The sequence below is a fragment of the Streptomyces sp. NPDC015139 genome (assembly GCF_043079785.1).
GTDB classification, from domain to species: Bacteria; Actinomycetota; Actinomycetes; order Streptomycetales; family Streptomycetaceae; genus Streptomyces; species Streptomyces albidocamelliae.
This window is the reverse complement of record NZ_JBIBUW010000027.1, coordinates 1-56,786: the sequence shown is the minus strand read 5'-3', so window position 1 is coordinate 56,786 and position 56,786 is coordinate 1. Positions and strand designations below refer to the sequence as shown.

Here is a 56,786-nt window from a genome sequence, read left to right as displayed (position 1 = left end):
CGGCCGAGGACTTCGCGGCCGAGGTGGCCCACTGGCGGGAAGTACGCGGTATGTCCAAGCGGGCGTTAGCCCAGGCCATGGGCTTCGACCCGTCGTACGTCAGCCACGTCGAGTCAGGCCGCCACAAGCCCACCGAGGAGTTCGCCCGGCTCGCCGACGAGCACCTGAACGCCGGGAAGGCGATCTGGCGGCGCTGGTGCGACTACGAACAGGCCCGCACGAGGTCCCGGCGCGGGCCCACGGCCCCACCGGCCCAGCGCAGGCACGAGCAGCCGTACGCCACCGGGTCCGCCCTCGTCGTCGAACACGACGCCGCCCGACTCCAGTACGACGGCCACTCCTACCGGCTCACCATGCGCCGGCTCCTGCGGAACACCGGCGACGAACCAGTGACCCGCTACCTGATCCGCATCTCCGTCGACCGCTACCCCGGCTATCCCGAGCGGTCCAATGCCCACTACCGAGCCCACCCGCTGACCTGGGACGAACTTGACCTCACCGCCACCTGCCGCGGCGAGACAATGCGCTGGCAGGCCAAGCACGACCGCGACGCCTTCAAGGAAGTCTGGCTGCTGTTCGACAACGAACACGGCCGCTTCCCGCTCTACCCCGGCGAGTCCGTGTGGATCGAGTACGCCTACACCGTCGGCGACGACAAATGGGGCAACTGGTTCCAGCGGGCCGTACGCCTGCCCACCGAACAACTCGAAGTCCAGCTTGCCTTCCCCACTGCCCTCGACCCCGTCGTGTGGGGCACCGAGACCTCCATGACCGCCGAAGCCTCACCCCTGCGGACCCCGCCCGTCCGCAGCGACGACGGTGAACTCCGGCAATTCACGTGGATCACGACCACGCCCGCGCTCCACGCTCGGTACCGTCTGGAGTGGAGGTTCCGGGCACGGCCCGAACACAATGCGGAACAAGGGGACTTCAGGTGATTGACGTGCGGCCCAGCCAGCAGATGCGAGACCTCGGAGTCGTCCAGCACGGCGCCGGCATCCTGGCCGAACCGGCCCGGGCCTTCACCCTGCCCGCCGAGCGCGACGAAGCCGAGCGCATCACCGACGAGCTGTTCGCCGCGATGGAACGGATCAGTCAGGTCCACCCCTTCGCCAAGGGCATGGGCATCGCGGCACCGCAGATTGGCATCGGCCGCACCGCAGCCGTCGTCCAGCCGCCCGGCGACGCACCCGCCGTCATCCTGCTCAATGCGAAGATCACCGACCGCTCCGACGCGGTGGACGAGCAGTACGAAGGCTGCCTGAGCTTCTTCGACGTCCGCGGCCTCGTCCCCCGGCCCCTGAAGATCACCGTCGAGACCACGTCCCTGACAGGTGAGACAGTCACCACCGTGTACGAACGCGGCCTCGCCCGCCTCATCCACCACGAGGTCGACCACCTCGACGGCCTGCTGTACACCGCCCGCATGAGGGCCGGAGTCGATCCGATTCCGGTGGAGGAGTACCGCCAGACCGGCCGGGCCTGGGCCTACGAGTAGGCCGCACCGGGCGGCGCTCCGCCCCCACCCCGCGAGGCGGATGCCGGATCACACCACACCATCGTGACGGGGTCACTCTGGCCGCTTGAGGGGATCGGGGCGTATCGGGCGGCAATCACGACGGCCTATTGCCGGCGGCCAGCCAGAGGACTTGGGAGGCGTAGCGGTGCATGTCGTTGGCGTACCGATCGCTTTCGTCCTCGTCCGCCGGTTTCGCCTCAGGGATCTGTTCATTGACCATTGCTACACCGAGGCTGGTCGGGAACCATTCAGGCAAGCGATGGATGAACGAGAGCTGCCTCCACGGTCGTACGGACGTGGCCGAAATCGCTGAAACCTGCTGTCCAGCCAAGTAGATGCAGGATTTTCGCTTGGTTATCGGCCCAGGTCGATAAGAGGTCATCTCATTTGGCGAGTCGGCGGTAGCAGATCAGGGTGCAGGCGATGCTGGTGAAGGCGAGGAAGTGCTTGGCTTTGCGCTCGTAGCGGCGGTGCAGTCGCCGGCATCCGGCAAGCCAGGACATCGTGCGTTCTACGGTCCAACGGTGCCGGCCCAGGCGGGTCGAGGACTCGATACCCTTGCGGGCAATGCGATGTGTGATGCCCCGCTCGCTTAACCATCGCCGCAGGTGGTCGTAGTCGTATCCCTTGTCGGCGTGGAGCTTTCCCGGCCTGCGTCGTCGACGTCCGCGCCGGGAGCGGACTGGCGGTATGCCCTTCACCAGCGGGATCAGCACCTGGCTGTCGTGCAGGTTGGCTCCCGAGACGCCGACGGAAAGGGGCAGACCGGTGATCAAGTGGATCTTTGAGCCGTACTTGCCCCGGTCGACAGGATTCGGCCTGTCAGGTCCCCTTTTTCAGGGCCCGCATGTTCACCGAGTCGATCGCACAGCGCGACCAGTCCAGCCCACCGCGGGCGCCGAGTTCGTCGAGGACCAGACGGTGCAGCTTGGCCCAGACCCTGGCCCTGGTCCACTCGGCGAAGCGCCGGTGAGCCGTCGCTCCTGAGGGCCCGAACGATGCGGACGGCAGCTGCTGCCACGTGCAGCCCGACGTGGCCACGAACACGATCGCAGCCAGCACCTCCCGGTCACCGTGCCGACGCCGGCCGCCTCCCTGAGGTCGGGAAGGCGCTTCCGGCACCACCCGCTGGAACAGCTCCCACAACTCATCCGGCACCAACCGCTCAACAATCCCCACGTCAGCAGGCTACCGAAGAATCCAAATGAGATGACCTCTAACGAGCTGGTGCGTGATAGCGGTTGAGGTGTTCTGCCAGGCAGGTGACATGATCCGGGTGTGGCGATCATGGTCAATCGTGCGGTGTTATCGCATCGGCTGTTCACGGGGATCTCTCGACAGCATCTTGCCTGCCTGGCCGAGGAGTTGGCGGTGCCGTGGCAGGCCGGACTCGAGGGTCGACGGCATGCTGTTCGAGGCGGGGTCCGCAAGCGGGCCGCGGGTGCCGGCGCCCGCCATCAGCTGGTGTTCGTCGACCGGCTGGTGGCCACACTGATTCATCTGCGGCACGACCTGCCGCACTCGGTGCTGGGGCTGCTGTTCGGTGTCGACCGTTCCACCGTTACTCGGGCGATCGCAGAGGTGCGCACGCTCCTGGCGGAGCGGGGGTGCGCGGTTCCCGACCGTCCCGGCCTGCGGCTTCGGACGCTGACGGATGTGTTCGCCTATGCCCAGGCCGAAGGCATCGAGCTGCGGCTGGACGCCACCGAGATCCAGGTCCGCCGGCCACCGGCCGGCCGCGGCGGCCGGCGAGCGTTCGTCTCGGGCAAGAAGAAGCAGAACACGATGAAGGCCACCGTCATCGCCGACGATCAAGGCCGCACGTTATGGACGGATGCCCTGCGACCTGGGCGTATGCACGACGCCACGGCCGCCCGCAACGAAGGCATCGCCGTCTGCTTCCAGCACTTCCCCGACGTCGAAGTCCTCCTGGACGACGGATACCTCGGCCTGAGCCGCGACCACCGCGGGCAAGCGATCACACCGCCGAGAAAGCCCCGGCCGGGAGCACTTCCCGGCAGAGTCGAACAGTGGGAACGCGACCGCCACGACCACTCCTGCGACCGCATCACCGTCGAACACGCCCTCGCTGATCACAAACGCTGGAAGCAACTGACCCGCTGGACCCACCGCCGCGACCGACTGTCCGACACCTACCGCGCCATCGCCGGCCTCGTCTCCGACCGCACCACTACTGCCTGAAATCGGGCCACGACCAGGTCAAACACACCTCACCCGCTATCACGCACCAACTCGTAAATCCTGCCTATCCTCAGCCAGCAGGATCTCACTCGCCTTATCGTGCGCAAACTGTCGGAGTGCCCGGCGCCGGCGACTGGGCTGGAACCTCCCGCTGCTCCTGCTCGCTGTGCGTCTTCGCCTCCCGCCACGACGTACTGCTCTCCATCGGTCGGCGGCCGCGGCTGGCCGACCTGTACGCCGAGGTCGAACAGGCCCGGGGCGACAGCTTCCGCGCGGACTGGCGCATCACCCACCTGATCCGGCACGCCAAGCAGTACGGCGCGCCCGACCCGGGCGTCGTCTGCCCGGACGACGGCCCGTAGTTCACCGCCCTCAAGAAGCAGGTACGGGCGGCGCTGAAGAAGAAGCCCCGCAAGGAACCCGAACTGGCCCGCCGCGCCGGCCGCGCATTATGCGACGGCTGCACCGTGCACAGCTGATGACCACCGCCCGCTGCGCTCCTCGGCGCAGCGGCCCCCTACAGTGGATGGAAGAGATGACCATGGAGCCGAACCCCACCACCCTGCTCCTCGAACTCGCCGCCCAGGCCCAGCATGCGAGCGACCCGGCCACGCTGCACGACTTGCTGTCCAGGGGCCACCGCGCCTGGTGCGAGGGCGTCGCCGACGTCCAGGCCGGCATGGACCGGGAGACCACGAGCCTGGCCGACGCCGAGCTCGCCGAGCGGTGCGCCGCTGCGTGCGTGCCGTGGGAGGAGGGAATGATGCGCAGCGAGGCGGTCGCCGCTCTCGCTTTCATGACGTGGGATGCCGCGCCGGCCGCGATGGCCTACACGGAGCTGGCGGAGCGTGCGGCGCACTTCGGGGTGTGCCTGCTGGGCGAGGAAGTGCTGTAGGCCGATTTGGCGTCAGGCTGGACAGCAAACCACCTCCTTTGGCATTATCGAACATGTCGCACTCGTTCGAGTGCCGGCACGCCGTGCTGATCTTTCCAAAGGGGCCCTGATGTCTTCCGCCGACCGGCTCGTGGACACCGCGCAGATCGTGTCCGAGTTCGGCACGAGCAAGCCCCGGATCAGCGACTGGAGCAACAACCCGGACAGTGGTTTCCCCGCGGTCGCGCACACGGAGGGCCGCAAGCGGTTCTGGCGCCACGCCGAGGTCGCGGCGTTCTTCGCGCAGCGTGCCCCGAAGAAGCGCGCGCTGCCGGCCGCGGTACTCGAGGCCGACCAGGACGAGCTGCTGACCAAGCGGGAGGTGGCCCAGCTTCTCGGCTACACCCGCACGTCGACCATCGACGGCTACTTCCGCGACCGGCCCGGCTACTTCCCGGAGCCCGACGAGCACGTCGACGGCCCCATGTGGCGCCGCGGCACGATCGTGGCCTGGGTCGCCAGCCGCCCCGGCAAGGGCCGGCGCAGCTCCGCTCCGGCGGCAGCGCGGCCTGAGGTGTCGGCGAACGGCGACCCCGACGAGCTGCTCGGTACAGCCGAGGTCGCCGCGCTGCTCGGCTACGGCAGCCCGGCTTCCTTCTCCAGCGCCCTCTACCAGGGGCGCATCCCCGAACTGCCCGAACCGGACGCCCAGGTCAAGGAGGCAGGCAGCCGCGGCCCGGGCCGCAAGAAGTGGCGGCGGGCGACCGTCGTCGCTGTCGCCCGCCAGCGCGGTGTCCTGCCGCCGGCCGACCAGGACGAGAACGAGGACCTGGTCGGCGCCGCCGAGGCAGCCGGCATCCTCGGATACAGCAACGCCGACAGCTTCATCAGCGCACTCGGGCACGGCCTCCTACCCGACCTCGAGCAGCCCGACGGATACGAGTACCGGCGCGGCAGCGGCGGCCGCCCCCGTCAGCAGCGCTGGAAACGCTCCCGCCTCGAGGATCTGGCATCCCGCCGCTCCTCACCCTCCTGACTACAGCGCACCGACCCGCGTCGCAGCCGGGATACCGTAAGACCGCGGCCTCTGGTTTAAGGGATCGACGAACTCCCGGCGGGCCAGACGCCGCACGATGGCCGGTTACGGAGAGGCCAGCCACCTCTCCCCCGCGAAGCCGCACGGCCTCGCGGAACCGGCCATCGTTACGGATCTCCTGCTACTTCTGCCTCAGCCGCTCGGGAAAGTACGTCCTGAGCGTGTTAAGAGACGCTCGTGCCCAGAGGACGCCGGCAACCGGCCCCCGGACCAGACCGATCGGCAAACCGATCACCCCACGATCAGGAAGCCCGTCGGCACTGTGCGCGTGTCCTTTCGGAGAGGGGGTCGGGTCGAGCGGAGTCTGTCAGGCCGCTCTGACATCGGCAGCAGAACCTGCCGTGACAGCGGTGGTTGCGGTGTCGGAGTCCGGCCAGCAGCCGGCGGAGCTCCGCCCAGACTTCGTACGCTTCGTAGCCGAACTTCAGCTGGCATCCCTGGAGGTGATCGGGGAAAGCAGGCCGTCACCGGGCCACAGGGGAGATCCTGCTTCCGCCCAGGCCAGGTGCCGGCCGACCTCGACGAGGACCTCGCTCCGGTCGGCGGGCCCGTATGCCCGATGCGCCCCGGACGTGGGGTCGACGGCGCGGACCTCGCTGTGCGGGCCGACGCACACCAGAGCCCGGGCGATTTCCGTCAGGCCCAGGTTGAGGGCGTCGCAGTCGTGGTCGCGAATGAGCTGCAGCAGGTCTTCGGTGGCTGCCTCCCAGTCGCCGACCTCCGGCCAGCGCGCGCCTCCGTCGAGTTCGTGGGTGAGCGTGGACAGAGGCACGATCTCGCCGAGCCGGCGGCCGCGGGTGAGGCGGTCGTGGATACGGGCGCCGTCGGGCTGCCGTACGCGGGGGTGCAGCAGGGAGGCTGCGGCCACGACGGTGGTGTTGATCTCCTGGGCGCCGACCGGGTAGTAGGGCTCGTGCGCGAACAGGAGGTAGACGTCCGTGGGGATAGCCGGGGCGGGTTCGGGCTGGGTCATTGGGAGGGTTCCCTTCTGTAGCGGTGGGTTCGGTGCGTGACGAGCTGCCGGATGGGTCGTCGGCCGGGGGCCAGGCGGGTACGGGCCCAGGGGCCGGCCGGGGTCGGAGGCCTGGTTCGCGTCGGCTGTCCCGTCCTCTGCGGTGCGCTCGAGGATCTGTGCGACCTGGTGGGCGAGTTGGAGCATCAGCCGTTCACGGGCGATGAGGCCGTCTGAGGCCGAGCGGCCGTCCCGGGTCTGGAGCAGGCCTGCGGCATCCCACAGCAAGCCCTGGCCGACCTCGGCCGAGCGGCGCAGTTCGTAGCGCTCGCTGCCGGCGGCGGCCTGGACGAGCGAGGTGTGCAGGGCGGCCAGGCGCTGCAGGTAGCGGCAGGCGACGTCGCCTTCGACCATGCGGACGTGTTCGCGGGCCCGGCTGTCCAGCCGGTTGGGCAGGCGTTCGGCGAGCAGCGGGGCGAGGAGCATCGCTGGCAGGGCGACGTCGACGGGGACTCCGTGGCTTATGGCGAACAGGCCGGCAACCAGACTGACGAGCGCGACGGCCGCGGCGGCGAGCCGCAGCGATCCGGGGACGGTGTCCATGGCGATGCGCTGGGCGGGGCGCCGGGTCAGCCAGCGCAGGGCCAGGCGCTGCGTACGCGTGGCGGATGGAGTGAGTACCGCGATCTGGTGGGGGATCTCGGGAGGGCTGCCGTCGCCGGGGACGGTCCAGGCGAGCCATCCCCACAAGGTGCGTTCGTGGACGAGTACGGGCTCACAGGCGGCCGAGCAGGTGTGGTCGCGGACGTGACCGGTGTGCAGGGCGCGGGAGCGTTCCTTCTCCCACCGCCCCGGATCACGGGTGAAGGGGCGCTCGTGGTGCGCAGCCGCAGTCGGTGGCGGCGGTGTGTGGAGCGTGTCCGTCACGGGGTGCTTCCTTCCAGGTGGTGGTCTGTCAGGGCGGAGGCGCACGTGGTGCAGCGGCCGTCGCCGTCGGGGTGGGCGCGGCGGGGTGTGGGGCCCGGGCAGGTACGGCAAAGCGACCAGCCAAAGCAGGCCGGGCAGAGGTCCTCGCCGGGGGCGGTTCCGGGAACGCCGCAGCCGGCGCATTCGGTAAGGGCCCGGTAGGTCAGGGCCTCGCTCACCGTGCGGGCGGCGGCGGAGCCGGTCATCGGCTGCGGCGGCTGGGCGTCCCACACGGGCTGGTCGTGGTGATCGGCCGCGGGGGTGGGCGGCGGGTAGGCCTGGGCGGCGCGCAGGCGGGCGGCGATGATCGCGCCGACCGTGGTCCGTACCGGATGGGGCAGGGGCCGGGCGGCGATGACGTGCCGCAGTTGCTCAGCGTTCCAGCCAGCCTCCAGCATCACGGTCACGACGCGGCCTTGATCGGTCAGCGCCTGCCCGGTCAGCAGCAGCTCGGGGCGGGCCGCCCCAAGGTCGAGCAGCAGCCGGATCCCCGGGTGCATCTCGTCCGCCGCGGGCGCGGCCGACGGGGACGTCGGTGTGTCCGGCCGGTCCGTCCGTCCCGGTGTGCGCGAGGCATCGCCGCGGCACGGACGGAGGGGTCTGGTGTTCTGCTTGTTGGTCTTCTTTCTGTTGGTGTTCTTAGTGGACCGATCAGCCAACGTAGGGTCATCCACTGGTGGAAAACCCGACTCTGGTTGTGACCTGCTGCTTTGCAAAGCGGGCAGGTCGGTGAGGAAATACGCCGCCGCACCGAGGGTGCCGTCTGGGCCTCGCTCGCGTACCCGCACCAGAAAGCCGTGCTTCTCCAGCTCCTTCAGCCCGCTCTTTACGGCTGAGTCACCGTCGCGGCCACGACGTGCGATGTCGGCAACCGTCATCCGCCAGCCGTCCCGATGCGTGGAGAGCAGTCCGAACAGGCCCTTGGCCTTGAAAGACAACTGGGGGTCTCGGAAGAGCCCGTTGGCGATCTGGGTGAACTGATCGGCCGCCATCACGCCCCGACGGATCCCCGCCGGCAGGCCGCCGACAGGCTCGGCCTCGGGGGCCGTGACCATCACGTCGGCTTCGATCAGCGCGACGTCCAAGGTGGCCGGTCGGTCGGTGATGCAGTAGACGATCTCGCCGAGGGTGCCGTCCGGGCGGCGCAGGCGTACACGGATCAGGTAGCCGTGGACCTCGAGCTCCTGCAGGCCGGTGCGTACCGCTTCGCGTCCGTCCGGGCCCAGGCGGACGAGGTCGGTGACCGTCACCTGCCAGCCGTTCCTGTGCGTACTGACGTACCCGAAGAGCCCCTTGGCTTTGAACGACAGCCCGGAGTCACGAAACAGCGCGTTGGCGATCTGGGTGAACTGATCGGCCGCCATCACGCCCCGGCGGATCCCCGCCCCGAAGCGGCTCACCGCCGTGTCCCCGACGCATGCCGCGGGCGGTGCCCACGGCGGCACACCGGGCTCGTCGCGGTGGGGCGGCCGGGGGTCCTGGGCGTGGAGGCGTGCGTGTGTTCCATGGCGTCAGCTCACCGGCCGACCCCGACCAGGCTGACGGCCACGAGCCCCGACCATCGGTCACGATCCGGCAACGGAGCGTCTAGCTGCCGTGGTCGGGCTCATGGTCGGGCCGACCACGCGCCTTCAGCCCGGACGCTCAGTGATCGCGCAGCCGACTGCGCAGCCTCGGAGGGGCATTGTGCAATCGGGCTGCGCAACCGGCCCGGGGATCCGGCGCAGTCGAGTTGCGCTGGGGCGGCTGCGCAGCCCGTCGGACTTCCTGATCTTCTCTTGCGCAGGTCCGTCTCGCGCATTGCGCAGGCCTCTGACACGGCCCGGCCGGCTTCCGTCTACGCATCGGTGTCCGGGCCCTGTGGCCGGGCGGCACGTGATCGCGCGGCGGTCGCCAGTCAGGTCAACGCGCGCCGGACACGGTGGCCTGCCGCCAGATCGCGGCAGACCCATGGTCGGGGTCATGGTCGGCCCGACCATGACCCCGACCATGGACTTCGTGTCCCCATCGTGACCATGGTCGGGGGTTCATGGTCGGTGGTCGGGTCGGGGTCGCCGGGTTTTCTCAAGGTCAGCAACTACACGTCCTGACCTGGGAGTTTGACCATGTCCCCTGGCAAGCAGGCCTCAGAGAGCGAGGCCGCTGCTCAGATGGCGGCCGGCGCCCGGCTGGAGGCGATGCGCCGCCGCGTACGCCTCTCACGCGTGGCGGTCTGGACCGTCATCGCGGCCGGCCCCATCGCCCTGTGCGTCGCTGTCGCCTCCACCCCGACCACGGTCGCGGCAGCCCCCGCGGCCAAGCCCACCGCCGTGCGCACCGCGACATTCGCCGCCGACCCGAGCGGCTATGCGCAGGTGTTCCTCGTCGCGTGGCTGCGCAGCAGCGCGAACGACGAGACGAGTGCGCAGGCGCGGCTTGCGCAGTCGATGGCGCCGGACGTCGAGCTGCCCGCCCTGGCCGATGCGCAATCGGCGCCTCAGTCGGTGACGGCGGTGCGCAGTACGCACCGCGGCACTGGCGCGTGGTCGGTGACGGTGGCTGCTCAGTACGCAGGCGGATCGGTGCGGTACTACGCCGTGCCGGTGGCAGCCGACAGCACGGGCTCCTCGTTCACTGTGACCGGTGCGCCCGGCGTGGTGGCCGGCCCGGCCCGGGCCGAGGTGCCGAAGTCGTCGTACGCCGTGACCGTCCCGGAAGGGAATCTGTCCTCCGCTATCGGGCAGTTCCTCGCCGCCTATCTGACGGGTGCCGGCCAGGTCGACCGCTACCTGGCGCCCGACGTGCAGCTCACCGCCGTCTCCCCCGCCCCGTACACGGCGGTCGCCGTCCAGGAGGTGTCCGCCGTCGAGGAGGCCGCGGCCACCGAGCAGGTGCCGGCGGACGGCACGACGGTGCGGGTGCTCGCCTCGGTGGAAGCCCGGGGTGCGACCGGCCGGTGGCCGCTGGCGTACGAGCTCACGCTCAAGGCCCGCTCGGGCCGGTGGGAAGTCGCCGCGCTTCAGTCCGGCACGGCTCAGGACGGGGGTGCCCGATGAACACCGTGCACAGCCTGATGCTCGCCGGGCAGCTGGACGATCTTGGCAACTCGTGGATCAACATGTTCAAGGAGTGGGCGACGAAGGGTCTGCAGGCCGGTCTGATCTGCCTGGTCGTCGTCATCATGATCCAGAAGTTCTCGCTGAAGGCGGGGATCGGCGCCCTGCTGCTGATGGTGATCGCGCTCGGTCTGTACAACTCGCGCAACGACCTGGCGAACATGTTCACCGACGAGGTGAAGAACCCGTCGAAGGGGGCGCCCGTCGTTCCTGGGGTCGTCCGGTCCGAACTCCCGGCCTCTCTTGACCACTCGCCGGGCGTCGGAGGCTGGCTGTGAGCGCGGCCGCGGCACGGGTGGGCCGCTTCTACACCTCCGCCCGCCGCCACCCCTGGGTGCTGGGCAAGGTCGCCGACTGGAAGATCCCGCTCGGCCCGTACACGCCCGCGCAGATCGCGGTCGCCGTCGGCGGCGGTTTCCTTCTCGTCAAGACGATCAGCTGGTGGTCGTCGATGGGGCCGGTCCCCATCGTCGGGTGGGGCCTGGTCATCTGGATGGTGCGCCGGCCGAAGGTCCGGGGCCGTGCCCCGATGCAGGCCGCACTCGGTTGGGTGCTGCTCGGCTGGCAGCCCCGCGGTGGGCGGATCGGCGGGCGGGCCGCCCGCGACCGCGCTGCGCACCCGCTGCTCGGCGGCTTCACCATCGAGGACACGCCCGCGCCCGACTCCGCTGCGCAGGCCGCACCTTCCCGTGCGGTGCAGCGGCGTCCAGCCCCGACGCCGCGCCCCAGCCCGGCCACAGACCGCTCGACCGCACCCCGCCGCACACCGGCGGTTGCTCCCGCAGCAGCGGCAGGGCCGGTGTCGGGTGTGCAGCAGCTGCTCGCGCTCGCCCAGCAGGGGGGTGCGCGGTGAGGGTTCCCATCCGTCATATCGCCGGGCACCTGGTGTGGTCGACGCAGGGCAGCGTGTGGGCGATCTACCGCCTGCACCCGGGCCCCGACGCGCAGGGACGCCGCGAGGAAACCGTCCAGGGCACCTACGTGCCCTCTGCCGTCCGCGACGAACAACTCGCAAAGATCACGCACTTGGTGCGCTCGCTGTTCGGGGCCCCGCGCCTGTACGGCATGTGCGCCCAGGTCGACCCGGGCGAGATCGCCCTCAGAATGATCGAGGGCATCGAGCCGGTCGAGCAGGCACCCGGTGCGGGCCGGCACCCGTGGGTGGAGAACGTCGAGGCCGCCCTCGACCTGCTGGACGACCAGGAGATGCACCGCCGCACCCTGTGGCTGGCCGTGCCGCTGCAGACCGAAACAGGCGGCCTTCAGGTGTCGGCGTCGCTCGGTGCGGCCTGGGCCGAGGTCGCGCCGATGCTGGGCATGCGGCTGGCGCCGGTGGCCCGGCGCGAGGTGAGCGCGTATCGCGAGCAGGCCTCGCGAGTGGAGGCCGCGCTCGCCGGCGGCATCGCTTTCCGCCCGGCCCGCCCGGCGGAGATCGTGTGGATGATCCAGCACGCCCTGCACCGCGGCCTTGCCGAGCCGCTGCTGGCGGAGGCCGAGACCAGCGAGATGTACGGCGGGCAGCTCCGCGACGGGGTGCTGCGCTCCCCCAGCTACGCCGACCTGGGCCAGGTGCGCCTGCAGGAAGGCGGCATCGACCCCGGCCTCGACGACGTCGACGAGCTCAAGAGCGCGGGCCGGATCACACGATCCGGGCGGAAGGCCTGGTGGCGGGTGAACACCGGCTCGCCGCTCGGGCGGCGCTGGCTGCAGGTCGAGTCCGACGCCGGGGTCGGCTACCAGGCGCAGTTGGCGCTGGCCGAGTGCCCGCCCGCGGTCAGCCAGGATGCCGCCGACCTGTTCGCCCAGTTGGAGATGCTCGACTTTCCCGTTGACTACACCGTCGACCTGACGCTCGTGCCCGCGGAGAAGGCCCGCGACCAGGTGCGGCGCAAGAAGAACGAACTCATCGACCAGGCCGACCAGTACGACGCCCGCCCCACCGGCATGCCCGCGTCCCTCACCGAGGCCGCCCGCGACCTCGGCGAGCTCGACGCCCGTCTCTCCCGCACCAGCGTGGAGGTCGAGGTGCAGTCCGTCACCGTGCTGACGGTGTGGGGGCCGACCGCCGCCGTCTGCGACGCCCGGGCCCGCGCCCTGGCCGCACTGCTCGGCGGAGCCGACTACCGGGCCGTGCGCCCGGCCGGCCTGCAAGAAGCCCTCTTCACTCTTGGCCTGCCCGGCACGGTGCGGCCCGGTGTCGTCCGGGAGTTCACCCAGCACCAGGTCTCCGAGGACTGGGCGCTGGGCGGAGCCTTCACCGCTGCGGAGGTCGGCGACCCCAACGGCATGTTCCTCGGCATCGACCTGGACTGCGGCACCACCCGCCCCGTCATGATCAACGTTGCGGATGCGCCCAAGGTCGACGCGTCCGCGTCGATGGGCATCGTCGGGGACCTCGGCGCAGGCAAGAGCGTCCTGCAGAAGCTGATCGCGGAGGCGGTGTGGGCGCGCGGCGGCTGCGCGATCTGCATCGACCGCACCCCCGTACGCGAGTGGGCGACCTTCGCCCGCACCGCCGCCAAGGGCCGCGTCCAGATCATCGACGCCGCGCAGGCCGAGGTGTCCATCGACCCGCTGCGCATGTTCGACGGCCCCGAAGGCCGCCACTACGCCCTGTCCTACCTCACCCTACAGATCGGCATCGGCCCGATGAGCACCAGCGGCGAAGTCCTCCACCACGCCGTCGAGCAGGCCGCCGCCAGTCCCGAGCCGTCCATGCACCATGTCCTTGAGGTCCTCGAGGAGATGGCGACGCGCAAGGCGGGCAAGCGGCAAGACGCGGCCGCGACTCTCGCCGGCCTCATCCGGGTCGTCGCCACCAACTCCCTGGCCCGGATGGTGTTCGACCCGACGCTGCCGCCGGTGCGGCTGGACGCCTCCAGCGCCTCCGACATGATCGTGATCACCACCACGGGACTGAAGCTGCCGCCGAAGGCCGCGTTCGCCAACCCGGAGATCCTGCACCAGCAGCCGCTGGAGGCACTGATCGGCCGGGCGGTGCTCTACCTGATTGCTGCGATCGCCCGGCAGACCGCGTTCGAGGACCCCGAGCGGTTCACTGCGGTGGTCCTGGACGAGCTGTACTGGCTGACCTCGTCGGCCGAGGGCACGGCCCTAGTCCACGAGATCCTCCACGACGGGCGCAAGCACGGCGCCGGCCTGTTGGCGGGCTCGCACGACGCCGAGGAACTCGGCCCCGACCGCGGGCTGATGGCCTACCGGGCACTTGCCCGCACCGCCGACCGTGAACGCGCACGTCGCGGTCTGGAGTTCGTCGGGCTCGACCCGAACGACGGCGAGCTGCTGCGGCTGGTGACCACCGGCCTGTCCCCGGTCGGCCAGAAGGGCCGGGAGGGCGAGTTCCTGCTGACCTGCCCGCGGCAGAACACCGGCCGCATCAAGGTCTCCATCCCCCGCATCCCGCGCATCACCACCTCCATCACCACCACGCCGGGACACCGCACGAGCGCGGTCGCTCCCACGGTGCCGGAGCCGCCCTCTGGTGAGGCCGCCCAGACCCGTCCGAAGGAAACCGTCTGATGACCACTTTGTTGTGGGACCGCTCGAGGCGTGTCGCCGGCGCTGTGAGTGTCCTCACCGCGATCGCCGTCGTCGTCGCCGTCGTCGTGCTCGTCCTCGGGGCGGGCGTGCCGGAGGCGTGGTGGCCGCGCACCGGGCAGGCCTTCGCCGCCGACGCCGCGCACCGGGATCCCTGCGCCCTGATCGTGGGCCCGGCCAAGGCGTACTGCGAGCGCGGCGCCGCGGCCAAGGCCTCCGCCGGTCATCAGGTCGTGGCCGGCGGGGTGTGGAGGCTGGTGCCTGCCGGTGCGGGTGTGGGTGCGCTCGTGGTGTGGCGGCTGCGCGGTGCCACTGGGCAAAGGCGGCGCTGACGTGTTCCGTCCAGACCGCGCGACCCTGCGCTCCGTCGGCTTCGTCGTGCTGCTCACCGGCGTGTTCCTCTTGGTGAACACCCAAGTTGTGTACGCGGCCGGCAGCAACAGCGAGACCGGAGACCTGCTCGCCCCGCTGAACATCACCTCCTCCGAGGGTGTGCCGATCGACGGGTACGACCTGAACGCCGAGGGCGGCTCCATCGTCGCCTTCAAGACCCAGGCCCTGGCCTTCACCCTGTCGGGGCTGTTCACGCTGATCCGGCTACTGGTCGGGCTGGCCGGGTGGGCGATCGAGGTGGCCTTCCGGTTCCCGCTGCTCAAGCTCCTCACCCGCCCGGCGCAGAAGGTCGCCGACACCTACGACACGGTGGTCGTCGACACGCTCGGGTTGAAGGGGCTCTTGCTGGCCTGGGCGTTTGTGTTCGCGGGGTTCATGATCGTGCGTGGCCGGGTCGGCCGCGGTCTGGGCGAAATCCTTCTCACTCTGCTCATCGGGGCGATCGCCGCCTCGGCTCTCATCCGCCCCGACACCCTGCTCGGCCCGGACGGGCCGCTGGGGCAGTCCCAGCAGGTGGCTGCCGAGGTCGCGCAGCAGAGCGTCAACTCCTACGACTGGGGCGGCAAGATCGCCAGCTATGACCCCTGCGCGGGGATGGCCGGCAACGCCGAGATCAAGTGCGAGGAGCGGGAAGGCGAAGGACCGGTCTCCTCAACCGAGGTGGCCCGGCCCATCCAGGATTCGATCACGAACGCCTTGATCGTCAAGCCGTACATGCTCCTTGAGTACGGGCGCATCCTCGACCCGGCCAAGGACTCCGACCGGAAGGCCTACGCCGTCCACCTGAAGTGGGTCACCGGCGGCTACACGCCCCGCTCCGAGCCCTCGGACAAGGCGAAAGACGCATGCGACCTGATCCTGGGCGAAGCAAAGAAGTACTGCGAACGCGGCGTCGACGGAGCACCGGACAACCACACCGACGACCTGCCCACCCTCACCCCAGGAGGAGAACTCCTGGACGCCGCCCACCCGATCGTCACCGACGAAGACCAGGCGTTCGCGGCGTTCCTCGCCGACATGAAGAAGGCCGGACCGGTCGGCAAGTCCTGCGCCGCCTACGCCGAGAAGCCCACGTGGTGGCGGGTCGGCGGCGCCTTCCTGCTGCTGATCGCCGCGCTGTTCATCTGCGGCATGCTGCTGTCCTCCGCGATCGTTCTGCTCGGCACCCAGGGTGTGTGCGCGGCCGCGGCGGCCGTCGGCGGCGTCACGTTCGTCGCGGGCATGCTGCCCGGGCCCGCACGCCAGTCGGTGTGGAAGTGGCTGTCTCTGTGGGGGATCGCGGTCCTTGCCGTAGTCGGGATCTGCGCGTTCATTCCGTTCTTCGGGATCGCCGTCGACGCCACCATCACCAACGGCCCCGACCTGATGGTCGAGCGGATCCTCCTCATCGACGTCCTGGCCATCGCTGGCGCGGCCGGACACCGCAGACTGCTGACCGGGATCGCCTCCTTCGGCCGGCGCATGGCGATGCGGATGCGGTACGCCAAGGTCGGCGGCACCCACATGCCCGGCGACACCTCCGAACTCGGCGCCGCGCTCGCCATGAACTCCCCTGCAGCGATGGGCGGATATGGCGGCGGGTTGCGCGCTTTCACCGGCGGGGGTGGCGGCAGGTTCGGGATGCTCGGCACCCGGCAGCGGCTGATGGGCGCACTCACTTCCCTGTTCGACGGCGCGGGCATGCCGGTGGACACCGGCGGGATCCTCGCTGGTGCCACGGCCGAAGCCGGGCGCGGTCTGGCCCCGCTGACGGCGGCCGCGGCCGTGGGCGGGCTGGGCGCGCGTCTCGGGGTCAAGGGTGCTGGCTGGCTGCTGATCGGACGGCGGCCGGACAAGGAGCAGTTGGCCAAGTGGCGTAAGCCCACCGCCGACGGCGATCCGAACACGGGCGGGCCGTCGGACGGCGGGGACGACGGTTCCGGTGGCACAGGGCCGCGTCGGCCCGGGGGGCCGCCCGACCGGTATCGCAGCGCGGAGGGGCAGGTCGTCGACCGCAGCACCGGCCAGGTGCTGCACGACCAGAACACCGACCGCACGCTGTTGTCGACCCGGGCCCACAATCGGCTGGTCCGTTTCCGCGGGTACCGCATCCTCAACCGGGGCGGCCGGGCCGCCTACGGGGCGACAGTCGGTCTGCCGGCCAACGTGCGCCGCGCCCGCTCGGGAGGCTCGCGCTACTCCCAGGACGCCCGCCAGCAGGTGCGGGTATGGGGCAACACCGTCCGCGAAGACGGCCGGGCCTGGGGCGACACCGGGCGCCACGTCGCCAGGGTCATCCGCGACCACACCGACGACAGCGGCGGAACCGGTCCGTTCACCAGCCGCCGCCTGCCAACCGCAGCCACGCCGACCGCTACCCCCCGCCCGCGGCCTGCGCCCTCAGGTCGTCCTTCCTCTGCCCCCACACGGCCGGCCGCGCCCGCGGGCGGTCCCGCAGCAACTCCGCCTCCGGCACCGCTCGCCCGCCGGGACGGCCCTGCGCAAGTGCCTCGGCCCGATCTCGGCAGGTCCGGTCGTCCGGTTCATCCCGGCGACGGTGACGCGGGCGGTTCCGCAGGCACCAGCAACCAGGCCCGGATACAGGAGTCGATGCGGCAGGCCGAAGCGCTGCGCGAAATGCGAGCCCGGTGGGGGACCGAGGACGGTGAGGACGAGTGAGGCCGTCCCGGCGCCGGATGGCGAGGTGGGGGTGTGCGGTGGCGCTGCTGATGTTTGCCGCCGTGTGCTGTGCCGCACCAGTGGGGAACGCGATCAGCGCGTATGTCGCGCTGAAGACGGGCCAGCAGGGCGACGGCGGGATCGCCGAGGGCGGCAGTGCCGCGGACATCCCGCCGCGGATGCTGACCGCCTACGAGAAGGCCGTCGAGCAGGTCGGGACGTATGTGCCGAAGTGCCAGGGCATGCGCTGGCCGATCCTCGCCGGGATCGCGAAGGTCGAGTCCAACCACGTGGTGGGCCGCAACATCGCCGACAACGGCGACATCCGCCCGAAGATCTACGGGGTGCTCCTCAACGGCTCCGGCCAGGGCGGCAACACCACCGTCGTCCCGGACACCGACGGCGGCAAGTGGGACGGAACCTCTCAGGGGGAGCGTGCGGTCGGTCCGTTCCAGTTCCTGCCCTCCACGTGGGAGTCGATCGGTGAAGACGGCAACGGTGACAAGGTCGCCGATCCGCACAATGCCGACGACGCCGCGCTCGGCGCCGCGATCTACCTGTGCGGAGGCGGCCGCGACCTGACCAAGCGTGCCCAGCTCAAGGCCGCGATTTGGCAGTACAACCACTCGGACGAGTACGTCGCCAACGTGCTGGGCTGGATCGACCAGTACACCGCGGCCGCCAAGGATCCGGACCTTAAGAACGTCTCGGGGAAGGTCCGTACCGTTATCGACGCGGCGCTCTCCCAGCGTGGTGTGCCCTACTCGTGGGGCGGCGGCACCGCGAAGGGCCCGTCGTACGGGATCTGCTGCTCACCCAGCGGCAAGAGCGGCACAGACATCAAGGGCTTCGACTGCTCGGGGCTGACCACCTACGCGTACGCCAAGGCCGGCATCAGCCTGCCGCGCACCGCGGCCGCGCAAGCCGGCGTCGGCCAGCGCATCCCCGCCAGCCTCGGCACGAGCGCCCTCAAAGTGGGCGACCTCGTCTTCTATGCCTACGCCCCAGGCCGCGATTCCACGATCTATCACGTAGGGATCTATGCCGGCAGCGGCCAGATGATCAACGCCGCCCGCCCGGGCACGGTTGTCCGGCTGGACTCGGTCGACGCGATGTCGGGCTATGCGGGGGGAGCGCGGCTGCTGTGACCACGATCCCGCGCTCACCGCGTCTGCTGGTGCTGAGCGCCGCCCTGCTCGCCGTCGTCGGCGTCGCCCTCCTCGGCATGCCGCACGGTCAGCAGCCACCGGCCCCGGCGGCATCTCCGCCCGCTCACGCCACCGCGGAACCGTCACCTGCGGCCCCTGCACCGACCACTGACGCGCTGGCTGTCGGCACTCCTGCCTCGACGCCCGCCGCGTCGACACCGGCGGCCGGTGCGTCCGCACTGCCGCCCCACGGCGAAGGCACGGCCGGCGATGCGGCCGTCCAAGAGGCGTTGGAGGCCGCGTGGCCCCCAGATCTTCCCTCCGGCGACGCACGCGAACTGCTGACAGCGGGACGCGACCTCCTGCGCTCCGACGCCACCGGGATCGGCCGCGCGCATTGGCCTGCGGTCTTCTCCGTCTCCCGGCAGGGCCTCGCGCCGGCGTTCGCCACCGCCCGCTTCCGTATCCAGGCGGCGATCGCCCGCCGCGACGGCAGCCCGGACAAGACGGTGGTGCACCTGGTGTGGGCCGGCATGGACCGCGGAGGCACCTTCACCGACGGCCGCATCACGGACTGGCACTTCACCCGCACCAACACACTGAAGGGGGCGTCCACGTGGACTCCGCAGCCCCGTACCTGACTGGCCAGGCCCCAGCATCAGCATCAGCATCCGGCCGGGTGCCCGGCCTCGTCTTGGGCATCGTTCACACCGCCGGCTGGGTGATCGCCTACTGGTGGATCGCGGCCTTGGCCGCCGTGGCGGTCTGGGCCACTGGCGTGGCGGTGGTGCGCCATCTGGCGCGGAAGGCCTCGGCCGAACGGATGGCGCTGGAGCTCGTTCCGTCACGGCACTTCGACCCTGGTCTGGAGGAGATCTTCCGCCGGGGTGTGCAACTCGCCCGGGCGTCTACGAGCATGCCGTGGTGGGCGCCGCGCCGGTCGAAGTCGGTGCAGATCAGGCTGCGCGCCGACGGCTCCAGCCCGCTGCGCTACCGCATCGAAGGCCCGGCCGGCGGCGAACGCCTGCTGTCGATCACGCCGTTCGGTCCGACCGTCACTGTGAACCGGGCCCGTCCCCTCGTCGACAAGCCCCGTGACCACGTGGTGCGGGCGGAGTTCATCCTACGCGGCAAGCCGACCGCACCCCTGCGTGAGGTTCCGCTGAACCCGGACCCGCTGCAGCCGCTGATCGACGCCGTCTCGGACCTCCGTGCCGAGCTGGGAGACCTCGCCGAGATCCGGCTCGACATCCAGCGCGCCCCCAAGTTGGCACTGCGGGCGCGCCGTCTGCAGCTGATGAGCGACGCGCGACGCGCGGAGCGGCGCGAGGCCCAGCGGGCCACCCGCTGGGTGCGGCAGGACGCCACCGGCATCGAGGACTCGCTCACCTGGCAGCTGCAGCAACTGGTAGCCGGCAAGCAGGGCGGAGGCGGGCGCCGACTGGTCGTGCCGCCCGTCCCGCGCCGGGTGGACCCGGAGGAGGCGCTGGGCAAGCTCGCCGAGGACGACCACTTGGTGCGGGTGCAGTTGCTGGTGATGTGCGCGTCGAACACCGAGGGCCGCGCCGAAGCCCGGCTCGCTCAACTCCAGGCCGCCCTGGATGTGTTCGGCGGCGGCTCGCGCTGGGCGATGCGTGGCTGGAGGGTAGGCCCCTGGCGGTTCGGGGCGGACCGCTGGCCCAGCCGGCGCGGCTTCGAACGCCGCTGGACACTGGGGCACTGTCAGCCCCCCCGTCCGAACTGGGTGAGGCTGGAAGAGCTGACCGGCCTGCTCAAGCCACCCACGACGCACTGCCGACTGCCTCTGCTCGCCGGCGACCTGCCGACGTTCGAGCATGGCGATCCCGAGCTGTTGCTGCAGGGGATCTACCGCGGCCCGGACGGCCGTCGGCGCTTGATCGCCACCTACGCCAAGGAGACGCTGTTCGAGGTCGGCGTGGGCAAGGCAGGCGGCGGCAAGACGGAGCGCGCCCTCGCCCAGGCGATCGGCTGGGCGCATGCCGGCGGCGGGCTGATGTTCGTCGACCCGCACCGCGACTCGTGGCCGCGTGCCCTGCCGTTCCTCGCCCACGACCACCTGATGCCGCGGATCGCACTTATCGACCTCACCGCCAGCGGACCTGCGCCGCAGCTCAGTAGCTGGAACCCGATCGGTATGCACCAAGGCCAGGTCGCGCACGAGGTCGTCGAGGCAACTGCCGACGCCTACGCGTCCGTGCTCGGCTGGGACGACGCCACCGCACCCCGCGCACTGACCATCTTCACCGCCGCCCTGGCGGTGCTGGTGGCCGTCAACGAGACCGCCTGCCAGGCCGGGCGGCCGGAGGACCAGGCCACGATCTTTCACGTGCGGTCCCTACTGACCGACCCGGACTTCCGTACGACGGCGCTCACCGCCATCGAGGGGCGCCTGGACGAGGAGACCCGGTCCTGGTGGCGGACTGTGTTCCCCACACTGCCCACCGACGCATTCGCCGTCGTCCTCAATCCGATCGCCCGCCTGGCCGCGAACCCCGTCACCCGCGCCTTCCTCGGGCAGCCGGCCGGCATCTACAACATCCGGGGGGCGATGGACTCCCGGATGATCGTGTGGGTGTGCCCGGGCGGCAACGGGCCCACCGACCGGCTGATCACCGCGCTACTCGCCCGGGACCTGCTGCGTGCCGTGCGCTCGCGCCGCGACACCCCCGAAGCCCAACGGGTGCCGTTCCGCCCGTACTTCGACGAGCTGATCACCCTCACCGGCGCAGCCCCGGAAACGATCGCCGCGATGTTCGAGGACTTCCGCAAGTACAAGGTGCACGTCCACGGCATGACCCAGCTGCTGGCACGCCTTCCCATCCCGGTGCGACTGTCGCTGGTGCAGAACGCCTCCACCCTGGCCTCGACCGCAGGTTCGCAGTCCGCCATCGCCCCGATCACCGCCGAGTGGGGTGACCGTCCAACTCCGGACGTCGTCGCCGCTCTGGACCGCTTCGAGCACTACATGTCGCTGACCGTCGAGGGGCGCCGTGTCGGTCCCGTCCGGATCACCGGCCCTCACCTCGACAACGTCTTCGCCGACTACGCCCGCCCGGGCCAGGTGGGGGCATTGGAGCGCGCCGCCTGGGCCACGGCAGGCGCCGCGCCGCTGGACCAGCTCACCGACCGGGCCGAAAACCAGCTCACCCGCGTAAGCGCCTTTCTCCCCCAGCACGCCCCCGCCCAGCCGGCCGTCCATCTGCAGAAGAAGAGGAAGTACAAGTGACCACCGCCTCCGAGACCACGCCGTCCGGCCGTGCGCCCAGCCCCATCGAGCCGCTGCCGCATCAGCTCCTGGCCGTGCTCGGCCAGCACCGGATGGCGACCACGAATCAGCTCCACGAACTGCTGCGGCCAGGCGCCGCGCGGCAGACAGTCTCCGCGCCGCTCAACAAGCTCCGCCGCGACGGCCTGGTGGACTACACCGTGCTGCCGCAGTCCAACCGGTCCCGCGCCTGGTACCTGACCAGCGAGGGCGTCCGGCTGACGAAGGACTTCCCCTCTCTGCGGGGGCGCCCGGCCTATCCGATCAGCTCGGCAACGGCCGCTTCGCTGAAGACGCCGCACACCTTGACCGTGCTCCGTAGCCACCTCGCGTTCGTCGCCGATGCCCGCCGCCGGGGCGACGAGCACGGTCACCTGGACTGGACACCGGAGGTCTCCCACCCGCTCAGCGACGGCGAGCGGATCATCACGGATGCGGTCATGCACTACACCCTCATCGAGAGCGAGGAACGCACCAAGCTGCGGGCGTTCGTTGAAGTCGACCGGGCGACCATGGGCAGCGAGCGGCTCGCCTCGAAGCTGATCGAGTACGCGCGATTGTGGTCGTACGAGCCGCAGCCCGTCGGCCGGCCCCGCTCCCGGCAGCCCGCCGCTGCCGGGGCGGTGTGGCTGCGCTGGTATCCCGTGTTTCCCCGGGTCTTGTTCGTGCTGACCGGGGCCTCCCGGTACGTCCTGGGCAACCGGATCAGTGACCTGCAGGCCATGGTGGCGGAGCACCCGCTCGTGGGCACGCTGGCCCGGCAGGTGCCGATGGGCGCGGCAGTCCTGGAGGACCTCGAGGACCGGGGGCCCGCCGGTGACGTCTGGGTGCCTCTGGCCGGCGGCGATTGGAGGCCGTGGACCGAGCTGTGACACGGCGACGCTGCGGCTGGTCGTTTGTCTCAGCCTCGCAACTGCCTCCGAAACCCCTTGAGATTTGCTCTCGCGAACTAGTAGTTTACTACCGCACAGCCGGGTGGACGCTCAAACCAACCTTTCCTGCCGTGCACTTAGGAGATTTCTGATGACGCACGCAACGGAAATCATTCGCATTCACGAAGACAGTGGCGAGGACGCATGGCCCTTCGGGACACGAGTCGTCTCCCACATCGGCAGCGCCTGCGTGATCGAGGGAACCGGCGATTACACCCCGGAGGAGCTGCACCTCGTCCGCCGCCGCTTCCCCGGCCGGTACGTGACGCTCGACGGCGACGTGATCACTGTGTGGCCGCCCTCAAGCCCGCGAGGCCGGTAAGCACACCCCTGCTCGCAAACCCGGCAGGCCTGCCCCCACCGGGCCAGGACCACACGACCTCCTTGATTCCAGGCCGTTCAGCGAAAGGACACAGCCCCATGAACAGTCGGAACACCACAGCGTTCGCCAGACGCCTCCCTGCGCTGGCGATCGGCGTCAGTCTTGGCCTGGGCGTCTCCGCCTGCTCGGACGGCAGCCGGGACCAGGACCGTCCGGCGGCGAAAGCGGGCGGCGGCTCCGCCCCGCACGAGCAGCTGCAGACGGACAAACCTCTCGCCGAGCTGCAGGGCCAGGGCGGCCTGTCCCTCACGATCACGTCGGCCAAGCGGGACCCGGCCGGCTACGTCACCGTGCGGGGCAATCTGAAGAACGACGCGTCCACCGTGGCCGTGGTCCCCGCGGAACTGCGCGGCGACGATCTGAAGGTACTCAGGACCGGCCCGTCACTGGGTGGGGCGACCCTCGTCGACTTCGCCCACAAGAAGCGCTACTACGTGCTGCGCGACACGGAGGGACACCCCCTCACCACGACCCGCCTGTCCACGCTGAAGGCCGGCGAAAGTGCCCTCGTCTTCATGCAATTCCCCGCTCCCCCGTCGAACACGGTCGGATTCCAACTGCCACTGTTCGACACCGCGAACGTCAAGATCGACGAGTGAGGTGGACGCCCGCGTGGTCACCACCCGATCGCGGATCACCGCTCCGCTCCTCGCCCTCACCGTCGCGGCAAGCATCCTGGCAGGAGGGTCGGCCGGGAGGGCTGCCGCTGCTCCCCTTCCGAGCGCGGCCGCCTCAGGCACGCACGCGCTGCTCACCATCGACCCGGGTAGCCCCGGCCTTGCGCTCCGCCCCGGTGCGTCGCTCGCCCCTCCCAAGATTCTCGACCTCGGTTCGCAGCCCGTCGGCATTGATGAAGTTGTTGAGGACCTGGAAGGAGCCGAACGCCGCGAGGACACAGGAACGCAGGTGACGTTCGGCCTGCAGGCTGAGGCGCTCTTCACGAAGGACAGTGCGTGGCTGGGCAGCTCTGCACGGTCCCGTATCGCCTCCGTCGCCCGGGAGATCGCGCCGCGGCCGGGAACGGAGATCCGGGTGTACGGCTTCACCGACGACCTCGGTTCCTCCTCCCACGGCGACGCCCACTCCCACGGCGTGCCGTGCCGTCCAGAGGGTGCTTGCCCAGTTGCTGCGCGGCACGGTGGTCACCTTGGACACGCATGGGTTCGGCGAGCGGAATGCGGTGGCCTCCAACGCCACCGAATCCGGCCGCCAGCAGACCGGGCGAGTTGAGATGTCGTTCTCACGCACCGCGGTCAGGCAGGTTCGGTCGACGATCCGAAGGCTCCCTGACGGGATGCGGGTGCGACGAGTGAAGACACAGAACTACAAATCGACATCCGATCCCGAATGTGACCGGATACGTCCCGAGATATTTGAGTGAACTCAACTATTGAGCTGGGAAGTTGACTGGCATATGCGTAACCTGACGATCACGCAGAAGCATTGCCGCAGCTGGACCAAGCTGCGGTTCTGGACCGCCCGTACCCCAGCGGCAGCTGGGGAGACGGTCTACCGCACCGCGACATACGGGGAGGCATCATGAAACGTCGCGCACACAGGCCGCATCCCACTGTTCACGTTCGAAGGGTCGCTGGCGCCTCCATCGCGCTGTGCGCTGCGCTCGTCCTGACCGCATGCAACTCCTCTGATGGCAAGAGTGCAGCCACGCAGAAGTCTCCGAGCGTCACGCCGTCCTCCGCGCCCTCATTGACCGCTGACCCGAAGACCGCGGCAAAAAGGGCAGCGATTGCCACGTATGGGGCCTACTGGCGGGAGATGGAAAAGCTCTACGCCGACCCCACTGGCCGGAGCGCACATCTTGGCCAGTACTCCGCTTCTGCGGCTCTGAAGAACGCCGAGGCGGACGCCAAGCGTGCCCATGGCCGCGGCCGCGTCTATACCGGCACCGTCGCTCTCAGCGACCAGAGGGTCACCAAGGTCGACGCAACGGGCAAGATCCCCAATGCGACCGTCTCCAGTTGCCTCGATGTCTCCAAGTGGCAGCCCATCGACGCCAAGAGCAAGAAGCCGGTATCCCTCCCGAAGAACCGGCTAACAAAGTACGTGATCGTCAGCACCGTCGAGAAGTACCCGCAGGGGTGGCGCGTCACCAGCGACGAACCTCAGGGGAAGTCGTGCTGAAGCGCGGCGCCGCCGTAACCGCAGCAACCATTCTGGCCACGCTATCGATCTCCGTTACCAGCCATGCGGGAGAGGACCCGAAGGGCGACGGCGGTATCGACTGCGGCCTGTACATCTGTGAAGTCGAAGTCGACGTGCCCGGGCAAGGTGGCGGCCAAGCAGGTAGCAGCGACACCGCCGGCGGAACAGGTGGGCACGGTTCGGATGACAATGACGACCCCTACGGCACTGTCTGCACGTACAAGCTCGCAAAGCCGCAGCCACCCGTCGGCAGTCTCGACTGGGAAGGCCACAAACCCGGCGACGGGGCCGTGTACGAGCAGACATGCGGTAACGGTGACGTCAACGGAGACACCATCGTTCGGATGGTGTGGCTGGCAGAACCGCCCAAGCAAGCGACGGTCGACCCGGCTGTCCTGGCGCAGCGTGCAGTTGACTCGATGACCCTCCTCGGCCCGGACATCGCCAGCCCCCGTGCTGCCGGAAAATACACCGTTGGTGTTCCGATGTGGATGTGGGTCAACCAAAGCGCCACGACCTACGGTCCCAATGCCGCATCCGCGTCCGCAGGCGGGATCACCGTGACCGCGACCGCCAAGGTGTCGAAGATCGTGTGGAACATGGGTGACGGAGCCTCCGTGACCTGTACGGGTCCCGGTACCCCCTACACGTCGTCCGAGGGCATGGCCCAGTCCCCGGACTGCGGACACGTCTACGCCAAGACCTCGGCCGGTGCCCAGAACAGGAAGTTCCCGGTGGCCGCGACCTCAACGTGGACGATCAACTGGCAGGGCGGCGGACAAGCCGGCCAGCTCACCGAGGTCCGGCAGACCAACGTGCAGGTGGCGGTCGGCGAAGTCCAGGTCGTCAGGTAGCCGCCGGAAGGACAGAACGGTGAGCAAGACCCAAGTAGACACAGCCCCGAACGGTGTCCCGCAGCAGGGACGAGTGGCCGGGCCCGTGGCCCCGCCCCGGGTGTCGGCTCGCAGGCGACGACCAGGCGTCATCGCCCTGTCGCTGGCGCTGATCGCAGCCGGAGGCGCTGGAGTTGCCGTCCTCCTGCTGCAGGTCGGCAACCGCACGGACGTGGTGACCGTGGTCCGCGACGTCCAGGTCGGCCAGGTCCTTACTGAGGACGACCTGGGCAAGGCCTCCGTCGCCCTGGACCCCGCCGTCAAGGTGGTACGGGCCGACAACCTGAAGTCGGTGGTGGGCAAGCGGGCCGCCGTGGAGCTCAAGCCCGGCTCCCTGCTCACGCCCTCGCAGGTGACGAAGGACACCTTGGTGAAGGCCGGCGAGCAGCTGGTGCCGATCGGCCTGGAACCCAAACAGATCCCGGCGACCGCGCTGGTGCCGGGCCAAAAGGTGGAGCTGGTGCACGTCCCGGCTCAGGGAACGACGGACACCGGCAAGACGTCCGACGCCGCACCACAGACCATCGACGGCCGGGTCGTGAAGGCCTCCGGCGCCGCCCCCGGTACCGGGATCGTGGTCGTCGACATGGCCACCTCCGCCACCGACGGCCCCACAGCCGCCGCGTGGGAGGCAGCCGGCACCCTGCGCCTGGTCCTCGCTGCCCCGGACGGCAACTGATGGCTGTCATCGCGCTCGCCGGGTGCAGCGGCGCGCCCGGCGTAACCACGAGCGCCCTGGCGCTGCTGCTGTCGTGGCCGCTGGAGGCGGGCCGGCGGTTGGTCCTGGCCGAGTGCGACCCGGACGGCGGGGCCGTGCTGCACGGGCTGCTGCAGGGCACGCTCGGCGACCGGTACGGGCTGCGCAACCTCTCGGTCGCCGCCCGCAAGGGCGAGTTCAGCGAGGCCTTCTGGCGGCAGCTGATCGACCTGAGCGGTGAGGACGGCAAGCAGGAGTCACCGCGCGACCGGCTGTTGCTGCCCGGCATCACCGACCCCTCGCAGTCGGCAAGCCTAGGCCAGGTCTGGAAGGTCCTCGCGCAGATGTTCCGCGGCATCGAGGCCGAGAGCGGCCACGACGTCCTCATCGACCTCGGACGCCGCGGGGCCTACGGGCCCTCCGGGGTGCTGGCCGAGCAGGCCGACGCCACCTTCGTGGTCGTCCGCAACACCCTGCGCTGCCTGCAAGCAGCAGAGGGCAGGGTGCGCGCACTGGAGGAGCGCGTCGGCGACGTCAGCGTGCTGATGATCAACGAGGGTCCGTATCCCGCGGGCGAGGTACAGCGCGTGCTGCAGGTGCCGGTGATCGCCACGCTGCCGTATGCGCCGAAGGACGCCCGCGTGCTGTCCGACGGTGCCGAACAGCCGCGCCACTTCTCCAAATCGCCGCTGATGAAGGCCGCCCGCACGGGCAGCACGCTACTGGTGCAGCGGGCTGCCATGCGCCGGGCCCGGCTCGATCCCCGCGGTGCCCGTGCTGCAGGCGGGGAGGTGACCAATGCGCGCTAGGCCGTTGCACCACGACCCCTCGGTGGCACCGGTCCCCCAGGAGTGGGGGCAGCAGACCAACGGAGTACCGGCAGTTGCTGGTGCTGCCTCCAGTTCGCAGGTGCTCGGTACGGCGATTCCGCAGATCACCGTCGACTATCGGGTGGCCCGGGACATCGCGTCCCAGGTTGCCAAGCAGCGCGAGGAACTGATCAAGACGAAGCCCGACATGGACCGGTCCGGTGAGGAGCAGCGCTGCCTGAACTGGATCGCCGAGGCGGTCGCGCTGTGGTCGGACGCCCAGGCGATGACGCCGCAGGAGGATGAGGCGCTGCGGCGCGCCGTGTATGACCTCCTCTTTCGGGCCGGCCGGCTCCAGCCGTACCTGGACGATGACCGGGTCGAGGACATCATCATCCAGGGGCCGCACGAGGTGTGGCTCGACTACGGCGACGGAGAACGCCGCCGGGTCGGTCCAATCGCGGACTCCGAAGAGGAACTGCTGGAGTTGCTGCGGGAGCTGGCCCGGGGCTCCGGGCACAGTGAGCGCACGATCTCGACCGCGAGCCCCACCCTCGCGCTGTCCCTGCAGGACGGCTCCCGCCTCCAGGCCATCACGGGGCTCGGGCCGATGACGTATGCGGTCATCCGGCGGCACCGGGTCTCCCACGCGAATCTCGACGACCTGGTACGGCTGGGCACCATCGACCCGATCCTGCGCGCGTTCCTCGGCGCCGCCGTGCGCGCCGAGAAGAACATCATGATCGCGGGAAAGCAGAAGGCCGGGAAAACGACCTTGATGCGGGCGATGCTCAAGGAGTTCGACCCGGAGTGCCGGTTTGCGACCATCCAGACCGAGGACGAACTGTTCGCCCACCAAAACGGCTACCACCAGCAGGTCGTGTCCCTCGTCGGGCGGGAGTCCAACGGGGAGAAGGACGTCACCGGCCGCGGTGCCGGTGAGGTCACGCTGCTGGACCTGATGCATCCGGCGCTGCGGATGTCACTGGAGCGGATCGTGGTCGGCGAGGTCCGCGGCCCCGAAGTCGTCGCCATGATGCAGGCGTTGACGAACGGTTCAGGCGGCAACCTGTGCACCATCCACGCGCGGCGGCCGGACATCATCTTCGACCGGATCGCCGAGCTGTACGCGCTCGCCCAGGAGAACCTCTCCGAGCAGCTCGCCTACCGGCAGACGGCCAACGGTCTGGATTTCGTCGTGTATGTCGACATGACGGACGAGACGCAGATCGGCGGCCGCCGCCACCGCTACGTCTCCCACGTCCTGGAGCTCACCGGGATCGGCGAGAACGGCCGGCCCGCCACCAACGAGGTCTTCTCCCCCGGCCGCGAATGGGGCGAGCTGCGGGCGGTGCCGAGGATGGACCCGGGCTGCGTCGATGACCTGCGCCGCGTCGGCTTCGACTCCAGCCTGCTGCAGGAGTCGTATGGGGCCTGGTCGGCGCCGTTGCCGCTCAAGGTGGGGGGCGGCCGATGATCCTTCTGTTCGGGCTGCTGTGCGGGATGGCTGTGGTCGGCGGGCTGATCGGTGTCGTGGCGGGTGTCGTGGGCACGACTGCGCCTCGCCGGGCCCCGCTGCTCACGCGCTGGCAGGCAAGCTTGCGCGGTGGGAAGAACCAGAGCGAGGACGCACGGATGCGGCGGCGCACCCTCATGGTCGCGTCCGTCGTGGTCTTCGTGGCCGTGTGGCTGGTCTCGGGGAACTTCGTCGGGAGTGCGCTGCTGGGTACGGCCGTCATCGGCGTGCCCTGGCTGATCAGCCCGGCGCAGATGGCGCAGGACCGCATCGGTCAGCTGGAGGCGCTGAGCGAGTGGACGCAGCGGCTGGCGGGGCTGCTGAGGCTGGGCATGGGCCTGGAACAGGCGATGATCACCAGTCGTCAGGGGGCGCCGGACGAACTCGCCCCCCAGATCATCAACCTGTCCGACCGGCTGCGCCTGGGGTGGCGGCCGGACGGAGCGCTGCGCGCGTTCGCCGAGGAACTGGACGATGTTACCGCGGACAAGGTGGTCGCCGCGCTCATCCTGTCGGTCAACGACCGCGGCCCGGGCCTGGCTCAGGCACTGGAGGATCTGTCGGGCACCGTCCGCGAAGAGGTCGCCAAGAAGCGCGCCGTCGAGGCGGACCGGGCGAAACCCCGCACCACGGTGCGGTGGATGACCATCATCACCGTGGGCGTCGTGGTGGCCGGGTTCTTCGTGCCGTCCTACACCAAGCCGTACTCCACGCTGCTGGGGCAACTCGTGCTGGCCTTCCTGACGGCCGGGTTCATCGGCGTCCTCGCCCTGATGCGGCAGCTGGGCAATTTCCGGCGCGTCCCGCGCTTCCTGGTCACCGACCCAGCCAGCACCGTCCGGCTGCCCGCGCCCGGCCCGGAGCCGGATCCGCCGGTCACCGCACGGGAACCGGAAGGGGCCGCCTCGTGAACCTGCTCCCCGTTGTTGTGACCGGCGGCACCGTCGGTGCCGGCGTCGCCTTGCTGATCCGGGAACTCCTGCAGCCCCAGCCCGCGTTAAGGCCTGCCCTGCAGCGCAGTGCCCCGGCGTCCTTGACGATGCCCGAGCCGGAGCTGGACCGCGAGGAGGTCTGGGGCCGGTGGCTGCTGGCCCGCCTCGAGCGGCTCCCGGGCGTCCGGGTCCCCACTACAAACCTGGCCCTGCTCGGCCAAGGGCCGGGTCAGTTCATGCTCAAAAAGACCGCGTTCGCCGCGCTGGGGCTGCTCTGCCCGGTGATCGCGACGATTCCGTGGATCATTGCGGGCGTGGGCCTGCCGTTCTACGTGCCCGCCGTCGTCGGACTCATCATCGCCGGCCTGCTGTTCACCGCGCCCGATCTCGCCGTGCGCGACCAGGCCAAGCGGGCCCGGGAAGAGTTCTCGCACGCCCTGTCCGCCTACCTCGACCTGGTCGCCCTCAAGCGAGCCGCCGACGCCGGCCCCGCCGAGGCCCTCGAAAAGGCCGCCGAGGTCGGCGAGGGCTGGCCCTTCCTCTATCTCCAAGGCGCGCTACGGCGGGCCCGGCTGGAAAAGATCCCGCCGTATCAAGCGCTCACGGAACTCGCCTCCGAGTACGACCTGCCCGTCCTGAACGACGTCGCCGACATCATGCGCGGCTCAGCTACCGACGGCGCCGCCGTCTACAAGGCCCTTCGGGCCCGTACGGCGGCGCTCAATGCCGAGTTGCTGGCCGATCAGGCCGCGGAAGCCAACACGGCCAGCGAGAAGATGACCGCGCCCGGAGCCCTGCTCGCCGTCTTGGTCATGCTCTTGATGGCCTTCCCCGCGGTGATCCGCATGCTGACCGTCTGAGACCAACCACGACTCGTACAACGCTCCAGAGAGGTAAAGAACATGAGGTACACCGCAGCCCGCACGCGCCGCGCTGTGACCCGGCTGACCACCCACCCCCACTCCGGCCCGGACAAGGTTTCCCACCGGCCCGCCCAGGGCAGCCGAGGCTCCCGCATCATCGGACGCGCCAACCGTGCAGCGCTCCGGCTGTCCACGCGTCTGCAAGAGGGTCTGGAGGAGGCCACCCGCCGTCCGGACCGCGGCGACATCTCCACCACCACCGTCATCATCTGGGTCGCCGCCGTCACCGGCGCCGTGCTGATCGCGGGCACCATCGCCGTCGTGATCGCCAAGTACAACGGCCAGCTCAACGGACTGTGATGTCTGCTCCCGAGCGGCTGAAGGACTGGTGGCAGGGGCGCAGATGGCGCGACGACCGCGGTGACACTGCCATCCAGATGGCGATCATCTTTCCGTTCGTGCTGCTCGCCACGGTTGCCGTGATCCAGGCCTCCATGTGGTACTACGCGCGGCAGATCGCTCTGACCGCTGCTCGTGAGGGCCTCACAGCGGCCCGCGCCTACCAGTCGAGCCCCGCCGACGGTGCGGCCCAGGCACGAGACGTGCTGGGCCGCACCGCGGGTGACAGCCTGAGCGGCTACAGCGTCTCGGCCAGCAGCAACGGGCAGCGGGTGCAGGTTCAGGTGTCCGGCACCGCCATGTCGATGATTCCGGGTGTTTCGGGCCTTCAGGTCACCCAGTCCGCGTCCGGCCCGGTGGAGAGATGGACCGTCCCGGGAGGGTGAACCACGTGCGAAACAGGGCCCGGTGGGCTCGCAGGCGCCGCAGTGACGAGGGCAGCGCGGCGATTGAGGCTGCCATTGTCCTCCCTGCGCTGATCATGTTCATCTGTCTGGCCCTCGCCGGCGGACGCGTCGTCACCTCTGGCGCGAAGATCGACGCGGCGGCCGAGGATGCGGCACGGGAGGCTTCCATTCACCGCACCGCGGGGTCCGCGCAGAGCGCCGCGCAGGCGGCGGCCGCTCAGTCCCTGAACGACCAGGGCATCAAGTGCTCGTCCACCAGCGTCAACATCAACACGGGTGGTCTCAGCGTGCCGGTGGGGCAGGTAGGGACGGTCACCGCGACCGTGACCTGCACGGTCAACCTCTCCGATCTTCTACTCCCGGGCGTGCCAGGAGCCAAGACGCTCACGTCGACCGCCACGTCGGTAGTGGATCAGTACCGGCAGCGAGGGGACTGATGATCTTCCGCCGGAGTGGCCTGCGCCGAACGCTACGGGAGGACCGGGGAGGCGTCACCGTGTTCGTCGCCGTGTGCGTCATCGCGCTGATCGGGATCATCGGCGTCGCCGTCGACGGCGGCAGCAAGATGCGGGCCACGGAACGCGCCGACTACGTCGCCGGTGAAGCCGCCCGGGCCGGTGGACAGGCCATCGACCCCGCCGAGGCCATCAACGGGACCGCGATCACCGTGAATCCGCAGGACGCACAGGCCGCAGCCCAGGCGTACTTGCGCTCCGCCGGCGCCACCGGCACGGTCAGCGTGTCCGGCGACGGCAAGACCCTCACCGTCGTCGTCACCGGCACGTACGACACGAAGTTTCTGTCGGTGGTTGGAATCGGCTCTCTGTCGGTGACCGGCCATGGCAAGGCCACCCTCCTGCACGGCGTCACCGCTCCCGAAGGAAACTGATGAGCACCACCCCCTCCCCCGCCGCAGCGGCCTGGCGCACCCTGGGCCGGCTCCTCAAAGCAGTCCTCAGTCTGGTGGTCCTGGCCGCCGCTGTCGCCGGACTGCCGCTGCTGCTGGCCTGGGCCACCCCGGTCATCTGGGCTTCCACCCACGACGACCTCACACACCTGCTGGACCGGCAGGACACGGGCGCGGCGTTCCTGCTGCTTCTCGTCACGGTGGGGTGGATTGGGTGGGCCCAGTTCGCTTTCTGCGCCGTGCGCGAGCTGATCGCACAGGTGCGAGGCCGGACCTGGCACGCCCCGCGAGGGATGGGCGCCTCCCAGCGCGCCGCGGCTCTCCTGATCGGCAGCATCCTGGTGCTGCTGCCGACGAGTTCGGCTCTGGCTTCCGACGCTCAGGCCGCCCCAGTCACCACGGCGGCCTCCGTCCCGGGCCAGCCCCAGGCCCGTCAGGCCGCCGAGACCGAGCAGGCCTCCAGGTCCTCGGCGAGCACCGCGGCGTCCAGCACGTCGTACACGGTGCGCGAGATGCGGCCGGCGGAGAGCCTGTGGGGCATCGCTGAACGGGAGTTGGGCGACGGTGAGCGGTGGCGGGAGATCGCTGCCTTGAACGATGGCCACACCATGGTCGACGGCACGACCTTCCGTGCGAACAGCTTTCTGCAGCCCGGCTGGCAGCTGGAGATGCCCGACACGGCAACCGGAGTGGGAGGCGTCCGCACACAGTTGGGTGAGGCCACGCCGGCTGCCGTCGAGAAGAGCGAGCACGTCGTCACGGTCCACTCGGGCGACTACCTGTCGAAGATCGCGGAGAAAGAACTCGGGGACGGCGACAAATGGCCCGAGCTTTTCAAGGCCAGCCGGGGCCAGGAACAGCCGCACGGCCTGCCCGAGATCACCAACCCGAACGTCATCTACGCGGGGCAGCAGGTCACCGTGCCCGGCGCCCAGCCCGACCAGCCGTCCCAGGACCGTGAACAGGGTGATGAGGCGGGCAGCCAGGAGACCACTCCCCCGGCCAGCCAGAAGCCGGGCGGTGAGCAGAAGCCGGGCAAGGGCACGGGGACCGACCAGACGCCCGTACCCCAGCCGTCGGCCCCCAGCGCACCGGCCAGCCGCCCGGCCGAGCAGCCAGGACAGAATCAGGCATCGCCCTCGGCAACGGCCTCCGCGACCCCGCAGCCCAGCGGCAGCGCCTCGCCCTCTGCCGCCTCCCCGTCGGCGTCAGCTGAAGCGTCCGGCTCCGCTGCTCCCTCCTCACCCGCCGCCACGGCGTCCGAGACCCCGGCGGCGGCTCCGGCCAGCAGCCCGTTGAACCTACGCACCGTTCTCGGTGCCGGCGCTCTGCTGGCGGCCGCCATCACCGGGGCTCTTGCCCTGCGTCGTACGCTGCAGCGCCGCCGCCGCAAGCCCGGCGAGAAGATCGCCATCGCGTCGGAGACGTCCACGGCCGAGGCCCAGTTGGCGGCGGCCGCCGAGTCGGGCGGCGCTGCCCGCCTGGACGTGGCACTGCGGACGCTGGCCCACCAGGCTGCTCAGGACGACGCGATCCTGCCGCCACTGCGGGCTGCACGGATCGGTGCCCGCGCGGTGGAGGTGTTGCCCGAGGATCTCACCCAGGCCCCCGCGGCTCCCTTCGTCTCCGGGCAGGGCGGATGGTGGGCCCTGCCCTCCGATGCCGTCCTTTTGGACGAAGAGCACGCCCGCGAGGTGCCGGCACCCTATCCGGGGCTGGTCACGATCGGCAGCACCGAGGCGGCCGACCTCCTGCTACTCAACCTCGCGCAGCTGCCCGCGCTGCTGCTGGACGGCAACCCGGTCCACATCACCGAGACGTGTACCTCCCTGGCCCTGGAACTCGGCATGAGCCCGTGGGCAAGCGAAGTCGAGGTCGTCACCGTGGGGTTCGGCGAGGACCTGCCGCAGCTGCTGCCCACCGCCCGGATCGCCCACATGCGCCAAGCCGCTCACGCCCTGCGTGATCTGAGCGAACGGCTGCTAGAAGCGCACCAGATGCCTGATACCGAGCATCAGCCGTACCTGCTGCTGTGCGCTTCATCTCTGGACGCTGACACGGCCTGGCAGTTCACCGATGTCATCGACAAGTCGGGCACGGTCCCCGTCACCCTGATCGCCCCCGCGAGTACTGCGGCCGCGCACTTCCCCGAGGCGGAGATCCTCAACGCTTCCCTCAGTGATCCGCAGAACCTCGCCTACGCCGGCGTCGACATCACGTTGCAGCGCCTAGAGCACGCCGCCTACCTGCAGATCACCACGGCACTGAAGGTGTCCGGGCAGCCGTCCCATCCAGCCGAGGGTCCCTGGCAGGACGTCCCGGACGAGCTCGACCAGATGCAGCAGCCCGAGCAGACCGCTCCGGAGGAACCCATCGCGTCCGCGGGCACCCCTGCCCCGAACGTCTCGCTGGCGGCTCCATCGGGTGCGGGAAGCGAGGTGTTCCCCGCCCTGCTGGCCGCTAGCGCCGACCCGTCCGGACTTCGACTCCTGCCCACCGCCACGACCGCAACTCCGGCTGGCGACGACCCCGCCCCAAGCGCTGAAGCAGTGCCCCCGCCCCCGGCTCCAGTCCCCCCAGCCGCCGCGGAGACCACCGCCGGTGGCGAGGACGCGGAGGCTGACGACCACGAGGCCTCGATCGAGGACCGGAAGTTGCCGGAGGCGGAGGAGGGCGAGGCGCACGACCTGCACGCGCCGGAGCTCAGGGTGCTAGGCCCGGTCGAGGTGACCGGCGTGGACAGCACCGGCCACGGCCCGCGGATGGCACAGCTCGCCGCATTGTTGTTCTTCCGGCCCGGCCGGAGTGCAGACGTGCTGTGCGCCGACATGGATCCCGTCCGCCCCTGGTCGTCGAGCACCCTCAACGCCCGCTTGCAGGGACTGCGCCGCTCGCTGGGCAACGACCCCGCCGGCAACCCCTACGTGCCGCGCCGCAGTTCCGGTGAGGACCCGTACCGACTCGCGCCCGGGGTGCGCTGTGACTGGAGCCGCTTCCTACAGCTCGTCGAACGCGCTCTTCCGTTGGGTCCCTCCGGCCTGACCGATCTGGAGAAGGCGCTCACTGTGGTGCGCGGCCGGCCTTTCGGGGGCAAGGCCCTGCCCTGGGCTGAGCCCTACCAGCAGGAAATGGTCACGCGGATCATCGACGTGGCGCACACCGTGGCCACCTACCGGACGCCTGCGGGCCCGCACCACGACCTCAGCGCGGCCCGCCAGGCCGTCGCGACCGGTCTCGACGTCGACGACACGGCGGAGCTGTTGTACCGGGACTGGCTCAGGATCGAGTATGCGGCAGGGAACCGGCAGGGGCTGCACATGGCCATCTCCCGCGTCCAGCAGGTCAACCGGGCGCTCGACTGCTCCCTGGAGATGGAGACTACACATCTCATCAACGAGCTCCTCAACGGCTCGGGCACGGCCGTACGCAAGGCCCTCTAGCCGCTGGTTCCGCAGATGCTCAGCGCGTCACTGCCCGTTGGAGGCGACGTCGCGGGCGGCGTACGCCAGGAGTTCCTTGATGGCTGCCTCGTTGGAGGCCGGAGGGCGTTCACGCCACTCGGACAACGTGTCACCAACGGTCTGCGCAACGCCCTTGGCGTGCTGCGCAAGGTCGTTGTCGAGTGCCGCCACGTCCCCGCTCGCGGCTCGGCCCGTGATGACGATGGGACCGGCCAGCGGGTACAGAGGCATGCCGCGCCAGGCACTCGCCAGGGTCCATGCGGCCAGGTTCTGGGGAAGTCCGAGCTTCAGCCCGTTGCCGTGAACGTGCAGAACGGCCTGCCGGTGGTAGATGCCTTGGTCGACGGCGTCGGATACGAGGTGTTCCTGGATCGCGATGTGCGCATCGGCCGCGGGCAAGTGGAGGTCCGTGACCGTGGCGTCCGGGTCGATGCGCAGTGCGTACATGGGTCCTCCTCGTCCCTTCACGGGACCTGGTGTTTCTTCTGATTGCACAGCCTGCTGGGTACGGCGGGAAAACGGGGGCACCGAGCCGGTGAGCGGCGATGGACCTACTGCTGCGCCTCGGCGTGGTGGCGTATGAGTGCCTGCCAGCGGCGTTCGAAGTCGGCGGCGTTCTCAGCGATATAGTCCGCGATGATGGGCTTGTTGTACTGCGCAGTGATCCCGTGGGTTGCGCAGTCCAGCGCCACGGCGTCGAAGGAGGGCTTGTCACTCCGCACCCGATGCTCAGCCCAGAGGCTGTAGACGCGGAACGGCAGCAGGTAGCGCCGCAAGGTGGAGGGGCTCACCGGCTTCCCGCCACGGCCGTAGAGGCCCTTGCCGGCTAGGAACTCGGACAGCTGCTCGGCCTGCTCCGGTTCGGCACCGGTCTCGCCCTGGTACTCCATCCACGCCAGGTAGTAGCGGTCGACGGTGGTGAGGGCGACAGGCTCCCCCGCGACGGCATCTTCGTCCGGAGACTGGTCATCGATGGCGGCGCTCACGCGCGGGGGGCGTTGCTCCTTGGCGGCCTGGGCGCCCGCGCCGGCGGGCGCAGCCTCAGGTTCCTCTTCAGACGGGAGGACCTCTTCGGCGAGCTGCTCCTCAGACTCGGCGGCTGCGGCTCCGGCGGGCGGTCCGCTGCTGCCGATCTCGAGCTCCTCAAAGCTCGTAACGAAGGCTGCCAGGTCCTCGCCAGTTACGGGCCTGCCGCCGTCTCCGCTTATGGCGTCCCGCTCGTACACGTACGCAGCAAGAGCGACGGCATCCGGATACGTGCCGAATTCCTGCGCGTAGTTGCGCCAGGCGCTGTGGAAGTAGTCGTACCACTGGTCGGCTGGCTCCGCTCGGTCGCTGCCGGCAGGCTCTTGGCTAGCGAGCGCATAGCGATTCTGCAGGACCCGGAGCAGTGGCTGCACCTGGTCCTCTGAGAGCGGATCGCCGGATCCCGTGGAGATGCCGTAGGTGTCGCAAAGCCAGATAGCCCACTGCGTCGGGGTCGGCTCGACCTGGAATTGGGCGAGGAACGCCTGGTAGGCCTCGGCGAACCGATCGGCCGCTTCCTCGGTCGGTTCCTGCCGCTCGTCCGGCCGCCCGGGCACAGCGGTTGAGACGGGGTCCGGGACCGGCTTCAGCTCTGCGCTCTCCAGCTCGGCCGCACCCTGTCCCTCCGGTTCCGCGGTCTCGAGGGTGGCGTCTTCCTCCTGGTCCGCTGCGGTGACCCGCTCGACGGTGAACTGGATCGGTGGCTCCTCGATGCCGGCGGCGGCGAGACCGGCGAGCGCGGTCTCGGCGAGCGGGACGCCGTACCGGGCCAGCCGCAGGGGCATCAACGCCTCTATGGGGGCCTTGCGCCGCCAGGCCCGGCCAAAGCGGGAGCGGAGACTGGACTGGTAGACCAGGCGCTCCTGCTCCAGCTTGATGACCTGTTCGTAGCAGCGCAGCTCCCACAGCTTCATGCGGCGCCAGAGCAGGAACGTGGGCACGGGCGAGAGGAGCCAGCGGGTGATGCGGACGCCCTCCATGTGCTTGTCGGCCGTGATGTCCGCGATCCGGCCGATTGCGTGCCGCGCGGCCTCGATGGCAACCACGAACAGGACCGGGATAACCGCGTGCATGCCCACGCCCAGCGGGTCCGGCCAGGCCGCCGCGCCGTTGAAGGCGATCGTCGCCGCCGTCAGCAGCCAGGCCGTCTGGCGTAGCAGCGGGAACGGGATGCGGATCCAGGTCAGGAGCAGGTCCAGGGCCAGCAGGACACAGATGCCCGCGTCGATGCCGATCGGGAACACGTAGGAGAAGTTCCCGAAGCCCTTCCTGAGGGCCAACTCACGGACGGCCGCATACGAACCCGCGAAGCCGATCCCGGCGATGATGACCGCACCGCTGACGACCACGCCGATGAGCATCCGGTGTGCCCGAGTCAGCAGGATCCGGTTCCCTGTGCCCTGTCGACGTATCTCGCCGCTTCCCGTGCTCACGTCCCACTCCCCCCGTCTCGCCTCACAACTGAGCTGTTCTCACACTCCCACGGTGTGGGTAGGGTTGTGACACTTCGGGATCGGCTCCGGGCGGATCGTCCGCGAAAAGTGACGCGGCAGCCGCGAGGTGCCATTGCTGGCCGCCGGCCACACCACCGCCCTGCAGGCGGCGAAGGCCCTCGCTGACCGTCTCGCGGCCAAACATCACTGGCCTACGTCATCTACGGGGCGCGGATGCCCGTACGGGCGTGGGCGGAGGCCGCGACGCTCGCCAAGTCGGCGTAGCCTACAACGCAGGCATCCTCAACCGGGCGCAGGAGGTCGGCGTGCGGTACATGGAGGTGTTCGACAGCGCCGACTGCGGCTGGTCCAGCCATAAGGACACTGACAAGCTGAACGGCACGCTGCGCACCGTCGAGGAGGCGGCGACATGACCGATCTCCAACCCGCGCTGCAGGCGTGCGTTCGGTGCGCGGCCGGACGTCCGAGAGCCAGTTTGACGTCCTCGGCTGACCGGGTGTGTCGGACGTGGCGAACGATGTTGTACGACGTGTTGCCTGCGGGGTAGGAGACCGGCGAGGTCCCGCGCGATGTGTGCGCGCGGGACCTCGGTCATACGGCGGAGTAGCTCAGGCGACGGAGGCGATGAACGCCTTCCAGGCCTCCGGCCGGATGGCAAGGGCTGGTCCGTTGGTCTGCTTGGAGTCACATACGCCGACAGCACTGGTCAGGGCGGCAACCTTCACACAGTTGCCGCCGTTGTTGCTGTAGGACGACGTGAGCCAGTCGCCTTCGGGGGCGAGGTCCAGGGCGCGCTTGTTGAGGGCCATGTCTTAGATCTCTCGTGATAGTTGGTGCAGGAACTTCGGCGTCTCCCCGACAGGAATAGCGCCATCCCGCAGGGCGTCGAACCTGCGGGCATACCTCCAGACCTCAGTGTCCTTGTCCGTGAGGTTGGAAGCGCCGTCAGCCATGTCCATCTGGACGACCGTGGGTACCGGATCTTCGAACTCCATCAACGTGAAGTTGAAGTGAGCCCGGTAGGCGGAGGTGTTCAGGGGCAGCACCTGGAGGGTTACGTTGTCCAGGCCGGCCAGGTCGATCAGGCGCTCGATCTGCTTCACCATGATCTCGCGGCTGCCAATGATCCGGCGCAGGGCGGCTTCGTCGAGGATGGCGCGGATCTGGACGGGGCTGTCCCGGCGGAGGATTTCCTGGCGTTCCATCCGCAGAGCGACACCGCGTTCCACGAACTCGGTCGTCTGTTCCTCTACGAGCTTGCCGATCTCGAACAGCTTGCGAGCGTAATCCTCGGTCTGGAACAGCCCGAAGACCACGCCCGGCTCCCATGCCCTTATGGACTTGGCGCCATCCTCAAGGCCGATGTACATGGCCAAGCCTGATGGCATCGTGCGGGCGTATGTGGACCACCAGCCACGGTTCAGACTGTCCCGGTGGATCTCGACCAGGAAGTCGACGTCTTCCTGGTCGGTGATGCCGTAGCGAGTCAGCAGGGTGACGAGGTCAGCAGCCCGCCTGAACGCGGACGTGCCTCTCTCCACCCGGTACAGCTGTGAGTCGGAGATGTCGGTTCCCTTGACCGCCTCCTTCAGAGACTTGAAGCCGGCCTTAACGCGCAGGCGCTCCAGCTCCTTTCCAAGCTGCACGCGCCTGACTGTCGGTCCTGTAGGAGCCGCCACGTGCCCTCCTGCGTCCAGTCCAACCGATTCTGCCCCGAGCCCCTGGCGCTCAGTCGAGAGTCCCCCGAACTCGGCGCAGAGTTCGACGGCTTGACGTGAGAGTCCGACGGGCCGGGGTGCGAGCCCCGAGTGTGTCAGCTCCAGTCCCCATTGCAAAGAGGAGAGCATCGGCGCTCGCATATGCCATGTCGAGTGAAAACTTCACTTCGTCTTGCAGTCCAACTGTCGCATGGGCCAGCCTTGTTGAGTCACCGAAACGGCCCTATCCGCTGCGTTCCGTTACCGAGGCCCGGGTATGCCCGCCTGCTCCGACGCGGCTGCCCGGCGAGCACCAACCCGCCGGGGCAGGCCGCCGTCGCACTGCACCATTCCCCTGGACGGCGGCCCGCCTGCTCTCCCCCAATCAGACCGGACGGAGACACCTCCATGTCGCCGAGCACGGCAAAGACGTCCCGGATGGACCGGGACAACGAAGTAGATGAATGGATGCGCGGCCGTTCCATGCGGCCGGCCGCGCATCGTGGGCTCTACTTGAAGCGGCGACGCGAGCAGGGCAACGCTGTCGCCATAGAGACGCCCGTGAGCCGGAAGCGGCGCGTCATCGCCTACGCGCTCACCGAGGCTGGCGGGCAGGTTGATCACACCATGATCTCAGTACGGCACCTCATCACGCGGCACGGCTACGACGTAGTCCACGAGCTGACCGATGTGCACGCCCCGTACAAGCCGTCGGCCCGGCCCGGCTGGCTGGAGGCCCGACGCCTCGTCTCCACCGGATTCGCCGACGGCATCGCAGTCCTGAACCGCGAAGCTGTCAGCGTCCGCGACGACGAGTACGAGGAAGAACTCAGCTGGCTCGGCGACCGTCCGGCGCTGCTGTTGCTCGTCATCCACGAGGCCGCGCCTTGAAGGAAGTTAGGCCGCTGTCTCGAGGAGCGTCAGATCGGCTGGCGGCAGATCCTCGCGCAGGTCTTGTACGTCATCACCGTGACCGCCGCCGTCATCTCCGCACTGCTCTACCCAGACCACCACTGAGAGGAAAGCCGATGGCAGAGCTGCCCGCCCGGCAAACCGGCGCCGCGCTGCGCGTCATCCACAACACCGCACCCGCATCGTCCGCCGACGTGAACCTGTTGGGTGTCCCGGCCGGTGAGGTGGCCAGCACGGACCGCTTTCGTCTCGGCCGCCTGCGCCCGGTGCGCGACGGCATGAACGACCCGGAGCCAGCGGCATGAGCCCAAAGGTGCAGGTCGAGCACAGTCGGCGGAGCCCTGCGTACTGGAACCACCTGTACGAGGCCGGGTATCGGGTCAAGGAGCCCGAGGCGTTCGAGCGGCAGATGTTCCGCAAGTACGTCATGGCGAAGGCGGGGCAGCTGGCGGTCGATGTCGGCACCGGCCGCGGTCACATGGCTGCGCACATGGCCAGGTGGGGCTTGATGGTCCTGGCCTACGACTTCAGCAGCGTGGCCATCGCGGACGCGCGGACCAGCCAACAGAGCGGCGGCGATGAGCTGACCTTCGCCGAGCACGACTTCACCACCGACGCCATTCCGCCTGAACTGGTTCCTGGCACGGTCGACGTCATCTCCTGCCGTCACAGCTTCGAGTTCCTGGATCGGGCCAGGTTCCTCACGGATGCACGGCGCTGGCTCACCTCTGCGGGCGTGCTGCAAATCACCACGCACCGGGCGAGGCGGATGTCGCCGGGCGCCGCGCACCAGGGCCTGCGTGACGAGGAGATCGAAGGGCTGCGCCGGGGATGGCGGTACATGACGACGTACGGCCTGGACGGGGACGACAGCCTCATCGGGATCGTGCTGCGCGGTCCGCGTTAAACCCCGCCGTCCCGTTGCCGACTGCAGCACGGTCGGCACCACCACACTGCATGTGCGCAAGAAAGGACCACCCGTGGACTACTTATCCCGGCGCGGGCGACTGCTGACGTCGTCCAGGCCCATGCCGGACTGGAAGGTCGTGGGATCGAGCGGCTCCTGGCTGCACCTGGCCGACGGCCACCGGATCTTCGACGGATCGAGCGGTCTGCTCTGTGCGAACGTGGGGCAGGGCAGCCCCAAGGTCTTCGGTCGCCTCGCGGAGCAGTTCTCCAGGTACACCTATGGCGGTGCCGCCGTAGCCCAGCCCCACATCCAGATGGAGCTGATGGAGCGCCTGTGCCACGCCGTGGGCCGACATGAGGACTCCGTTGCGCTGACGACGTGCGGAACGCTCGGCGTAGAGGTCGCGGTGGGCCTGGCCCGGAACATCACCAGGGTCCGTGACAAAAAGCGCCGCGGGGACATCCTGACGTCCACCTTGAGCTATCACGGGATGAGCGCGCTCACCCTCGGCCTCGCCGGAAACCACGCCCGCCAGCCACGTCCGGAAGACGCGCTCGGACTCGCCCCGGCCTTCGCGCCGCCCTACACGCCCACGCACCCGCACTCCACGGGTGCCTGCGACGCCTCGTGCGCCGACGACGAGATCGCGCAGGCGATCGACAGCATCGGTGCGGAGAACGTCTCCACCGTTCTGATCGAGCCCGTCAACGGAAGCACCGGCGGCGCCTACGTGCCGCCCGCCGGGTACCTGCGGCGCGTGGCGGAGATCTGCCGGGAACGCGGCGTCCTGGTCATCCACGACGAGGTGCTGACCGGGTTGTGGCGCACCGGAACCCCACTGGCCAGTGACCACTGGGAGGGAGCCGAGCCGGACCTGTGCATCCTGTCCAAGGGCCTGGGAGCCGGGTACACCGGGGTCGGCGCGGTGCTGGTATCGCCCGAGATCGCACCGCTGATCCGGCACAAGGACGCGGACCCGCTGCCGGCAATGGGCACTATGGCCACCCACCCCCTCCAAGCCGCGATGTGTCTCGGCGTTTTGGACGAGCTGGAAACCATAGGTGCCAGCACTCTCCATTCCCGTGGAGAACGCCTGGGGAGGCGCCTGCGGACCCTCACCGACCAACCAGCCGTGCGAGCCATCCGGGGCCTGGACTTTCTGTACGGGGTGGAACTGGCGCCTGGCCTGGCCTGCTCTGGCCCCTGTTGACTTCCTCTCCCGCCTAAAGGCGGGGGATTCCAGCGGTCGCCCGCTGGGGTTCCTGCTTCACCGACGACCGCCCCGTCCGGGAGGACTCCCGTTGAGGTCTCACACCGTCTCCACAGGCAGACGCCGCCAGCCCGGCGGCCAGGATGTTGCGTGCCGCGTTCACGTCGCGGTCATGCACGGCGCCACAGGCGCACGTCCACTCGCGGACATTCAGCGGCAGCTTCCCGCGAACCGTGCCGCAGACCCCGCACAGCTTCGAGCTGGGGAAGAAGCGGTCGATCACGACGAGTTCGCGCCCGTACCAGGCGCACTTGTACTCCAGCATGGAGCGAAGTTCCGTCCACGACGCATCGGAGATGGCTCGCGCGAGCGAGTGGTTCTTCAGCAGGTTGCGGACGGTGAGGTCCTCGATCACGACCGTTTGGTTCTCACGGACGAGCCGAGTGGACAGCTTGTGCAGGAAGTCGCGGCGCCGGTCGGCGATTCGCGCATGGATGCGAGCGACCTTGACCCGGGCCTTCTCACGGTTGGCCGAGCCCTTCGCCTTCCGCGACAGCTCGCGCTGTGAGCGGGCCAGGCGGGCGCGGTCGCGGCGTTCGTGCTTCGGGTTGGTGATCTTCTCCCCGGTGGACAGCGTCACCAGGGAAGTGATCCCGGCGTCGATGCCCACGGCCGCCGTGGTGGCGGGGGCCGGGGTGATGGTGTCCTCGCACAGCAGGGACACGAACCAACGCCCGGCCGCGTCGCGGGACACTGTCACGGTCGTCGGCTCCACACCCTCAGGCAGCGGACGCGACCAGCGGATGTCCAGCGGCTCCGCCATCTTGGCCAGTGTGAGTCGCCCGCTGCGCCACTTGAAGGCGCTGCGGGTGTACTCGGCCGACGCCCGGGACTTCTTCCGGCTCTTGTAGCGCGGGTACTTCGCTCGCTTGGCAAAGAAGTTGGCGAACGAGGTCTGAAGGTGGCGCAGCGCCTGTTGGAGCGGGACGGAGGACACCTCCGCCAGGAAGGCCAGTTCCTCGGTCTTCTTCCACTCCGTCAGCGCAGCGGAGGACTGCACGTAGGAGAGGCGGCGCTGCTCGCCGTACCACGCGCGAGTGCGCTCCTCCAACGCCTTGTTGTACACGAGACGGACGCAGCCGAACGTGCGGGACAGCTCAGCTGCCTGCTCGTCCGTGGGGTAAAAGCGGTACTTGAACGCGCGCTTGACCTGCTGCGTCACGCCTCACACAGTATCAGTTTGCGTGTGAACGGCGGGTGTCGGCCGGTGGCCCGAGACGCCGAATCGCCCTGGCGGCGATTCGCCTTTCCCTGCCCCGCTACGCGGGAGCTTCGTTTCCTCCCCGGCCTGAAGGCCGGGGTATCCACGAAGGAGACCCGATGACGGAGGCCGAGAGCCGCGGCGTGTTCTTCTACCCGTTCACCGGAGCCAGCGAGCCGAGGAGCGAAGGTCTCGTCATCGCCCCGCCGCTGACCTCGACGGACACGGACATCGACTTCATGGTCACGGCGCTCGTCGACGCGGTGACCACGCTGGCCGAGAGCCACTAGGCGGCCACCCCCGAGGCCGTCACCGCCGGTCAGGCGCTGGCCTGCCGCCGCCCACCCGCCGGCGGCCGCCAGGCGGACTTCTCACTGGGGCCGCGCGCACAACGCGCGCGGCTACGACATCGGGCCTGTTGCGGGCCACTCAAGGAGTCGAGGAGGACCCCTCGTGTACCTGCCCTACCCCGTCATAGAACAGCTGTCCGAGTCGCAGGTGGCGACCTGGAAGCGGCACTTCGCCGGTGACGGCCACGAGCGCCCGCGCAGCGTGGAGGAAGGCATCTGGAGGCGCACCCAGGAGCCAGCGAACGCCGAGCAGTCCGGATGGACCGAGGACGCCTCCGGCCGTCGCCGGGTCGTGCACTACCGGTACGACTACGCGCTGGACTACACCTTCCCGGTGCCGCGGCTAGTGCTCTCCGAGCTGTACCTGTTCGTGTCGCACACCGCCCCGGCCGAAAAGATCAGCGCCTACGCCCAGGACATCCGCATGTGGCTCAGTGAGGGCCGGTGGAAGCCCCAGCAGCCCGGGACCTGGCAGCGCGGAGACCTGTCGGTGACCGTCACCGAGTTCGACGTCCACCCGCAGGACGAGCGCGCCGACCGGGACACGCCCAAAGGGTTCCGGTCGCTAGATGTGCGGTTCACCTCCGAGGGCTACAGCAGCCCGGTGCGCACCCTGCGCAACCTGCCCTGGGACGTGCTGGCCGGCGGCATCCGCATCAAGGAGAAGCGGGGCAACCCGACCAGCGCCTGCGACCTCACCGGCATCCTTAATTTCCTGCCGTTCCAGGTGGAGGTGGGCTGCGGCACGTCGATCGAGGCGGGCATCCCGCCGCTGCACTACCTGCACGAGGTGTACCGGGTGACTGCCCGGAAGGACAACACGCTCACGCAGGCGCATGCGTTCACTCTCTCGCCCCAGGCCGACACGCTGGTCCAGGAGCTGCTGCTGGACGCGCCGGCGAAGGCGGAGGACCTGACGCAGATGTTCGCCCAGTGCTTCACCGCCGAACCCACCCCGGCGCACGCGGCGCTCAGGGCGTTGCACGACGCCGGGCACATGGTCGGCCCCGTTATAACCCACAACTTCGATGTGCTCTCCGCGCGGGCGGGTCTGCCCGAGGTGTTCGTCCGCCGCTACGACCAGAAGATCCCGCCCGTGCCGCTTCTCGAAGAGGCCCGGTCGCTCCTGGTGATCGGTCTCCATGCCGACCGGCGTGCGGTACAGGCGCGAGCCCGCGCCAAGGGGATGCGGATCTTCTACGTGGACCCGGAGGGGCTGACGGAGAACGGCGTCTTCAAGGAGTACCCGATCGAGGGGGCCCGCGAGGGGGACACAGTGGTTCGGGCGGCCGCGATCCCGGCCCTCGCCCGCCTGTGCGAACTTCTCGACGTCAAGGCGTGACAGGACCCGCGCAACGTTCAACTCGCCCTACCTCAGGGCGATAGCGTCGTGGGGCCGTACGCGTGGTGCGGCCCCCCGGCATCAACCGAGAAGGACAGCAAGATGCGAGTTTCCGTGATCGGCTGTGGTCACCTCGGCATCCCGCACGCGGCGGCGATGGCCGAGCTCGGCCACGAGGTCATCGGCGTGGACGTCGACCAGGCCAAAGTCGACCGGCTCAACGCCGGCGAGTGCCCCATCTACGAGGCGGGGCTTCCCGAGCTGATCGCCCGGCACACCGCGAACGGGAGGTTGCGGTTCACCACCGACATCCGCACGGCCGCGGCCTTCGCCGAGCTGCACTTCATCGGCGTCGGCACACCCATCGACGCTGACGGCCGCTCGTACGACACCGGCCAGGTCTTCGGCGCCATCCGTCAGCTCGCCCCTCACCTCGACCGGCCGTGCACGATCGTCGGGAAGAGCACGGTGACCGTCGGCACCACCAGCCAGGTCGCCGCCCTCGCCCAGCGCCTTGCGCCGGCGGGGCAAGCCGTCGACGTCGTGTGGAACCCGGAGTTTCTGCGCGAGGGGCACGCGGTCGAGGACACTCTGCGCCCGGACCGCATCATCGCCGGTCTCACCACCGCCGAGGGTGAGAAGGCCATCCGCGCCGTCTACGCCCCGATCCTGGATGCCGGTGTTCCGATCTTCGTCACCGACCCGCCGACCGCCGAGCTGGCCAAGGGGGCGGCGAACACCTTCCTCGGCCTGAAGATCAGCTACATCAACGCCGTGGCCGACATGTGCAAGGCCGCTGGTGGCGACGTCTCCCAGATCGTGGACATCCTCGGCATCGACCCCCGCATCGGCAGCGGCGGCATGCGGCCCGGCATCGGTTACGGCGGTGGCTGCCTGCCCAAGGACGTGCGCGCCTTCACCGCGAGCGCCCGGCAGCTCGGCGCCGAGCAGGCCGCCACCCTTCTGCTCGCCGCCGAGAAGATCAACGAGAGCCGTACCAGCGTCGCCCTGGAACTCATCTCCCACGCCCTGGGCGGCCGGCCCGTCAGGGATGCCCGGATCACCCTGTGGGGCGCGGCATTCAAGCCCGGCACCAACGACGTTCGGGATTCCCCCGCCCTTGCGCTGGCGCAGGCGCTGCAGCGGGCCGGCGCGCACGTCACCGTGCACGACCCACAGGCCGTGCAGACCGCCATGCAGCGCAATCCCGAACTCGACTACACCGACGACCTGGCGCAGTCGGTCGGTGGCGCCCACGCCGTGGTGCTGGGAACCGAGTGGCCCGAATACCGGCTGGCCGACCCCGAAGCTCTTCGGGACAGCGTGACCAACCCGCTGATGGTCGACTGCCGCACCACCCTCGACGCCGCTCGCTGGCGCTCCGCCGGCTGGACCGTGCACCAGATCGGGCGGTCCGAGAAGTAGTCCCGACCGGGAGTACAGCACTGATCGTTTGGCCCCCCGGAGCCGCTTTACCTCGTCCTGGCCCCGCTTGATGTGGTCGGGGATCGGGTCCGCGGGGACGACGGCGACGTTCTCGTAGGCGGTGTGGATGATGTCCACGTAGCTGCGGCGGACGTTGTGTACTCGGAGTCGGACAACCAGTTGATGAGGGTCTTGGTCGTGACGTCGAGACCGGCGTCTGCGAGGGCTTGCTGTCCGCAGTGGGTCGCGGTGAGCTGGCTGAGCTGGGCGTGCCAGTGATTGACGCGGTACGACGACAGCCGGTGGCGGGGGGTGACCTGGGAGCGCAGGAGGAGACGCATCGTGACGATGACGTTCCACCCCAAGCCGTGCCAGTGGCCCGGCGAGCGATACTGCATCGGCGACCCCGGCGACGCCACTGGCAAGACCGTCGGACTGTGGAGTACGCAGTACCGATCCCAGGCTAGCCAGCACGAAGCCGACCCGGTGCGTCATCAGCACAGCCGCCGGCCCAGCAGTCCTCTCCGACCGGCGGCGGGGGGTTCAAGGGGCGCAGGAGCCCAGGAGCACACCGGCGAACGCCCCGGCGAGAAGGAAGGGACCGAACGGGATCCTGGTCTCCCTGCCTGCCCGGCCTGCGAGCATGAGGGCAATGCCGTACAGCGCGCCGAGCAGGTACCCGGCGAACGTCCCGACCAGGACGATAGCCCAGCCGTACCAGCCCAGAACCGCGCCCAGGAAGAGGGCGAGTTTCACATCGCCGAACCCGAAGCCCCTGCTGACGAGGAAGAGCACGAAGTAGCAGGCCCCCAGAATCAGGGAGCCGAGCAGCGCGGACGTCCAGCTGCCGCCGGCACCGGACAGCAACGCGGCAACACCGAGCAGCACGAGCGCCGCCGCGGCAAGTGGCAGGGTGAGCACATCGGGCAACCGATGCGACGCGAAGTCGACGACAGCGAGCAATACGCAGGCCGGGGCGAGCAGCAGCCAGACCACCAGCTCGGGGCGGGCCCCGGTCGCGGCCGCCAGTACGGCGCACGCCATGACTGAGACGGCGGTGACGAGGGGAGCGCTGGGACCGTAGGAGTCGCCGCCGGTGCACCGGGCCCGCCCCAGCCAACCGCTGGCGATCCCGGCGAGGGGGTGTCCGGCAGGACACGTTGCCCGCCACGGCTCCTCGGACGGCACGGAGAGCCGGTACGCGGCGCGCGGTATGAGTAAGCCCGCGCCCGCACCCCACAGGCCAGCCATGATGATCCAGAACGTCTCCACCGAAGGGAGCCTAAGCTCTGCTTCGTGTGCGCTGGGTCTGCCAAGCCTCGCTTAGAGGCCCTAACAGAAGTTATTGATCATGTGACTTTCGGCTTGGGTGGTCGTTGGTTTTGTCGTGGCGAAGAGGGAGTCGCGGCCGTGGATCGTATCGGACGAACTGTGGTCGCTCATCGAGCCGTTGCTGCCTGATCCGGGTCCGAAACTGGTCGAGGGCAGACCACGGATCCCGGACCGGCAAGCCTTGTGCGGGATCCTGTTCGTGCTGCACACCGGCATCCAGTGGGAGTACCTGCCGCAGGAGCTGGGCTTCGGCTCAGGCATGACCTGCTGGCGACGCCTGGCCGCCTGGAACGAGGCCGGCGTCTGGGACGAACTGCACCTCGTGCTGCTGAGGAAGCTGCGGGCCGCAAAGAAGCTGGACTGGTCCCGGGCGGTGATCGACTCCTCCCACGTCCGGGCCGCTCGAAGGGGCCCAAAAGCGGTCCCAGCCCGGTCGACCGCGCACGGCCGGGCAGCAAGCACCACGTTCTCACCGACGCCCAGGGCATCCCGCTCGCAGTGTCGCTGACCGGCGGAAACCGCAACGACGTCACTCAACTCCTGCCCCTGATCGACAAGATCCCGGCGGTGGCCGGCGCCGTCGGCCGCCCCAGACACCGGCCCGACGCCCTGCTTGCCGACCGCGGCTACGACCACGACAAGTACCGGCGTCTTCTGTGGCAGCGCGGCATCCGCCCAGTCATCGCCGAACGAGGCGTGGAGCACGGCTCTGGCCTGGGCATCTTCCGTTGGGTGGTCGAGCGCACCATCGCCTGGTTGCACGGCTTTCGCCGCCTGCGAGTCCGTTGGGAGCGACGCGACGACATCCACGAAGCCTTCCTCGGTCTCGCGACCTGACTGATCACCCACCGCCACGTCCGACGCCTTTGTTAGGAGCTCTTAAGCCGGTGGGGCAAAAGGTGGAGGCGGTGAGCCGGGGTGTGCTGCCCGGCCCTGTTGTGATGCCGGCCGACCACGGTCCGGCTCGGCCGGTTTCTTCGGGGCTGGCGACGGTCCCGCCGTCGAGGTGCCGGACGCGAGCATCTGATGCCATCCCGGTTCCTGCCCTTGGGTCTATGGCGCCCTGTGGTATAGGCGGTACCATCGGTACCATGTCTCAGCCCAAAGCGATGAACCTCCGCTTCCCGGATCCGGCTCAACGGGCCGCGATCGAGGCCGCCGCGCGGCAGGAAGGGGTCAGCCTGCAGGAGTACATCCTGTCGGCGGCCTACGCCCGGGCCACCGCCGTGGAGGAGCGCTTCCTCGACGCGTTCCGGGCATCGATGGCCCACAGTGGCGACGCGTTCACAGAGGAGGCCGGCACCGCCAAGTCCGTTGACGAGCAACGCCTGGCGGAGCTGCAGGCGCGGCGTGACCTTGAGGAGCAGCAGGAGCGGGGACACGCCGCGTGAGCCAGAACGACCCGCCCACCCCTATTGAAGTGGCCTTCCTTCTGCACGCGGCCGAGTTGTTGCCCGGTGATCCTCAGGTGGACGACTTCGGCCCGCTCTATGCGGCGGTCGCCCGGGTCAATGCCCGGGCGATGGAACGTGACATCTACGGCTCGGTGTATCTCAAGGCAGCCGCGCTGCTCCAGACCCTGGCGAGACTGCCCTGTCTGGAGCACTCCAACGAGGCCTTCGCCTGGCACTCGGCAGAGGCGTACCTGGCCCTGAACGGGTGCCTTCTCGAGTATCCGCCGAAGGAGGCGGTTGCCTTGGTGCGGGACGCCGCGTCGGGCTCGCGGGGGGTTGGCCTGATTGGACGTCAACTGCGTACGTGGAGCGGCGCCTGACTCACAGGGCTCTGACAGGGACGCTCTGGACTCGTCTGGGCGGCATGACGGCACTGCCGGGCCACCTGCACGGCGACCATCCGCCGCTGGCAGGCGACCAGCAGAACACCGGTCACGATCGCGGTACAGTCCAGGCACACAGCAGGAGAGACTGATGGCTGAACCGACAACGTCCGGAAGTCCGCAGCAGCCCATGGAGGAGCTCGCACGGTGGCTTGACCTCTACCGTCAGTTGAGCGTGGGTGATGACACGACGAGATCACCGCAGCTTCGCCGATCTCGTCGCCGCCCATGGTTGCTATTTCCATCCGGCGCCCTGGCCCGAGCCTCAGCCGCAGAGGCCAGGGCAGTGTTTCGCAGCAGCGAGCCACTGGTCCGACAGGAACGGCTGGACCTATGTCGAAGGCGTCGTCGCCGTCCCCTCCGCTGCGCCGTTCACCGTTTTCGATCATGCGTGGTGCGTGACGGACACCGGTCAGGTCGCTGACCCCGCGCTGCCGGACGGACTGGCCACCGGATACTACGGCGTCCCATTGAGCAGTGACTTCCGCCGCGAACAGCAGCGCCTGCGCGGCACGAAGGCAGTTTTCACCTCAGATGGCCGGACTCAACGAGCAGATTCTTCGCACAGGTCTGCCTTCGCACGCTCTCGCCCGGCCAGCAGCCGGACACTGACAGCAAGGGCGACAAGGCAGGCTCTCCGGCCTGCCCGCCTCAGCGTGCCCTCCCCGGCCAGATGCTTTGCCGGCAGCCCGGCCTGGCAGCTCCGATTCTGTCCAATCCCGGGAGAGCTGCCCAGCCCAGGCGGAGGCTGCCCATACTGACTGCATGGCTTCATCATTCCGGCCCCCAGCACCCCGCCCGTGCGAGAGCTGCCCCTACCGGTGCGATGTGCCTTCGGGGATCTGGGCGCAGGCGGAGTACGACAAGCTGCGGGCCTACGACGCCGACACCGCCGCCCAGCCTCCAGGCGTGTTCCTGTGCCACCAGGCCGACGACGGCAGTACTGCCAGCCGAGTCTGCGCCGGATGGGCCGGCTGCCACGACACCAACGAACTCCTCGCCCTGCGGCTCGCAGTGATCACCGGCCGCATGGACTCCGCCACCCACGCGGCAGTGACCGACTACCACTCCCCCGTCCCCCTGTTCCCGACCGGCAGTGATGCTGCCGCACACGGCGAGGCAGGCATCCCCGCACCAAGCCACCAAGCCCGCCGCATGATCAGCAAAATCAGCCGGACCCGCACAGACATCGTCAGCGAATAACACCGCTGGCCCTGCCGAGGGCCCGGGACGGATACCCCGCGGCACACCACAACCCCGACCGCTGTCGCTTTATGCGGGCACCCCGTGGCGTCGCCGTCCTACTGATCTTTTCGTAAGTTCGGTGGCCTGAGCCCCTCAGGCTTGACGAAGGACATAGAGGCCCCCCCGCACCGCGCGCTCCCGGGCCTGCAGCAGGGCGGTCAGGCCGGACGCGTCGCAGAACGACACCCCGGACACGTCCACCACCAGCCGGGCCGGCCGCTCGGCCAGGCATGCGGTGACGACCCCGCCGAGTTCCGGGCCCGTGAAGGCGTCCAGCTCACCGAAGACGCCCAGTAGCACCGCGTCGCCTTCGTGGAACACCAGGGAGGTGATCCCTCCCTCGCCGCTCATCCCCCGCCCCCTGCAACTCCTCCGCTATCACGAGGCCGTTCGCCGACCTGAGGTCCGTTGCCTGCTCTCTCGTGCCGAGGAGGGCCGAGGCGCGGCCGCAGCTCGCCGGCATGACAGTGCCGTGTGGTGATGGTGCAGTTGTGCCTGATCATGCCGCTCACCTGCCCCGGCAATCCGCTCACTTCCCCGGCTTCCACGCTAGAGGTTGTCCCGTATGGGGTGTGAGTTATCGGGTGAGGGCCAGGTTGTGTAGTCGGGCGATGCCGAGGATGGCTTGGTGAACTCCGTGGCCCTTGAGCCGGCAGTCCCGCAAGATCTTCCAGTTCTTCAGCCGCGACAGGGCGTGTTCCACGCGTGCTCGCGCCTGGCGGTGGATGGCGTTCTCCGCTTCCTGCTGCGGGCTGAGATGCGTCTGACCTCGTCATTTGCGGTGCGGGATGAGCAGGCCGGTGCCCTGGTAGCCGCCGTCGGCGATGGTCGGTGCGCCGCGGCAGACCCGGTCGACGCCGGACTCCGTGAACGCCCGGCAGTCGTTGCGGCTGCCGGGCAACGGCAAGCCGATCGCCACCACCAGGCGGCTGTTGGCGTCGATCACGACCTGCAAGTTCGTCGAGTACCGATAGTTCTTGCTCGAGGCAGCCACGCTGCGATCACGGGTCGGCACCAGGGTGCCGTCGACGATGTAGACCGTGTCCTTGCGCGGCCGACGGGCCGGCGAGATGGCCAGCAAGGGCGCCAGGTGGTCCAGGATGCGGTCAGCCGCAGACTTCGAGATCCCGAACAGCGGCGCCACCTGCCGCAACGTCAGATTCGTGCGCCAGTACGTCGCCACCAGCAACACTCGGTCCTCCAACGGCAGCCGCCATGGCCGGCCGCGCTGCACGTCGCCACCGCGACGCCGTACCAACGCCACCAGCCTGGTGAACTGCACCTCGGACAGCCCGGAGAACGGCTCGATCCACTTCGGATCACCTGCTGAGATCACCCCACCCATGCCCAATCAACGGTCCAACCGCCGCACTGGTTACGGGACAACCTTTAGCCGACGGCTACGACAAGCTGCGCGCCCAAAGGGCCGGTGACAGCGCCGTGAGCCCCGCGCGCGAAATGGCCGCCTACCAGCTGCCGGGGCTGGCGCCGGGCGGGCTGGCGTGCAGGGCGAGGCGGGCGGTCAGGCGTTTGCCGACCGGTTCACGCATGGCTTCGAAGCCCTCGCAGACGGCCATGACGATCTCCAGGCCGTGCTGCCCCACCCGGCCCGCATCGGCGGCCCGCGCCACCGGCAGGACCGGGTCGGAGTCCCACACCGGCGATCCGCAGATCCAGACGCGGCCTCCACCCCGGCAAATACGCGCATCCCAGTCACCTCATGCAGAAGGTAACGACTGATCCGCTGCTACGTGCACGCGCGACTGCGGCTTGGGGCGGTTGCCGGCCGTGCCCCGAGCTTGCCTGCGAACCCTGCAACCGGAAACCTGGTGATATCGGCTGGAATGGTCCGCGCGGGTGCGGTATACGGCTGGAGCACGGAGGCGATCGTGATGGGGAACCGATGCCTGGGGCCTGGGTGCGGCGAGCGGCTGCCGCAGGCCGGAGCGCGCGGCGGACGGCCGAGGCTGTACTGCTCAGAACGCTGTCGAGGCCGCTACCGCCGGCTTCGTGACCGCGTCGAGCGCGGCTGGGTCCACACCGAGGAACGGATGGAGACCGCGGGCGAGGCCGGGCAACGGCTGCGCTCAGCCGCGGACACGGTGGCACGCGAAGCCCGACGCCTGGCCGCTGTCCTCGATGACGAGGCGGCCAAACCGAGGTGGACACAGCCGGCCCAGAACCGGTCCCGGCCAGAGCTAGGCCTCCCCGCCGCCCTCTACACACACGCCGCCCTCGCGCTGCTCCAGGCCGCGCACCAGGCGATGGCGGCCGCCGTGGCCACCGACCGGACAGCAGGCAACGGCTGGGCCGCGATCGCAGCCGCCCTCGGCACCAGCGAAGACACCGCAGCACGCCGCTACCGGCCCGGCACAAAAGGCGCCAGGAACACCCGGCGCTAGATTGCCTGCCGATGCCCCGCCTGGTGCAAGGAGCCATGAACAGTGGCGCCCAGCGAATGCCCGGCATGCAGCTGCTCCTCCACCACGAACCCGCCCGCCTGCGCCACCGTGGCGGCCTCGAGGGCAGGCTGCGGCTGCGGCGCCGGGAACCGCCGAGTATCGGGCGCCCGCTGCTCCGTCGCGGCGAGCGCCTGCCGACGACTGCGCCGCCTTCTTGGAGGGTTCAGGCGAGAGTGCTGTTGATGGCGGTGAAGAGCTGTTCGAAGCGGCTCAGGGTCGTCTCGGAGAGTCCGGGGAGGAGGGTGTCCCGCTTGCGGAGGAGGGCGTCGGCGGGGCGGCCGTGTTCGGTGAACGGAGTTCCGGTGCACCGAGTGATGCGGGCGATGATGCGGTCGGTGCCGTTGAGGTCGCTGGCCTTGAGTTTGGTACCGAAAGCTGCGTTGTAAGCCTTGAGGTAGTCGCCGGGGGAGAACAGGTCCTCGATGTCGCTGTCTTTGACGCCGTCGCTGAACGCGTCCGTGAGCAGGAGGCGCTTTGGGGAGAGCAGGCCCTTGTTGGTGAGTGTTTTGAGCTTGGCGACTCCGGCCGGGGTGCTGTCGATGAGGACGGTGGCCTGGAGGCTGGTGCCGAGGAGGGCGATGAAGGCGGGGATGTTCGTGGCGCCGCCGGCGGGCAGGATGCGCCAGCGGTCATCGAGGTGAGTGCGGCCTGCTTCCTTGAGGAAGTCGCTGATCAGGGTGAGGTAGGTGTAGTCGCTGGTTCCTTCGACGAGGAGGTTGTCCGGGCCCACGAAGAGGTTCTGGGCGATGTGGTAGCCGAGGGCGGCTTGCAGTGGGAAGAGCGAGTCGTCGGTGACGGAGAGGACTTCGTCGGTGACCACAGCGCCGGTGTCGGGCCCTCGGTCCTCGACGATCCTGACGCGGTCGAGCCGGGCCGTTTCGACCATGAAGGGTGAGTGGGTGGTGTAGATGACCTGGGCGACGGGAGCCAGGCGCTCGTTGATGAAGCGCAGGAAGTCGGCCTGGGCGCGTCCGTGGAAGCTCAGTCCTGGTTCGTCCAGCAGGACGACGACGCCGTGGGGGTAGTTCTCGAACGCGGAGAACGCTGCGAGGAAGCTGAAGAACCACTGGAAACCAGTGGAGCGGGCGGAGAAGTTCTTGGTGAAGCCGTGTCGACGGTCCTTGACGCGGATGTCGAGGTGGCTGGCGACGGCCTGCTGTCCGTTCGGCTGCTCAACGGTGGTCTTGTCCAGGTCGATCTCCACCGACAGGTCCGGGTTCTGCTTCCAGTACTCGAAGACCTGCTGAGTGATGTCGTTGCTTACTGCTTCGAGCTCGGCTTTGCGCTCTTCGAAGTCCTCGGCCGACAGCGCTCCGGCGGTCATGCTGGCCAATTTTAGCAAGGCTCGGGCGGTCTGCAGCGGGGAAGCCCCGGGCTCTTCTTCCTGTCCGTTGAGGTGCCTCAGCGCGATCCGGCCGGGAAGGTTCTGGTAGTTGCTGAAGTAGAAGAACTTCGGCTCGCGTTCGCGAAGAATGTGTACGGCCCGCTGCCAGGCGCTCTCGCTGCCGTGCAGTCGCTGGCGCGCCGCCCTGGTGAAGAGGTCGATGTCTTCGGCGGTGTAGTCGGAGTCTTCCGCGGCTTCGAGGCCAGCGGCCTGTTCCACGGCTGCAGCTATGCTCCGGGTTCCAAGGACACTGCGCAGCGCCGGCGGTACTTCCTCGTCGCCGTAGAGGTTCTCCAGGGCGGCGCTCTCATCGATCTGCAAGGAGACCGTGTGCTGCCCCTCGTAGGGGATGGTCCGTGAGTACGAACGTTCCTTGAGTACATCGGGTCCAAGTGCGTCGGCGACAGCGTTCAGATCTTCGTCGTCCAGCGCGAACGTGCAGGTGATCGGCTTGGCCTCGTTGATGTGTCCTGAGCGCCTGTCCTTGACTTTCCGCCACCGCGGATAATCCTGTCCCAGGGTGAAGGAGTGCTCCGGGTACACGGGGTGGAAGCGGTAGATCGCCGACAGCAGCGCTGTCTTCCCGCTCTCGTTCTTGCCGACCAGTGCCGTGACATCCGGCGCGATATCAACATCGCCGCTGTCAACGATGTTACGAAAGAGGCGGCTTCGCACCTGAGTGAGCTGCATCAGACCAGTCTGCCCTGAGCCACTGACAATCCTGGCTGGATTTCTCCTAGAGGTTGTCCCGTATGGGGTGTGGGTTATCCACTGAGGGCCATGTTGTGGAGTCGGGCGATGCCGAGCATGGCCTGGTGAACGCCGTTGCCC

At 69.3% G+C, this 56,786-nt stretch carries 53 protein-coding genes and 3 pseudogenes (1 of these 56 running past the window's edge); 42 read left to right on the top strand and 14 right to left on the bottom strand.

What is annotated here, in order from left to right:
• Positions 1-938 carry the 3' portion of a multiprotein-bridging factor 1 family protein gene (locus ACF08B_RS38475; protein ID WP_392321688.1) on the top strand. Its footprint begins 37 nt before the window's first position, so 938 of the gene's 975 nt are visible here — the last part of the coding sequence; its start codon lies off the left edge, out of view; the stop codon is at positions 936-938.
• Positions 935-1,498, top strand: a complete 564-nt coding sequence (locus ACF08B_RS38470) for a peptide deformylase (protein ID WP_392321687.1) — start codon at positions 935-937, stop codon at positions 1,496-1,498. The genes ACF08B_RS38475 and ACF08B_RS38470 overlap by 4 nt, the downstream gene beginning before the upstream one ends.
• Before the next feature lie 404 nt (positions 1,499-1,902).
• Here the strand turns inward: ACF08B_RS38470 and ACF08B_RS38465 are convergent.
• A protein-coding gene (locus ACF08B_RS38465; protein WP_392321703.1) for an IS5 family transposase occupies positions 1,903-2,692 on the bottom strand; the annotation gives its coding sequence in 2 pieces (ribosomal slippage) (positions 1,903-2,343 and positions 2,345-2,692; 789 coding nt in all).
• 114 nt (positions 2,693-2,806) lie between these two features.
• On the opposite strand from ACF08B_RS38465, the gene ACF08B_RS38460 reads away from it, so the two are divergent.
• From ACF08B_RS38460 to ACF08B_RS38445, 4 genes are all read left to right on the top strand, one after another.
• Positions 2,807-3,721 (top strand): transposase family protein, encoded by a 915-nt coding sequence (locus tag ACF08B_RS38460; protein WP_392321702.1) that lies wholly within the window; start codon positions 2,807-2,809, stop codon positions 3,719-3,721.
• Between the two features lie 116 nt (positions 3,722-3,837).
• The gene (locus ACF08B_RS38455; RefSeq protein WP_392321686.1) at positions 3,838-4,083 is read left to right on the top strand and encodes a hypothetical protein; all 246 of its coding nucleotides are present in this window, start codon (positions 3,838-3,840) and stop codon (positions 4,081-4,083) included.
• 173 nt (positions 4,084-4,256) lie between these two features.
• Positions 4,257-4,616 carry a hypothetical protein gene (locus ACF08B_RS38450; RefSeq protein WP_392321685.1) on the top strand — a complete coding sequence of 120 codons (360 nt, stop codon included), beginning with the start codon at positions 4,257-4,259 and terminating at the stop codon, positions 4,614-4,616.
• Positions 4,617-4,725: 109 nt separating this feature from the next.
• Positions 4,726-5,631: a helix-turn-helix transcriptional regulator gene (locus tag ACF08B_RS38445; protein WP_392321684.1), complete on the top strand. Its 906-nt coding sequence runs from the start codon at positions 4,726-4,728 to the stop codon at positions 5,629-5,631.
• A 484-nt stretch (positions 5,632-6,115) separates the two neighbouring features.
• Here the strand turns inward: ACF08B_RS38445 and ACF08B_RS38440 are convergent, their stop codons facing one another.
• Together ACF08B_RS38440 and ACF08B_RS38435 are read right to left on the bottom strand one after the other, a co-directional pair.
• Positions 6,116-7,570 carry a hypothetical protein gene (locus ACF08B_RS38440; protein ID WP_392321683.1) on the bottom strand — a complete coding sequence of 485 codons (1,455 nt, stop codon included), beginning with the start codon at positions 7,568-7,570 and terminating at the stop codon, positions 6,116-6,118.
• Entirely contained in the window at positions 7,567-9,009 is a 1,443-nt protein-coding gene (locus ACF08B_RS38435; protein ID WP_392321682.1) for a hypothetical protein, read from the bottom strand. The genes ACF08B_RS38440 and ACF08B_RS38435 overlap by 4 nt, the downstream gene beginning before the upstream one ends.
• A gap of 705 nt (positions 9,010-9,714) precedes the next feature.
• Here ACF08B_RS38435 and ACF08B_RS38430 point away from each other — a divergent pair.
• From ACF08B_RS38430 to ACF08B_RS38375, 12 genes are all read left to right on the top strand, one after another.
• The gene (locus ACF08B_RS38430) at positions 9,715-10,644 is read left to right on the top strand and encodes a conjugal transfer protein (RefSeq protein WP_392321681.1); all 930 of its coding nucleotides are present in this window, start codon (positions 9,715-9,717) and stop codon (positions 10,642-10,644) included.
• Positions 10,641-10,982 carry a hypothetical protein gene (locus tag ACF08B_RS38425; RefSeq protein WP_392321680.1) on the top strand — a complete coding sequence of 114 codons (342 nt, stop codon included), beginning with the start codon at positions 10,641-10,643 and terminating at the stop codon, positions 10,980-10,982. Before ACF08B_RS38430 ends, ACF08B_RS38425 begins: the two co-directional genes overlap by 4 nt.
• On the top strand, positions 10,979-11,557 hold the full coding sequence (locus ACF08B_RS38420) for a hypothetical protein (RefSeq protein ID WP_392321679.1): 579 nt from the start codon (positions 10,979-10,981) through the stop codon (positions 11,555-11,557). Before ACF08B_RS38425 ends, ACF08B_RS38420 begins: the two co-directional genes overlap by 4 nt.
• Positions 11,554-14,244, top strand: coding sequence for an ATP-binding protein (locus ACF08B_RS38415; RefSeq protein WP_392321678.1), 2,691 nt, complete (start codon positions 11,554-11,556; stop codon positions 14,242-14,244). Before ACF08B_RS38420 ends, ACF08B_RS38415 begins: the two co-directional genes overlap by 4 nt.
• Positions 14,244-14,594, top strand: a complete 351-nt coding sequence (locus ACF08B_RS38410) for a hypothetical protein (RefSeq protein ID WP_392321677.1) — start codon at positions 14,244-14,246, stop codon at positions 14,592-14,594. The genes ACF08B_RS38415 and ACF08B_RS38410 overlap by 1 nt, the downstream gene beginning before the upstream one ends.
• 1 nt (position 14,595) lies before the next feature.
• Positions 14,596-17,313 (top strand): hypothetical protein, encoded by a 2,718-nt coding sequence (locus ACF08B_RS38405; RefSeq protein ID WP_392321676.1) that lies wholly within the window; start codon positions 14,596-14,598, stop codon positions 17,311-17,313.
• 38 nt (positions 17,314-17,351) lie between these two features.
• Positions 17,352-18,461, top strand: coding sequence for a C40 family peptidase (locus tag ACF08B_RS38400; protein WP_392321675.1), 1,110 nt, complete (start codon positions 17,352-17,354; stop codon positions 18,459-18,461).
• Positions 18,458-19,102 (top strand): hypothetical protein, encoded by a 645-nt coding sequence (locus ACF08B_RS38395; protein ID WP_392321674.1) that lies wholly within the window; start codon positions 18,458-18,460, stop codon positions 19,100-19,102. The genes ACF08B_RS38400 and ACF08B_RS38395 overlap by 4 nt, the downstream gene beginning before the upstream one ends.
• Complete coding sequence (locus tag ACF08B_RS38390; protein ID WP_392321673.1) at positions 19,078-21,708, top strand: ATP/GTP-binding protein; 2,631 nt, start codon at positions 19,078-19,080, stop codon at positions 21,706-21,708. Before ACF08B_RS38395 ends, ACF08B_RS38390 begins: the two co-directional genes overlap by 25 nt.
• Positions 21,705-22,619 carry a replication-relaxation family protein gene (locus ACF08B_RS38385; protein ID WP_392321672.1) on the top strand — a complete coding sequence of 305 codons (915 nt, stop codon included), beginning with the start codon at positions 21,705-21,707 and terminating at the stop codon, positions 22,617-22,619. Before ACF08B_RS38390 ends, ACF08B_RS38385 begins: the two co-directional genes overlap by 4 nt.
• Before the next feature lie 151 nt (positions 22,620-22,770).
• Positions 22,771-23,001: a hypothetical protein gene (locus ACF08B_RS38380; protein WP_392321671.1), complete on the top strand. Its 231-nt coding sequence runs from the start codon at positions 22,771-22,773 to the stop codon at positions 22,999-23,001.
• Positions 23,002-23,099: 98 nt separating this feature from the next.
• Positions 23,100-23,660, top strand: coding sequence for a hypothetical protein (locus ACF08B_RS38375; protein WP_392321670.1), 561 nt, complete (start codon positions 23,100-23,102; stop codon positions 23,658-23,660).
• A 133-nt stretch (positions 23,661-23,793) separates the two neighbouring features.
• Here the strand turns inward: ACF08B_RS38375 and ACF08B_RS38370 are convergent, their stop codons facing one another.
• Positions 23,794-24,309: a hypothetical protein gene (locus ACF08B_RS38370; RefSeq protein ID WP_392321669.1), complete on the bottom strand. Its 516-nt coding sequence runs from the start codon at positions 24,307-24,309 to the stop codon at positions 23,794-23,796.
• Positions 24,310-24,837: 528 nt separating this feature from the next.
• Here ACF08B_RS38370 and ACF08B_RS38365 point away from each other — a divergent pair.
• From ACF08B_RS38365 to ACF08B_RS38310, 12 genes are read left to right on the top strand one after another with little or no spacing between them, the layout of a single operon-like run.
• A complete protein-coding gene (locus ACF08B_RS38365; protein WP_392321668.1) occupies positions 24,838-25,203 on the top strand; it encodes a secreted protein/lipoprotein in 366 nt (121 codons plus the stop codon).
• The gene (locus ACF08B_RS38360; RefSeq protein WP_392321667.1) at positions 25,197-26,078 is read left to right on the top strand and encodes an ATP/GTP-binding protein; all 882 of its coding nucleotides are present in this window, start codon (positions 25,197-25,199) and stop codon (positions 26,076-26,078) included. The genes ACF08B_RS38365 and ACF08B_RS38360 overlap by 7 nt, the downstream gene beginning before the upstream one ends.
• 19 nt (positions 26,079-26,097) lie before the next feature.
• Positions 26,098-26,796 carry an SAF domain-containing protein gene (locus ACF08B_RS38355; protein ID WP_392321666.1) on the top strand — a complete coding sequence of 233 codons (699 nt, stop codon included), beginning with the start codon at positions 26,098-26,100 and terminating at the stop codon, positions 26,794-26,796.
• The gene (locus ACF08B_RS38350) at positions 26,796-27,623 is read left to right on the top strand and encodes a hypothetical protein (RefSeq protein ID WP_392321665.1); all 828 of its coding nucleotides are present in this window, start codon (positions 26,796-26,798) and stop codon (positions 27,621-27,623) included. The genes ACF08B_RS38355 and ACF08B_RS38350 overlap by 1 nt, the downstream gene beginning before the upstream one ends.
• Complete coding sequence (locus ACF08B_RS38345) at positions 27,613-29,100, top strand: CpaF family protein (protein WP_392321664.1); 1,488 nt, start codon at positions 27,613-27,615, stop codon at positions 29,098-29,100. The genes ACF08B_RS38350 and ACF08B_RS38345 overlap by 11 nt, the downstream gene beginning before the upstream one ends.
• Positions 29,097-30,050 (top strand): type II secretion system F family protein, encoded by a 954-nt coding sequence (locus tag ACF08B_RS38340; RefSeq protein ID WP_392321663.1) that lies wholly within the window; start codon positions 29,097-29,099, stop codon positions 30,048-30,050. The genes ACF08B_RS38345 and ACF08B_RS38340 overlap by 4 nt, the downstream gene beginning before the upstream one ends.
• The gene (locus ACF08B_RS38335; RefSeq protein ID WP_392321662.1) at positions 30,047-30,931 is read left to right on the top strand and encodes a type II secretion system F family protein; all 885 of its coding nucleotides are present in this window, start codon (positions 30,047-30,049) and stop codon (positions 30,929-30,931) included. Before ACF08B_RS38340 ends, ACF08B_RS38335 begins: the two co-directional genes overlap by 4 nt.
• Positions 30,932-30,973: 42 nt before the next feature.
• Positions 30,974-31,294, top strand: a complete 321-nt coding sequence (locus ACF08B_RS38330; protein WP_392321704.1) for a hypothetical protein — start codon at positions 30,974-30,976, stop codon at positions 31,292-31,294.
• Positions 31,294-31,719, top strand: a complete 426-nt coding sequence (locus ACF08B_RS38325) for a TadE/TadG family type IV pilus assembly protein (RefSeq protein WP_392321661.1) — start codon at positions 31,294-31,296, stop codon at positions 31,717-31,719. The genes ACF08B_RS38330 and ACF08B_RS38325 overlap by 1 nt, the downstream gene beginning before the upstream one ends.
• Positions 31,698-32,177 carry a TadE family protein gene (locus tag ACF08B_RS38320; RefSeq protein WP_392321660.1) on the top strand — a complete coding sequence of 160 codons (480 nt, stop codon included), beginning with the start codon at positions 31,698-31,700 and terminating at the stop codon, positions 32,175-32,177. The genes ACF08B_RS38325 and ACF08B_RS38320 overlap by 22 nt, the downstream gene beginning before the upstream one ends.
• Complete coding sequence (locus tag ACF08B_RS38315) at positions 32,177-32,629, top strand: TadE/TadG family type IV pilus assembly protein (protein WP_392321659.1); 453 nt, start codon at positions 32,177-32,179, stop codon at positions 32,627-32,629. The genes ACF08B_RS38320 and ACF08B_RS38315 overlap by 1 nt, the downstream gene beginning before the upstream one ends.
• Positions 32,629-36,087, top strand: a complete 3,459-nt coding sequence (locus tag ACF08B_RS38310; protein WP_392321658.1) for a hypothetical protein — start codon at positions 32,629-32,631, stop codon at positions 36,085-36,087. Before ACF08B_RS38315 ends, ACF08B_RS38310 begins: the two co-directional genes overlap by 1 nt.
• A 27-nt stretch (positions 36,088-36,114) precedes the next feature.
• On the opposite strand, the gene ACF08B_RS38305 is transcribed toward ACF08B_RS38310, so the two are convergent.
• The 4 genes and pseudogenes from ACF08B_RS38305 to ACF08B_RS38290 all read right to left on the bottom strand — a co-directional run bounded on the left by ACF08B_RS38305 (position 36,115) and on the right by ACF08B_RS38290 (position 40,234).
• On the bottom strand, positions 36,115-36,555 hold the full coding sequence (locus ACF08B_RS38305; RefSeq protein WP_392321657.1) for a hypothetical protein: 441 nt from the start codon (positions 36,553-36,555) through the stop codon (positions 36,115-36,117).
• Between the two features lie 1,286 nt (positions 36,556-37,841).
• Positions 37,842-38,495, bottom strand: a pseudogene (locus ACF08B_RS38300) (DUF2637 domain-containing protein); the annotation flags it as partial.
• Positions 38,496-39,196: 701 nt separating this feature from the next.
• Positions 39,197-39,397, bottom strand: coding sequence for a DUF397 domain-containing protein (locus tag ACF08B_RS38295; protein ID WP_392321656.1), 201 nt, complete (start codon positions 39,395-39,397; stop codon positions 39,197-39,199).
• A 3-nt stretch (positions 39,398-39,400) separates the two neighbouring features.
• Entirely contained in the window at positions 39,401-40,234 is an 834-nt protein-coding gene (locus tag ACF08B_RS38290) for a helix-turn-helix domain-containing protein (protein ID WP_392321655.1), read from the bottom strand.
• 489 nt (positions 40,235-40,723) lie between these two features.
• Here ACF08B_RS38290 and ACF08B_RS38285 point away from each other — a divergent pair, with 489 nt between their 5' ends.
• The 4 genes from ACF08B_RS38285 (at position 40,724) to ACF08B_RS38270 (ending at position 43,317) form a co-directional block, all read left to right on the top strand.
• A complete protein-coding gene (locus tag ACF08B_RS38285) occupies positions 40,724-41,176 on the top strand; it encodes a hypothetical protein (RefSeq protein WP_392321654.1) in 453 nt (150 codons plus the stop codon).
• Positions 41,177-41,313: 137 nt separating this feature from the next.
• Positions 41,314-41,502, top strand: coding sequence for a hypothetical protein (locus ACF08B_RS38280; RefSeq protein WP_392321653.1), 189 nt, complete (start codon positions 41,314-41,316; stop codon positions 41,500-41,502).
• Positions 41,503-41,510: 8 nt separating this feature from the next.
• Positions 41,511-42,104 carry a class I SAM-dependent methyltransferase gene (locus ACF08B_RS38275; RefSeq protein WP_392321652.1) on the top strand — a complete coding sequence of 198 codons (594 nt, stop codon included), beginning with the start codon at positions 41,511-41,513 and terminating at the stop codon, positions 42,102-42,104.
• Positions 42,105-42,225: 121 nt separating this feature from the next.
• On the top strand, positions 42,226-43,317 hold the full coding sequence (locus ACF08B_RS38270) for an aminotransferase class III-fold pyridoxal phosphate-dependent enzyme (protein WP_392321651.1): 1,092 nt from the start codon (positions 42,226-42,228) through the stop codon (positions 43,315-43,317).
• A gap of 13 nt (positions 43,318-43,330) precedes the next feature.
• Here the strand turns inward: ACF08B_RS38270 and ACF08B_RS38265 are convergent, their stop codons facing one another.
• Positions 43,331-44,539 (bottom strand): RNA-guided endonuclease InsQ/TnpB family protein, encoded by a 1,209-nt coding sequence (locus ACF08B_RS38265; RefSeq protein ID WP_392321650.1) that lies wholly within the window; start codon positions 44,537-44,539, stop codon positions 43,331-43,333.
• 158 nt (positions 44,540-44,697) lie between these two features.
• On the opposite strand from ACF08B_RS38265, the gene ACF08B_RS38260 reads away from it, so the two are divergent.
• From ACF08B_RS38260 to ACF08B_RS38250, 3 genes are all read left to right on the top strand, one after another.
• Positions 44,698-44,868 (top strand): hypothetical protein, encoded by a 171-nt coding sequence (locus ACF08B_RS38260; protein ID WP_392321649.1) that lies wholly within the window; start codon positions 44,698-44,700, stop codon positions 44,866-44,868.
• Positions 44,869-45,031: 163 nt separating this feature from the next.
• On the top strand, positions 45,032-46,270 hold the full coding sequence (locus tag ACF08B_RS38255; protein ID WP_392321648.1) for a hypothetical protein: 1,239 nt from the start codon (positions 45,032-45,034) through the stop codon (positions 46,268-46,270).
• A 102-nt stretch (positions 46,271-46,372) separates the two neighbouring features.
• On the top strand, positions 46,373-47,695 hold the full coding sequence (locus ACF08B_RS38250) for a UDP-glucose dehydrogenase family protein (protein WP_392321647.1): 1,323 nt from the start codon (positions 46,373-46,375) through the stop codon (positions 47,693-47,695).
• A 543-nt stretch (positions 47,696-48,238) separates the two neighbouring features.
• Here the strand turns inward: ACF08B_RS38250 and ACF08B_RS38245 are convergent.
• Positions 48,239-48,967 carry a prepilin peptidase gene (locus tag ACF08B_RS38245; protein ID WP_392321646.1) on the bottom strand — a complete coding sequence of 243 codons (729 nt, stop codon included), beginning with the start codon at positions 48,965-48,967 and terminating at the stop codon, positions 48,239-48,241.
• A 115-nt stretch (positions 48,968-49,082) separates the two neighbouring features.
• On the opposite strand from ACF08B_RS38245, the gene ACF08B_RS38240 reads away from it, so the two are divergent.
• The 4 genes from ACF08B_RS38240 (at position 49,083) to ACF08B_RS38225 (ending at position 52,067) form a co-directional block, all read left to right on the top strand.
• A protein-coding gene (locus ACF08B_RS38240) for an IS5 family transposase (protein ID WP_392321645.1) occupies positions 49,083-49,864 on the top strand; the annotation gives its coding sequence in 2 pieces (ribosomal slippage) (positions 49,083-49,428 and positions 49,428-49,864; 783 coding nt in all).
• A gap of 254 nt (positions 49,865-50,118) precedes the next feature.
• The gene (locus ACF08B_RS38235) at positions 50,119-50,418 is read left to right on the top strand and encodes a DUF1778 domain-containing protein (protein WP_392321644.1); all 300 of its coding nucleotides are present in this window, start codon (positions 50,119-50,121) and stop codon (positions 50,416-50,418) included.
• The gene (locus ACF08B_RS38230) at positions 50,415-50,801 is read left to right on the top strand and encodes a fic family toxin-antitoxin system, toxin component (protein WP_392321643.1); all 387 of its coding nucleotides are present in this window, start codon (positions 50,415-50,417) and stop codon (positions 50,799-50,801) included. Before ACF08B_RS38235 ends, ACF08B_RS38230 begins: the two co-directional genes overlap by 4 nt.
• A gap of 828 nt (positions 50,802-51,629) precedes the next feature.
• Positions 51,630-52,067, top strand: coding sequence for a DUF6283 family protein (locus ACF08B_RS38225; RefSeq protein ID WP_392321642.1), 438 nt, complete (start codon positions 51,630-51,632; stop codon positions 52,065-52,067).
• Between the two features lie 135 nt (positions 52,068-52,202).
• Here the strand turns inward: ACF08B_RS38225 and ACF08B_RS38220 are convergent, their stop codons facing one another.
• The 3 genes and pseudogenes from ACF08B_RS38220 to ACF08B_RS38210 form a co-directional block, all read right to left on the bottom strand.
• Positions 52,203-52,460, bottom strand: coding sequence for an STAS domain-containing protein (locus ACF08B_RS38220; RefSeq protein WP_392321641.1), 258 nt, complete (start codon positions 52,458-52,460; stop codon positions 52,203-52,205).
• Positions 52,461-52,686: 226 nt separating this feature from the next.
• Positions 52,687-53,454, bottom strand: a pseudogene (locus ACF08B_RS38215) (transposase).
• A gap of 121 nt (positions 53,455-53,575) precedes the next feature.
• A pseudogene (locus tag ACF08B_RS38210) lies at positions 53,576-53,767 on the bottom strand (ATP-binding protein); the annotation flags it as partial.
• Between the two features lie 393 nt (positions 53,768-54,160).
• Between ACF08B_RS38210 and ACF08B_RS38205 the strand changes: the two are divergent.
• Positions 54,161-54,511, top strand: coding sequence for a hypothetical protein (locus tag ACF08B_RS38205; protein WP_392321640.1), 351 nt, complete (start codon positions 54,161-54,163; stop codon positions 54,509-54,511).
• 223 nt (positions 54,512-54,734) lie between these two features.
• Here the strand turns inward: ACF08B_RS38205 and ACF08B_RS38200 are convergent, their stop codons facing one another.
• Positions 54,735-56,645: an AAA family ATPase gene (locus ACF08B_RS38200; protein WP_392321639.1), complete on the bottom strand. Its 1,911-nt coding sequence runs from the start codon at positions 56,643-56,645 to the stop codon at positions 54,735-54,737.
• Positions 56,646-56,786 lie beyond the last annotated feature (141 nt).

Excerpts from the sequence above, each read along its gene's own strand:
- ACF08B_RS38460 (WP_392321702.1), top strand. The coding sequence starts at position 2,807 with ATGGTCAATCGTGCGGTGTTATCGCATCGGCTGTTCACGGGGATCTCT.
- ACF08B_RS38450 (WP_392321685.1), top strand. The coding sequence starts at position 4,257 with ATGACCATGGAGCCGAACCCCACCACCCTGCTCCTCGAACTCGCCGCC.
- ACF08B_RS38445 (WP_392321684.1), top strand. The coding sequence starts at position 4,726 with ATGTCTTCCGCCGACCGGCTCGTGGACACCGCGCAGATCGTGTCCGAG.
- ACF08B_RS38430 (WP_392321681.1), top strand. The coding sequence starts at position 9,715 with ATGTCCCCTGGCAAGCAGGCCTCAGAGAGCGAGGCCGCTGCTCAGATG.
- ACF08B_RS38425 (WP_392321680.1), top strand. The coding sequence starts at position 10,641 with ATGAACACCGTGCACAGCCTGATGCTCGCCGGGCAGCTGGACGATCTT.
- ACF08B_RS38410 (WP_392321677.1), top strand. The coding sequence starts at position 14,244 with ATGACCACTTTGTTGTGGGACCGCTCGAGGCGTGTCGCCGGCGCTGTG.
- ACF08B_RS38380 (WP_392321671.1), top strand. The coding sequence starts at position 22,771 with ATGACGCACGCAACGGAAATCATTCGCATTCACGAAGACAGTGGCGAG.
- ACF08B_RS38375 (WP_392321670.1), top strand. The coding sequence starts at position 23,100 with ATGAACAGTCGGAACACCACAGCGTTCGCCAGACGCCTCCCTGCGCTG.
- ACF08B_RS38365 (WP_392321668.1), top strand. The coding sequence starts at position 24,838 with ATGGAAAAGCTCTACGCCGACCCCACTGGCCGGAGCGCACATCTTGGC.
- ACF08B_RS38350 (WP_392321665.1), top strand. The coding sequence starts at position 26,796 with ATGGCTGTCATCGCGCTCGCCGGGTGCAGCGGCGCGCCCGGCGTAACC.
- ACF08B_RS38345 (WP_392321664.1), top strand. The coding sequence starts at position 27,613 with ATGCGCGCTAGGCCGTTGCACCACGACCCCTCGGTGGCACCGGTCCCC.
- ACF08B_RS38340 (WP_392321663.1), top strand. The coding sequence starts at position 29,097 with ATGATCCTTCTGTTCGGGCTGCTGTGCGGGATGGCTGTGGTCGGCGGG.
- ACF08B_RS38330 (WP_392321704.1), top strand. The coding sequence starts at position 30,974 with ATGAGGTACACCGCAGCCCGCACGCGCCGCGCTGTGACCCGGCTGACC.
- ACF08B_RS38325 (WP_392321661.1), top strand. The coding sequence starts at position 31,294 with ATGTCTGCTCCCGAGCGGCTGAAGGACTGGTGGCAGGGGCGCAGATGG.
- ACF08B_RS38320 (WP_392321660.1), top strand. The coding sequence starts at position 31,698 with ATGGACCGTCCCGGGAGGGTGAACCACGTGCGAAACAGGGCCCGGTGG.
- ACF08B_RS38315 (WP_392321659.1), top strand. The coding sequence starts at position 32,177 with ATGATCTTCCGCCGGAGTGGCCTGCGCCGAACGCTACGGGAGGACCGG.
- ACF08B_RS38310 (WP_392321658.1), top strand. The coding sequence starts at position 32,629 with ATGAGCACCACCCCCTCCCCCGCCGCAGCGGCCTGGCGCACCCTGGGC.
- ACF08B_RS38305 (WP_392321657.1), bottom strand. The coding sequence starts at position 36,555 with ATGTACGCACTGCGCATCGACCCGGACGCCACGGTCACGGACCTCCAC.
- ACF08B_RS38295 (WP_392321656.1), bottom strand. The coding sequence starts at position 39,397 with ATGGCCCTCAACAAGCGCGCCCTGGACCTCGCCCCCGAAGGCGACTGG.
- ACF08B_RS38285 (WP_392321654.1), top strand. The coding sequence starts at position 40,724 with ATGGACCGGGACAACGAAGTAGATGAATGGATGCGCGGCCGTTCCATG.
- ACF08B_RS38280 (WP_392321653.1), top strand. The coding sequence starts at position 41,314 with ATGGCAGAGCTGCCCGCCCGGCAAACCGGCGCCGCGCTGCGCGTCATC.
- ACF08B_RS38270 (WP_392321651.1), top strand. The coding sequence starts at position 42,226 with ATGCCGGACTGGAAGGTCGTGGGATCGAGCGGCTCCTGGCTGCACCTG.
- ACF08B_RS38260 (WP_392321649.1), top strand. The coding sequence starts at position 44,698 with ATGACGGAGGCCGAGAGCCGCGGCGTGTTCTTCTACCCGTTCACCGGA.
- ACF08B_RS38250 (WP_392321647.1), top strand. The coding sequence starts at position 46,373 with ATGCGAGTTTCCGTGATCGGCTGTGGTCACCTCGGCATCCCGCACGCG.
- ACF08B_RS38235 (WP_392321644.1), top strand. The coding sequence starts at position 50,119 with ATGTCTCAGCCCAAAGCGATGAACCTCCGCTTCCCGGATCCGGCTCAA.
- ACF08B_RS38225 (WP_392321642.1), top strand. The coding sequence starts at position 51,630 with ATGGCTTCATCATTCCGGCCCCCAGCACCCCGCCCGTGCGAGAGCTGC.
- ACF08B_RS38220 (WP_392321641.1), bottom strand. The coding sequence starts at position 52,460 with ATGAGCGGCGAGGGAGGGATCACCTCCCTGGTGTTCCACGAAGGCGAC.
- ACF08B_RS38205 (WP_392321640.1), top strand. The coding sequence starts at position 54,161 with ATGGAGACCGCGGGCGAGGCCGGGCAACGGCTGCGCTCAGCCGCGGAC.
- ACF08B_RS38200 (WP_392321639.1), bottom strand. The coding sequence starts at position 56,645 with ATGCAGCTCACTCAGGTGCGAAGCCGCCTCTTTCGTAACATCGTTGAC.